Here is a 56244-nt window from a genome sequence, read left to right as displayed (position 1 = left end):
CGCCCGCCGGGCACGATATACGCCTGCGGCAGCGCCAGCAGTGACGACCACGGAATATGGTCCTGCGGCTCGCGCGTCAGCACCGGCCACAGATTATCGATGTGTTCTTTAAGCGACAGGCTTGGGTCGGAGACGTACTCGGTGGACAGCGATTCCGGCATCCAGAAGTGGTTGTCGACAAAGCGCTTGAGGTCGAAATCAGGGTGGCGTCGCACCTTGCGATAGCGAATAAGAATGTCGAGCGGGTCCATCTTCGGCGCACAGTCGGGAAAGGTTTTGCTGTCGGCAAACAGGCGCGTCGACTGGACGTGTTCAAAAAGTTCTAAATAACGATCGGCAGGGGTGAGGGCGTCAGACGCTGGCAGCCCTTCGATCATTTCCGGTTCCGGTTCCGCCTCAATCATCTCATCCAGTTTCAACTCGCGGGGATCGGTTTCGTAACGCAGTTCTTCCGCGATTTCGAACTCGATGATATCGGCAGCGTGGTGTTTCTGGTTGGACATGGTGGTTAGGACCTCCGGTTTTCAGGTATCTATTAAGCGTAGACACTCGCTTCGATGATTACAGGGCGAAGTGTGCGGTGGGTCACATTTTGTGGTTTGAGCTGGGGTTTGCGGAATGACGCTATCTGACTGATTTAAAAGTTCTTACAGGAGAGGGTAAGCGTTAGAAGGGCTGGCGAAATTCGGAGCATTCGTTTTGCAACGATTTATGAATGTAAAACAAAACGCCCCTCGGAAGAGGGGCGTTGAGGATTAACGCATCGTCACAAACTCTTCCGCCGCAGTCGGGTGGATCGCCACGGTATTGTCGAAGTCTTTCTTGGTTGCACCCATTTTCAGCGCCACCGCAAAGCCTTGCAGGATTTCATCCATGCCGAAGCCGATGCCGTGAATCCCGACGATTTTCTCTTCCGGGCCAACGCAAACCAGCTTCATGCGGCACGGCTGGCGGTGAGACGTCACCGCGGTATACATCGCCGTGAAGGACGATTTGTACACTTTCACCTGGTCATCGCCATGCAGCTCGCGCGCCTGCGGTTCGGTTAAACCGACGGTGCCGATTGGCGGGTGGCTGAAGACCACGGTCGGGATGTTGCTGTAATCCAGATGCTCGTCGGGCTTGTTGTTGAACAGGCGCTCAGACAGACGACGACCTGCTGCCACGGCGACTGGAGTCAGTTCAACCGCGCCGGTGTTATCACCGACCGCGTAAATTCCTGGAATGCTGGTGTTCTGGAACTTATCGACAGCAATGTAGCCTTTGTCGTTGGTTTTCACGCCGGTGACGGCCAGGTTGAAGTTATCGTTCGCCGGTTCGCGACCAATCGCCCAGATCAGGCAGTCTACGGTCTGGCTGCGACCATCTTCCAGCTCAAGCGTCAGGCTGCCGTCAGCGTTTTTCACCACCGCTTTCGGTACGGCGTTAGTGTGCAGTTTCGGGCCTTCGGCGTTCATCACTTCGACCAGCGTCTCAACGATCAGCGGATCAAAGCTGCGCAGTGGCGCGTGTTTACGTACGAACAGGTGCGCTTCTGCGCCCAGGCCGTTAATCACGCCAGCCAGTTCGACAGCGATGTAACCCGCACCGACGACTGCCACGCGTTTTGGCAGGGCAGGCAGTTCGAAGAAACCGTCGGAGTCGATACCGTATTCCACGCCCGGAATATCCGGGTGGCTCGGACGACCGCCGGTGGCGATCAGGATATGATCGGCAGTGATCGTCTCGCCGTTCACTTCGATCGTTTTCGCGTCGACGAAGCGGGCAAAGCCTTTGATCACATCGACATTATTTTTGCCCAGCACGTTGTCATACGAGGTATGAATGCGGTCAATGTAGGCGGTACGGCTGGCAATCAGCTTGTCCCAGTCGAAGTGATTAATGGTGGTGTCAAAGCCGTAATCCGGGCCGTACATATGGATAGCTTCGCGAATTTGCGCGGCGTGCCACATCACTTTTTTCGGTACACAACCGACGTTCACGCAGGTGCCGCCCAGCTCTTTGGCTTCAATCAGCGCACATTTCTGGCCGTACATGGCTGCACGGTTAATCGAGGCGATACCGCCGCTGCCGCCGCCAATGGCGATGTAGTCATAATGCTTGCTCATGGGTCATATCCTTAATTTCTGATTGCCGCGATTGTATACCTGAAATCAATAGGTTCCACCGATGACTGCGATTACTCAGGCACGATCCAGCTGACGGTCGCGTGGCCATGACCACTCGGCACCAGCGTTTTGTGCAGCCAAGGCAGGACGTTGTTCATCTGTGCTTCAAGCTTCCACGGCGGGTTGATAACGATCATCCCGGAGGCGGTCATGCCGCGCTGATCGCTGTCCGGTCGCACCGCCAGTTCGATCTGCATGATTTTACGGATGCCGGTTGCTTCCAGCTCTTTGATCATACGTTTGATTTGTGCACGCAGGACCACCGGATACCACAGAGCGTAAGTTCCGGTAGCGAAGCGTTTGTAGCCTTCGTTGATGCCGGTGACCACCGCCTGATAATCGGTTTTGATTTCGTACGGCGGGTCGATCAGCACCAGGCCGCGACGGGAAACTGGCGGCAGTTTGGATTTCAACTGCTGGTAGCCGTCGGCTTTTTCCACGCGCGCGCGGTTGTCTTTCTGGAATTCAGAACGCAGCAGCGGGAAATCGCTCGGGTGCAGTTCGGTCAGTTGGAGGCTGTCGTACTCACGCAGCAGCTGGCGCGCGATCAGCGGCGAGCCTGGGTAGTAACGCAGCTGGCCGCTACGGTTGAAATGATTCACTACGCTGATGTACGGCTCCAGCTCGGCAGGGAGATCGTCCTGCTGCCAGATACGGGCGATACCTTCCAGATATTCACCGGTACGTTCCGCGTGTTGGCTGCTGAGCTGATAGCGGCCCGCGCCCGCGTGGGTGTCCAGATAGAGAAACGGCTTATCTTTCTCTTTCAGAGATTCAATAATCAGACTCTGAACGGTGTGCTTGAGGACATCGGCGTGGTTGCCCGCGTGGAAGCTGTGGCGATAACTGAGCATGGGTGAAGGTGTTCCAGTAAATAATCGTAGGCCCGATAAGCGAAGCGCCATCGGGCGAAAAAAGAGCGTATCGACACAGTATACAGAAAAGTCCCCGCCGCCGCGAAAGCGCTGCGCCTGACATTGAAATTCACTACACTTACCCCCATTCTAGAAATAATATGCCCAGCGCCGGATGCGCGCTTCATTCACCTTATTCAACAGGACAGCGCTTATGACCAATCCATTACTGACGCCTTTTTCGTTGCCGCCGTTTTCTAAAATCCTCCCTGAGCACGTTGTCCCGGCTGTTACGCAGTCGCTGGATAATTGTCGCGAAGCGGTAGAGCGCGTGGTTGCTCAGGGCGCGCCGTACACCTGGGACAATCTGTGCCAGCAGCTGGCAGAAGTGGATGATGTGCTTGGCCGTATTTTCTCGCCGGTGAGCCACCTGAACTCGGTGAAAAACAGCCCGGAACTGCGCGAAGCCTACGAACAAACCCTGCCGCTGCTCTCTGAGTACAGCACCTGGGTCGGCCAGCACGAAGGGCTGTACAACGCGTATCGCGATCTGCGCGACGGTGAAAACTACGCGAAGCTGGATATCGCCCAGAAGAAAGCGGTCGATAACGCTCTGCGTGATTTCGAGCTGTCGGGGATTGGTTTGCCGAAAGAGAAACAGCAGCGTTACGGTGAAATTGCTGCGCGTCTGTCTGATCTGGGCAACCAGTACAGCAACAACGTGCTCGACGCGACTATGGGCTGGTCGAAGCTGGTCACCGATGAAGCTGAACTGGCAGGCATGCCTGAAAGCGCGCTGGCTGCGGCCAAAGCGCAGGCCGAAGCGAAAGAGCAGGAAGGTTATCTGCTGACGCTGGATATCCCGAGCTATCTGCCGGTGATGACCTACTGCGACAACCAGGCGCTGCGTGAAGAGCTTTACCGTGCCTACAGCACCCGCGCCTCTGACCAGGGGCCGAACGCCGGTAAATGGGACAACAGCCCGGTGATGGCGGAAATTCTCGCCCTGCGCCACGAGCTGGCGCAACTGCTGGGCTTTGACAGCTATGCTGAAAAATCCCTCGCCACCAAAATGGCCGAAAACCCGCAGCAGGTGCTCGATTTCTTGACCGATCTGGCTAAACGCGCACGTCCTCAGGGCGAAAAAGAGCTGGCTCAGCTGCGTGCCTTCGCCAAAGCGGAGTGTGGCGTTGATGACCTGCAGCCGTGGGACATCGCTTACTACAGCGAAAAACAGAAACAGCATCTCTACAGCATCAGCGACGAGCAGCTGCGTCCGTACTTCCCGGAAAGCAAAGCCGTCAACGGCCTGTTTGAAGTGGTGAAACGCATCTATGGCATCACCGCCAAAGAGCGTCACGATGTGGAAGTCTGGCACCCGGAAGTGCGTTTCTTCGAGCTGTACGACGAGAAGAACGAGCTGCGCGGCAGCTTCTATCTGGATTTGTACGCGCGTGAAAACAAACGCGGCGGAGCGTGGATGGACGACTGCGTCGGCCAGATGCGTAAAGCGGACGGCTCGCTGCAAAAACCGGTCGCTTACCTGACCTGTAACTTTAACCGTCCGGTGAACGGCAAACCGGCGCTGTTCACTCACGACGAAGTGATCACCCTGTTCCATGAGTTCGGCCACGGTCTGCATCATATGCTGACCCGTATCGAAGCGGCAGGTGTGTCTGGCATCAGCGGTGTACCGTGGGATGCCGTCGAGCTGCCGAGCCAGTTTATGGAAAACTGGTGTTGGGAGCCGGACGCGCTGGCGTTTATCTCCGGTCATTACGAAACCGGCGAACCGCTGCCGAAAGAGCTGCTGGATAAAATGCTGGCGGCGAAAAACTACCAGGCGGCGATGTTTATCCTGCGCCAGCTGGAGTTCGGTTTGTTCGATTTCCGCCTGCACGCGGAGTTCAGCCCGGAGCAAGGGGCTAAAATCCTCGAAACGCTTGGCGAGATTAAGAAGCAGGTGGCGCTCATTCCTGGGCCATCGTGGGGCCGTTTCCCGCATGCGTTCAGCCATATCTTCGCGGGCGGCTACGCGGCGGGGTACTACAGCTACCTGTGGGCCGATGTACTGGCAGCGGATGCCTTCTCTCGCTTCGAAGAGGAAGGGATTTTCAACCGCGATACCGGCCAGTCGTTCCTGGATAACATCCTGACGCGCGGCGGTTCCGAAGAGCCAATGGAGCTGTTCAAACGCTTCCGTGGCCGTGAGCCGCAGTTGGATGCGATGCTGGAACATTACGGAATCAAAGGCTAATCGCGTTCGTGAAAATTTGTTTGATGGATGAAACAGGCGCCGGAGACGGCGCCTTATCTGTTCTTGCCGCCCGCTGGGGGCTGGAGCACGATGCCGAAAATCTGATGGCACTGGTGATGACGCCGGACCATCTGGAGCTGCGCAAAAGCGATGAGCCAAAGCTTGGCGGGATCTTTGTCGATTTTGTCGGCGGGGCGATGGCGCATCGTCGTAAATTTGGCGGCGGTCGCGGCGAAGCGGTGGCGAAAGCGGTCGGTGTGAAAGGCAGCTATCTCCCGGATGTGGTGGACGCGACGGCAGGCCTGGGGCGCGATGCCTTTGTGCTGGCGTCGGTCGGCTGTCGTGTGAGGATGCTGGAGCGTAACCCGGTGGTAGCCGCACTTCTCGACGATGGCCTGACGCGCGGCTATGCCGATCCGGAGATTGGTCCGTGGTTGCAGGAGCGGTTACAGCTGATTCACGCCTCCAGCCTGACGGCGCTGACGGATATCACGCCGCGTCCGCAGGTGGTTTATCTCGACCCGATGTTCCCGCACAAGCAGAAGAGTGCGCTGGTGAAGAAAGAGATGCGGGTGTTCCAGTCGCTGGTAGGGCCGGATTTGGATGCGGATGGTTTGCTTGAACCGGCACGCCAGTTGGCGACCAAACGCGTAGTGGTGAAGCGCCCGGACTATGCGCCGCCACTGGCGGATATCGCGACCACTAATGCCGTGGTCACGAAGGGGCATCGGTTTGATATTTATTCGGGGACGGCGGAGGAGGGTGCGGCCTGATGCCCTCACCCCAACCCCTCTCCCACGGGGAGAGGGGCTCGATCGGTGGTTCCCTCTCCCTTTGGGAGAGGGTTAGGGTGAGGGGAAAACCTTACTCGTCTTCTTCATCACGCAGCGGAACAATCAGCATATCAACGTGAACGGTGTTGATCAGCTGGCGTGCGGAGGACATCAGTTTGCTCCAGAAATCCTGGTGATGACCGCAAACGACCAGATCCATATCGTATTTCTTAATCGCATCGACCAGCACCTGACCCAGATCGCCGCTACCACTTAAGGTTTCGGTAATTGGGTAGCCTGCATTGGTGGAGAGCTCAGACAGCGCGTGATGAGTCTCTTCGGAGATGCGTTTTTGCATATCGCCAAGATTGACGTCGATAAGACCGGTGTAGAGATCGGAGTAATTCACATCAACGTGAATCAAAGAAACTTTCGCGTTGTATGGGCGTGCCATGGATACCGCTTTATCAACCAGCACTTTGCTCTCTGGGGAGAGGTCTACCGCGATGAGAATGTGTTTGTAAGCCATAGTGTTACTCCTTCCTTAAGTTATCGATGACTATCAGTTAAGCCGTCGTCTATCTGTCTTCATTACGGCCCAGTTCAACAAATTTTTCAAGCTTTGGTGTTGATAACGATTAACCTTGTGGCAAAAAAATTAACGGATCTCCTACACTATTTAATGAGCCGTTCGGATATTAAAACGTGAACCCGATCGACTTTCGTCATTCTTTCACTGATCTGTCTGTCAGGGCATTGGGGTGCGGTTGTCCAGAAGTCTTGCTTCGTGGGCGGACGCCGGGGAGGAAGTATGATTAGCACCGTCGCATTGTTTTGGGCTTTATGTGTGGTTTGCATAGTGAATATGGCGCGCTATTTCTCATCATTACGCGCGCTATTAGTGGTACTTCGTGGTTGCGATCCGTTGCTTTATCAGTATGTGGATGGTGGAGGCTTCTTCACGTCGCATGGACAGCCCAGCAAACAGATGCGTCTGGTGTGGTACATCTACGCCCAGCGCTATCGCGATCATCATGATGACGAGTTTATCCGTCGTTGTGAGCGTCTGCGTCGTCAGTTCATTTTGACCAGCGCCCTGTGCGGGCTGGTTGTGGTGAGTATGGTGGCGCTCGTCCTCTGGCATTGAGCCAAAAAAAGCGGGTCAGTTTCCTGACCCGCTTTTTCATTTCCAGCCTTACATCAAATCAGTTTCAGCGACAGCCAGTACAGGCCACCCGAAAGCAGAATCGATGCCGGGAGGGTAAACACCCAGGCCATCAGAATGTTGGTCACGGTTTTACGCTGCAAACCGCCGCCATCAACAATCATCGTACCGGCAACCGAAGAAGACAGAACGTGAGTGGTTGAAACCGGCATACCGGTGTAGCTCGCCAGACCGATAGAAACGGCAGCGGTCATCTGCGCGGACATACCCTGCGCATACGTCATGCCTTTCTTACCAATCTTCTCGCCGATGGTGGTCGCCACACGACGCCAGCCAATCATTGTCCCGATACCCAGTGCCAGCGCGACCGCCATGATTATCCAGATTGGCGCGTACTCAATGGTATTGAGCATATCGCCTTTCAGTTTCTTCAGCAGACGCTGGTCATCGTTGTTCACATCAGGCTGTTTCGCGACTTTATCGGTCACATCAGAGATGCACAGCATGATACGACGCAGCTGGCCACGTTGATCAACGGTCAGTTTGTCGTAGCTTTCGATATCACTCAGCATTCCTTTAGCACGTTCCAGCGCGCTGATCGCGTTTGCCGGATGGCAGTGGAACTCGCCTGGTGCGGTAGTGGCGCCTGGCTGTGGAGAAGGAATCAGTTGATCAACACCGGTCACTCGTTTCAACAGCTCAGGGTGCTGCTGGAAGTAAACTTCGACGTTATTAACGGCATCACGGGTACGGGTGATTTCGTATCCGGTGGCGTTCATGTTGACCACGAACCCTGCCGGAGCGACACCAATCAGGACCAGCATGACCAGGCCAATGCCTTTCTGACCGTCGTTTGCGCCGTGAGAGAAGGCGACACCAATAGCGGAAAGAATCAGAGCGATACGCGTCCAGAATGGCGGCTTTTTCTTGCCATCTTTCTTTTCACGTTCTGCGGGAGTCAGGTGAATACGGGCGCGTTTTTTGGTACCGCTCCAGTAACGACGCAGGATGAAAATCAATCCACCTGCAACGACCAGGCCCACAATAGGGGAAATAATCAGTGAACCGAAGATCCCCATCACTTTAGGGATGTTCAGTGCGTCAACGACAGACGTGCCGGTCATCAGGGCGTTAGTTAACCCGATACCGATAATCGCGCCGATCAGCGTGTGAGAACTGGATGCAGGCAGGCCGAAATACCAGGTACCGAGGTTCCAGATAATGGCGGCAAGCAGCATAGAAAATACCATCGCAAGACCATGCGCTGAACTCATATTCAGAAGCAGATCCGTAGGCAGCATGTGAACGATGGCGTAGGCTACGCTTAGACCACCGAGAAGAACACCAAAGAAGTTAAAGACAGCCGCCATAACAACCGCAACTTGCGATCGCATTGCGCGAGTGTAGATAACCGTTGCGACTGCGTTCGCAGTGTCGTGGAAGCCATTGATAGCTTCGTAAAACAGTACAAATGCCAGAGCAAGCAATAGTAAAAGCCCGGTATGTAAATCCAGACCAGCAAACAAATGTAGCATAGGACGTTACGCCATTTAGGAGGACATGAACGCGGCGCATTATCCAGGACAAATGCGCAACGGGCAAAGTGAAATATAGCTTTTTTTTGATATACCTTCTGGTTTGTTTACGTCTGGTAAAGAAATATATTTTATATTTCAAATAAATGACTGACATATCGCTTTTTTGCGCTGGTGCGACCACATAGGAAACTTTACAATTCGCGCCGGTTAAACAAGAGGATTTTGATGTGGAAAGGTTTGATGCCGTCATTATTGGCGCCGGTGCGGCGGGAATGTTCTGTGCGGCGATGGCCGGGCAGGCGGGTCGTCGTGTTCTGTTGCTGGATAATGGTAAGAAACCCGGCCGCAAGATCCTGATGTCTGGCGGGGGTCGCTGCAACTTTACGAATTTATATGTCGAACCCGCCGCGTATTTGAGCCAAAACCGTCATTTTTGCAAATCTGCCCTGGCGCGATATACCCAGTGGGATTTTATCGATCTGGTCGGTAAACACGGAATTGCCTGGCACGAAAAAACGCTGGGCCAGCTGTTTTGTGATGACTCCGCGCAGCAGATTGTCGATATGCTGGTGGCTGAATGCGAGAAAGGTAGCGTCATCACACGCTTGCGCACCGAAGTGTTGAGCGTCTCGCGCGATGACAGCGGTTATACGCTGGAACTGAACGGCGACACGGTTAGCGCCGACAAACTGGTGATCGCCAGCGGCGGGCTGTCGATGCCTGGACTGGGCGCGACGCCGTTTGGCTATAAAATCGCCGAGCAGTTTGGCCTGAAAGTGCTGCCAACGCGCGCAGGCCTGGTGCCGTTTACCCTGCACAAACCGCTGCTGGAGCAGCTTCAGACATTGTCCGGCGTATCGGTGGCCTCGACGATCACCGCTGAAGACGGCACGGTTTTTCGCGAAAACCTGCTTTTCACCCATCGTGGACTGTCTGGCCCGGCAGTGCTGCAAATCTCCAGCTACTGGCAGCCTGGCGAGTTCGTTACCGTCAATCTAGTCCCGGACTGCGATTTGGCAGCGTTCCTTGATGAACAACGCGCTGCGCATCCAAATCAAAGCCTGAAAAACACACTGGCGATGCAGTTGCCGAAACGTCTGATTGAATGTCTGCAACTGCTGGGGCAAATTCCAGATGTTACGCTTAAGCAACTCAACGTACGCGATCAGCAGGCGCTGGTCGACACACTGACCCACTGGCGCGTCCAGCCAAACGGCACCGAAGGCTATCGTACGGCAGAAGTGACGCTGGGCGGCGTGGACACCGACGAACTCTCTTCCCGAACAATGGAAGCCCGCAAGGTTCCTGGCCTGTACTTTATCGGTGAAGTGATGGACGTGACGGGCTGGCTGGGCGGATACAACTTCCAGTGGGCCTGGGCCAGCGCCTGGGCCTGTGCGCAGGCACTGGCGCAAAGCGATTAATCATCCATTTTTTTGAATTCGCGGATATAACCTGACTATGCAAAAAATGTTAAAAATGCCAGCGCTGCTGGCATTGTTGTTATGTCTGATGATGACGCCTTTTCTTTCACAGGCGGAAGACGCTCCTGCGACCACCGAGACCGAACAGCCGGTAAAGGTGAACGTCAGCACCGCGCTTCCGGCTCTGCAAAAACGGCTGGATACGCTCAAGCAGCAGGTTTCTGCGGTGAAGACGGAAAAGAAATTCACCGCTCTGAATGACGATGCGCTCAAACTCGCCGAAGACGCAAATAAACTGGCCGTGCAGCTCGCACCCCAGCTGACGCAGATTCAGGCGCAGCTTGATGTCCTCGGCCCGGCTCCCGCTCCGGGTACGGTCACGGAAACGGCGCAGGTAGTCGGCCAGCGTAAGCAACTTAATAACAGCAAAACGCTTCTGACCACCCAGATTGAGCAAGTCAAAGCTATCGCCGTTAACGCCCAGAATCTCTCCAGCCAAATCTACGGCCTGCGACGCGATGCGCTGAAAACGCAGATCGCCCTGAATACGGGCAGCATTCTGGGGGAGAAATTCTGGTCGCCGCTGATCTCGCCCAACGAGAAAGACACGCAGCGGTTTAATGAATTTGGCTCGCAGGTCAGCGACGCCTGGCATCAGGCGTGGGACGAAGAGTGGTACTTAGGCTCCGGTTTTTATCTCTTACTGGCGCTCATTATTGGTCTGTTTGGACGCAAAGCGCTGGATAAACCGATGAACTGGATCCTGCCGCGCTGGTTGCCGCAGGGGCGTTTTCGCCGCAGCTTCCTCGCCTGTTTCACCACGCTCAGCACCACGGTAACGTTCGGCATCAGCATGCAACTGCTGTGCTATATCTTCACGCGTTTGCCGGACACCTCCCGCCTGGTGATGGATTTTGCCGATCAGTTGATTGAACTTACCTGGTTCTCGGCGGTGATTGCCGGTCTGGGGATCGCGTTGCTGTCGAACAGCCATCCGTCGTGGCGCTTGCCGGGCATTGCCGATCCGCTGGCGAAAACGCTCGCCTCGTTCCCGATTCTGCTTGCGGCGTTTATTTTCATTTTCGGCATTATTGAGCAGCTCAACGGCCTGGTCGGGTCGAGCATTGATGCGACGCTGTTTGGTAACGGTTTGTCGGCGCTGCTGGTGGCGCTGAACTGCCTGATCGCCCCAATACGCGTTAACCGAATGCGGCGTAAAATGCGCGCTGAAGGCGAGCAAACCGAGGCGCGTTCGACGATGGCGGGGCTGATCCATTTGGTGATCAGCCTGACGGCGTTCGTGATTCTGCTTGCGCTGTTGATTGGCTATATTCCGTTGGCGCGGTTTGTCACCTTTGAACTGCTGTGGATTGGCCTGGTGGTCAGCTGCCTGTACCTGCTGATCCACTTCGTGGTGGATCTGTGCGAAGCCGTGTTCTCGCCGACCACTCAAAGCGGGAAGATTTTACAAAGCACGCTGAGCGTCAACGAGCGCCATCTGTCTTTGGCATCGACGCTGTTCTCTGCGCTGGGTAAAACCACGCTGCTGTTGATGGCCCTCGTGGCGCTGCTCAACGGCACCTTCGGCACCACCACGCCGCTAGAACTGGTCAGTAAAATCGCCGACATCTGGGGCGGGAAAGGTCTTGAGAGCATGAATATCATCCCGGCGCACGCGGTCAATGCCGTGCTGTGCCTGGTGGTCGGATGGTATATTTTGCGCTCCTCACGCCGCTGGCTGGATCACGAATTCCTGCCGAAAACCACGATGGACAGAGGGCTGCGCGCTTCGCTGGTGACGCTGTTCACCAACGTCGGTTACGTCCTGCTGATTATGCTCACCCTGTCGATGCTCGGCATTGAGTGGAATCGGCTGGCGTGGATCGTCAGCGCCTTGTCGGTCGGTATCGGTTTTGGTTTGCAGGAGATCGTAAAGAACTTTATCTCCGGTCTGATTCTGCTGACGGAACGCCCGGTGAAAGTGGGGGATTTGGTGAGCATCAGTGGTGTGGAAGGTGATATCCGTCGCATCAACGTGCGTGCGACGGAAATTCAGCTCAGTGATAAATCCACGGTCATTGTCCCGAACTCGCAGCTCATTTCCCAGAACGTGCGTAACGCGACGATGGGTAATGCGCAGGGCGTCGCCACCATCGCGCTGACTTTCCCGCTGGATATCGACCCGGAACAGGTGCGCAATCTGCTTCTGGAAGCGTATTCCTTGCATGACTCCATTCTGGAAACGCCTGCGCCATCGGTCAGTTTTAAAGAGCTGGGGCCAAACGGCATTGTGCTGAGCGTGACCGGGTACGTGAACAGCCCGCGTATGGTCAGCGGAACGCGCAGCGACCTGCTATATGAAATCCTTAAAATGCTGCGTGCGGCGGGCATTAGCCTGAGCCAGACGCAAACAATGGTGCTGGAGCAGCCGCACAGAATCAAGGCTGAGGATGAAGCCAAAGGTCAGTGATAAACTTGATTGGGGCGGCATATAGCCCACTTTTTATTTTGTTCGTTTTTGCATTTTGCATGGTGTGTATTTGTACTCAAAAAGGGTTGTGTAATGGAATCTGCTCATCTCGGTTTCCCGACGGAAACCGTTGTTGTCTTTGTGGTGATGGCGGTCGGGGCGATGTTTATCGATCTCTTCATGCACCGTCACGACAAACCTATCTCGCTGAAAAGCGCCGTGATGTGGTCCCTGTTCTGGGTCATGTTAGCGATGGCGTTTGCCGGGTTCCTGTATGTCCATCACGGTGCCGAAATGGCGAGCCTGTTCCTCACCGGCTATGCGCTGGAAGAGGTGCTCTCAGTCGATAACCTGTTCGTGATGATGGCGATTTTCGCCTGGTTCGGCGTGCCGGATAAGTATCGTCATCGCGTACTCTACTGGGGCGTGCTGGGGGCGATTGTGTTCCGTGGGATTTTCGTGGCGATCGGGACCAGCTTGTTGAGCCTGGGGCCTTACGTGGAAGTGATTTTTGCGCTGGTGGTAGGCTGGACTGCGCTGATGATGCTCCGTCGCAACGAAGAGAGCGACGAGGTGGAAGATTATTCCCACCATCTGGCGTATCGCCTGGTAAAACGCTTTTACCCGGTGTGGCCGAAGATCAGCAGCAACGCCTTTTTGCTGACGCAGAAAGAGGTGGATGCGGAGCTGGAAAAACCGGAAAACCAGGATGTGATGGTAGGGCGCGTCAAAAAAGCGAAGCGCTACGCGACGCCGCTGCTGCTGTGCGTGGCGGTAGTTGAGCTGTCTGACGTGATGTTTGCTTTTGATTCCGTACCCGCGATTATCGCCGTTAGCCGCGAACCGCTGATCATTTACAGCGCGATGATGTTCGCGATCCTTGGCCTGCGTACGCTCTATTTTGTGCTCGAAGCGCTGAAACAGTACTTGGTCCATCTGGAGAAATCCGTGGTGCTGCTACTGTTCTTCGTCGCGTTCAAACTGGGGCTGAATGCGACTGACCACTTCTGGCACCACGGGTACAACATCTCCGCGAACATGAGCCTGTTTGTGGTACTGGGCGTGCTGGCGTTAGGAATTATTGCGAGCGTGGTGTTCCCTGGGAAACGTGCGGCCTGATATGCCCGGCGACGCTTCGCCTGCACGGGCCTACAAGTTTTGTAGGCCGGGTAAGGCGGAGCCGCCACCCGGCAAAAAAGCCGCACAGAATCTGTAGGCCGGGTAAAGCGAAGCCGCCACCCGGCGATACCGACTACTTAATCGGTGAATTACGTCGCGCTCTTGGCGGGTGGAAATGCCGCCAGTGTGGATCTTGCGCCGCCGCCAGCAGCTCATGGTCGCCGCGTGTATCGCCCCAGGCGCGCAGATGGTAATCGCTCAGATCGCCATACACCCGCTCCAGTCTCGCCACCTTCTGCGCACAGCGGCAGTTATGCCCGGTGATATTACCGGTCAATTTGCCATCCACCACTTCCAGCTGCGTGCCAATCAGCTTAATACCGAGCTTGTCGGCCCACGGCTGCAACACCAGCGCAGGCGACGCTGAACAGATCGTCACTTCCGCACCAGAATTCACTTCCGCCGCTACCGCCATCACGCCTGCCGGGCGCATCAACTTCCCCCAGTATTTTTCGCAAAACAGCTCGGCCTGCTGGCGCAGCCAGTGCTCGTCAACGCCGGTCAGGAATGTTCTCACCAGAACTTCTTTCAGTTCATCACGGGTGAGTTTACGGCGCACACAATGGATCGTCGGCAGCGCCATACGCACCAGGCGTCCGGCGAAATAGCGTTTGCCAAAGGCAAAGCGCAGAAAGGGGATAAAGCTGTCGTGATGCGTCAAGGTTCCGTCAAAATCAAAAACGGAAAGCACACGGGATTTTGCCACTGCCTCATCGGCGATCATATTGGTCATAAAGATGTCTTAGCTGAAATACACATTCTGCTCATTAGTTTACCTGCTTTACCTTCACAGTCCCTCAATCGCGTGCTTTTTTTTCGCAAACTGGCGATGGGCTCCAATGTCCTTTTTTGGACCGACAAGTGATTGGCTAAAAACCGAGCTGTCTATATTATCGCCACCTTGAAAGCCAATTCGAGGGAACATTGCCCCCTCACAGGTAAGGAAGAGCTCACTCACTGCTTAGAATTGTTATTTATGCTTAGACTGCTTATTTCAACCCTTTTGTTAAGTTTTGCTTCGTTTTCTGCGTTTAGTTTTCAACTGCCAGCATCGATGTTATCTCCTTCTCAGGAGTTTTCGTTAACCCCTGCGAGAGCATCACTGGAGCATCAGGAAAGCGGCCCGCTTCGCGCTCGCATTCTCGATGAATACCAAAAATGGAAAGGGACGCACTATGTGTGGGGGGGGTCTACACATCACGGCGTCGATTGTTCTGCCCTGATGCAACATCTGTTCAGTGACGCTGCTGATTTGTCGCTGCCACGCACCACGGGTGAACAGATCAACCGTGGCGTTCAGGTGGCAGAATATCGCCTGAAAGCTGGCGATTTGATTTTCTTTCAGACCGGTCCAAACCGCCGCCATGTGGGCGTCTATATTGGCGACCATCAGTTTATTCACGCCTCGACCAGCCAGGGTGTGACCGTCTCTACGCTGGCGAATAATTACTGGCATTCGCACTTCATTACCGCCCGCCGGGTGACAGGCACAGATGCCTAAATAATGTCGTCGACCACGCCGCCGTCCACGCGCAATGCCGCACCGGAGGTGGCGGAGGCCTGCACTGAACACACATACACCACCATATTGGCGACCTCTTCCACGGTCGAGGCGCGCTGGATAACCGACGTCGGACGATTGGCCATCACGAACTCTTTCGCCAGCTGTTCGAGCGATTTCCCGGTTTTTTCCATCTCGTCTTTCATCATCGCCGCAAATCCGTCCGACATTGTCGGTCCCGGCAGGACGCTGTTGACGGTCACGCCGCTGCCCGCCACGAATTTGGCCAGACCGCGCGCCAGCGACAGTTGGGCTGTTTTGGTCACGCCGTAGTGGATCATGTCGGCGGGAATATTGCACGCTGACTCAGAAGAGATAAACACCACGCGGCCCCAGCCTTTTTGCACCATGCCAGGCAGCAAGGCGCGCGACAGGCGCACGCCGGACATCACGTTGGTCTGCCAGTAGCGGTTCCAGGTGTCATCGTCGGTGGCGTAAAAATCCTCCGGCCCGTAAACCCCGGCGTTGTTCACCAGGATATCGACATTCGATGCCACTTTTAGCACAGACTCCACGCCCTCGGGCGAGCTGAGATCGGCAATCGTCGCCCGAACCTGCACGCCGGGAACCGCCTGTTGAAGCTGTTGAATGCCGTTATTAACCGACTCGGCGCTGCGCCCGTTGATGATCACTTCCGCACCGCTTTCCGCCAGCCCGCGCGCAATCGCCAACCCAATGCCGCCGGTAGAGGCTGTGACCAGCGCGACTTTCCCCGTCAGATCGATTTTCATGGTCTGTTCCTTATGATGATTAACGTTCAGACCCTAAAGCGTAGCAGGTGGCGGCGACCTCGACGGCACTCGCGCCAGCGAAACGTACATGAATAAAGGCGACAATTAATCCAAATCAAAAGTTCCGCACTCATTGCTTATTTATGACGAGAAAAAGATATTTTCTTGGTTCTGTTAATCATTCGTTTACTATTTTTTAAACTGAAGAGTTGAAATATATCCTTAACATGTCGTGAGCCTCATCACAAATAACCAGCTATGGATAAAAAATCATAATACATTGTAAATAAAATGATTTTTAAGGCTTTTAATCCGCGTCATCGGTTTTTGATTATTCATCTCTTAATTCTTTCCTAAGAAAAGAACGGTAGTTTGGCGTTAGTTGATGGTTTGTTGACATAAATGAAGTAGCGACTAAATTTTATTTCGTCTTTATTTAAATAACATCCCGCAAGATTTCACTGAGCCGCCCTTTACGGCAGTAAAGAATTAATATCGCAAGGAAATTAATAATGAGTGATTTTCTGCCTTTTTCACGTCCGTCGATGGGCGCAGAAGAAATCGCCGCCCTGCAGGACGTTCTGGCGTCAGGCTGGATAACCACCGGGCCGAAGAATCAGGCGCTGGAAGAAGCTTTTTGCACCCTGACGGGAAACCGCCATGCGATTGCCGTCAGTTCGGCAACAGGCGGGATGCATGTCACCCTGATGGCGCTGGGTATCGGGCCTGGCGATGAAGTAATCACCCCGTCGATGACCTGGGTGTCGACGCTGAATATGATCGTCTTGCTGGGTGCCACGCCGGTGATGATCGATGTCGATCGCGATACCCTGATGGTCACGCCGGAAGCTGTCGAAGCGGCGATCACGCCGCGCACCAAAGCCATTATTCCGGTGCATTACGCCGGTGCCCCGGCCGATATCGACGCCATTCGCACTATTGGCGAGCGCCACGGCATTCCGGTTATTGAAGACGCCGCCCACGCTGCCGGGACCTACTACAAAGGCCGCCACGTCGGCTGGCAGGGGACGGCGATTTTCTCCTTCCACGCCATCAAAAACATGACCTGCGCCGAAGGCGGGTTAGTGGTGACGGACGACGAACAGCTGGCGCAGCGTATTCGCAGCCTCAAATTCCACGGTCTCGGCGTCGATGCGTTTGACCGCCAGACGCTCGGTCGCGCACCGCAGGCCGAAGTGATCTCTCCTGGTTTTAAATACAACCTCGCGGATATCAACGCCGCGCTGGCCCTGGTGCAGCTCGGCAAACTCGGCAATGCCAACCGCCGTCGTGCGGAGATTGCCAGCCGCTATCTGCTGGAGCTTGCCGACACACCGTTCATGCCCCTGAATGTTCCCGCCTGGCCGCATCTGCACGCCTGGCATTTGTTCATTATTCGCGTGGATGAAGCGACGTGCGGCTATACCCGCGACGCGCTGATGGAAGCCCTGAAAGCCCAGGGTATCGGCACTGGCCTGCATTTCCGCGCGGCTCACACGCAAAAATATTACCGCGAGCGTTTCCCGGACGTGTCTTTACCGAACACCGAATGGAACAGCGCGCGCATCTGTTCACTCCCTCTTTTCCCGGATATGACTCATGACGACACAACCCGCGTCATTACCGCGCTCCATCAGCTTGCAGGACATGGACGTGTTTAGCGCGCCGCCAGTACAAAAAGTCTCTGTGGTGATCCCCGTGTATAACGAACAGGAGAGCCTGCCAGAGCTGATTCGTCGTACGACCGCCGCCTGTGACAGCATGGGCAAAGCCTATGAAATCTTGCTGGTCGATGACGGCAGCAGCGACGACTCCGCGATGATGCTCACCGAAGCCGCACAGGCCGACGGCAGTCATATCGTGGCGGTGCTGCTGAACCGCAACTACGGGCAGCACTCGGCGATCATGGCCGGTTTCAGCCACGTGACGGGCGATTTGATCATCACCCTCGACGCCGATCTGCAGAACCCGCCGGAGGAGATCCCGCGCCTGGTGGCGACCGCCGACGAAGGCTATGACGTGGTCGGCACCGTGCGCCAGAACCGTCAGGACAGCGTGTTCCGCAAGCTGGCCTCGCGCACCATCAACCGCCTGATCCAGCGTACCACTGGCAAGGCGATGGGCGATTACGGCTGCATGTTGCGCGCCTACCGTCGTCACATTGTCGATGCGATGCTGCACTGCCACGAGCGCAGCACCTTTATTCCAATTCTCGCGAATACCTTTGCGCGCAAAGCCACGGAGATCCCGGTGCAGCACGCCGAGCGCGAGCACGGGGAATCGAAGTACAGCTTTATGCGTCTGATCAATCTGATGTACGACCTGATCACCTGCCTGACCACCACGCCGCTGCGCTTGCTCAGCGTCTTCGGCAGCATCATTGCCCTGATGGGCTTTGCGCTCTCTGTGCTGCTGGTGGTCCTGCGTCTGGCCTATGGTCCGCAATGGGCGGCGGAAGGGGTCTTTATGCTCTTCGCCGTGCTGTTCATGTTTATCGGCGCACAGTTTGTCGGCATGGGGTTACTCGGTGAGTACATCGGCCGTATCTACAACGATGTCCGCGCACGTCCGCGCTACTTTATTCAACGTGTTGTCCGTCAGGAACACAAATCCTCTCAGGAAGGAAATCACCCATGAAAGCCGTTGTTTTTGCCTATCACGATATGGGCTGTACGGGCACGTTAGCCCTTCTGGAAGCGGGCTATGACATCGCTGCCATTTTCACTCACCCGGATACTGCGGGCGAGAACCACTTCTTTAGTTCCGTGGCGCGTATCGCCGCCGAGCGTGAAATCCCGGTGTATGCGCCCGATGACGTGAACCATCCGCTGTGGGTGGACCGCATCCAGAAACTGGCTCCCGATGTGATTTTCTCTTTCTATTACCGCAACTTGCTGTGCGATGAGATCCTCAACGCCGCACCGGGCGGAGCGTTTAATCTTCACGGTTCGCTGCTGCCAAAATATCGCGGTCGTGCGCCGCTGAACTGGGCGCTGGTGAACGGTGAAACGGAAACCGGCGTGACGCTGCACCGCATGGTGAAGAGTGCCGATGCCGGGGCGATTGCCGCCCAGCAGCGCGTCAGTATTGATGCCGATGACACCGCGCTGACCCTGCATCACAAGCTGTGTGCGGCAGCCCAGACGCTGTTGCGCGACGCGCTGCCTGCGCTGCGTCAGGGTACGATTAAAGAGACCGAACAGAACCACAGCGAAGCCACCTGTTTTGGCCGTCGCACCCCGGAAGACGGGCGTCTGGACTGGACCAAACCGGCGGCGCAGCTGCACAACCTGGTACGTGCAGTGACCGACCCGTGGCCGGGTGCCGTTGCCTATGTCGGGGCGAGCAAATTTATCGTCTGGAAATCCCGCGTGCGCGCGGACATCCCTGCGGCGAAACCGGGCACCGTCATTTCCGCTTCCCCGCTGATTATCGCCTGCGGTGAACAGGCGCTGGAGATTGTCACCGGACAGACGGAAAACGGTGTGTACATGCCGGGCACACAGCTGGCGCAGTCGTTAGGGCTGGTGAATGGCGCACTGGTCACCAGCGCTCCGTTTGTTGCCCTGAAACGCCGCACCCGCGTGCTGATCCTCGGTGTGAACGGTTTTATCGGTAACCACCTGACTGAGCGTTTGCTCAAAGACGACAACTACGAAATCTATGGCCTTGATATTGGCTCGGATGCGATCAGCCGTTTCCTCGACTGCCCGCGTTTCCATTTCGTGGAAGGGGATATCAGCATTCATTCCGAGTGGATTGAATACCATATTAAGAAATGCGACGTGGTGTTGCCGCTGGTGGCCATCGCTACGCCTATCGAATACACCCGTAATCCGCTGCGCGTTTTCGAGCTCGATTTTGAAGAGAACCTGAAAATCATCCGCGACTGCGTGAAGTACAACAAGCGCATCATCTTCCCATCCACCTCGGAAGTGTACGGTATGTGCACCGACAAAGTGTTCGACGAAGACACCTCGAACCTGGTCGTCGGGCCTATCAACAAACAGCGCTGGATTTACTCGGTATCGAAACAGCTGCTGGACCGCGTTATCTGGGCATACGGTGAAAAAGAAAATCTGCGCTTCACCCTGTTCCGTCCGTTTAACTGGATGGGACCGCGCCTTGATAACCTCAACGCGGCGCGAATCGGCAGTTCGCGGGCGATCACCCAACTGATCCTCAATCTGGTGGAAGGCTCACCGATTAAGCTGATTGAAGGCGGCAAACAGAAACGCTGCTTTACTGATATCAGCGACGGCATCGAAGCCCTGTTCCGCATCATCGAGAACAAAGACGGGCGCTGCGACGGGGAAATCATCAACATCGGTAACCCGGAAAACGAAGCGAGCATCCGCGAGCTGGCCGAAATGCTGCTTGAAAGCTTCGAGCGCCATCCGCTGCGCGACCGCTTCCCGCCGTTTGCCGGTTTCCGCGAAGTGGAAAGCAGCAGCTATTATGGCAAAGGATATCAGGACGTTGAGCACCGCAAACCGAGCATCCGCAATGCGAAACGCTGCCTGAACTGGGAGCCGACGGTGGATATGGTTCAGACCATCGACGAAACCCTCGATTTCTTCCTGCGCACCGTGGAGCTGACGGAACAGGCATCATGAAAAAAGTCGGTTTACGCATTGATGTCGATACCTTTCGTGGCACCCGCGACGGCGTGCCACGCCTGCTGGAACTGCTGAGCGAGCATCATGTTCGCGCCAGCTTTTTCTTCAGCGTCGGGCCTGACAACATGGGGCGCCATCTGTGGCGCCTGTTTAAACCGACCTTTCTGATGAAAATGCTGCGCTCCCGTGCGGCATCCCTTTACGGCTGGGATATTCTGCTGGCGGGCACCGCCTGGCCCGGCAAGCGCATCGGGGCGGGCAACGAAGAGGTGATCCGCGCCGCGGCTCTGAGCCATGAAGTCGGGCTGCACGCCTGGGATCATCACGCCTGGCAGGCCTGGAGCGGGGTGTGGAAAATCCCTCGTCTGACCCGCGAAGTGGAGCGTGGGATGATGGAGCTGGAGGCGATCCTCGGCAAGCCGGTTCACTGCTCGGCGGTAGCTGGCTGGCGTGCCGATCAGCGTGTGGTGCGTGCCAAAGAGCCGTTTACGTTTCGCTATAACAGCGACTGCCGCGGTTCTGGGCCGTTTTTGCCCCAGCTCGGCGAGACGCGGCTCGGTACCGTACAAATTCCGGTGACGCTCCCGACCTGGGATGAAGTGGTCGGGCGGGAAGTGACGGCGGAGAATTTTAACCGCTATATCCTCGACTGTATCCACCGCGATACCGGCACGCCGGTCTACACTATCCACGCCGAAGTGGAGGGGATTGCGTATCAGCAGGACTTCGCGGCGCTGCTGCAACTGGCCGCGCAGGAAGGCATTCAGTTTTGTCCGTTAAGCGAGATGTTGCCCGACGACCTCAGCACGTTACCCGTCGGCAAAATTGTCCGTAATGAAATGGCCGGTCGCGAAGGCTGGCTTGGCTATCAACAAACCGTGAGCCCAGCTCCATGAAATCTGCGCGTTTTAGTGTCGCTCTTTTCGTTCTGTTTGCGCTTTACTATCTGTTGCCCGTTGATATCCGCCTGCTCTGGCAGCCGGATGAAACGCGCTATGCGGAGATCAGCCGTGAAATGCTGGCCACTGGAAACTGGGTGGTGCCGCATTTCCTTGGGCTGCGCTATTTTGAAAAACCAATTGCTGGATACTGGATCAACAGCCTCGGCCAGATGCTGTTTGGCGACTCGAACTTTGCCGTGCGTGCCGGGGCGATTTTTTCCACCGGGCTGACCGCGCTGCTGGTTATCTGGCTGGCCTGGCAAATCTGGCGCGATAAACGCGTGGCGCTGACCTCTGGCGTGATTTTCCTCACCTTGCTGCTGGTCTATGGTGTTGGCACTTACGCGGTGCTGGACCCGATGATCACCCTCTGGCTGGTCGCCGCGATGTGCAGCTTCTGGATTGCCGCGCAGGCGAACACCCGTGCGGGCAAAATCGGCGGCTACCTGCTGCTGGGGCTGGCCTGTGGCATGGGCGTCATGACCAAAGGATTTTTGGCACTGGCGGTACCGGTCGTCGCCGTACTGCCGTGGGTCATCGTGCAAAAACGCTGGAAAGAGGTGCTGCTGTTCGGCTGGCTGGCGGTGCTGAGCTGCGTGCTGATCGTCCTGCCGTGGGCGCTGGCGATTGCCCATCGCGAGCCGGATTTCTGGCGCTACTTCTTCTGGGTCGAGCATGTCCAGCGTTTTGCCAGCAGCGATGCCCAGCACAAAGCGCCGTTCTGGTACTACATTCCGTTCCTGATGGCGGGAAGTTTACCGTGGCTGGCGCTGCTGCCTGGCGCACTGCGGCTCGGCTGGCGCGATAGTAAGGACGCGCGCGGTGGGTTCTATTTATTAGGCTGGGTGGTGATGCCGCTGCTGTTTTTCAGCATCGCGAAGGGCAAACTACCCACCTACATTTTGCCGTGCTTTGCACCGCTGGCGATGCTGATGGCGCGCTACGCCTGTTCGCTTGTCGGCAACGGCGTGAAAGTTCTGCGGGCCAACGCGGTAATCAACCTGGCATTTGGCGTGCTGGGCGTCGTCGTGGCGCTGGTTGTCTCGCCGTGGGGGCCGACGAAACATCCGGTCTGGACCTCCATCGAGCTGTACAAAGTCTTCTGCGCGGTAGTGGCGTTTCTGGTCTGGGCGCTCGTCGGCTGGTGGACATTACGCCGGGCTGAGCAGCGCTGGTGGCTGGCGGCGATCTGCCCGCTGGGGCTGGGGCTGTTGCTGGGATTCGCCGTGCCCAATCGGGTGGTGGATTCCAAACAGCCCCAGTCGCTGGTGGATACGGTGCGACAGCCGCTCACGGAAAGCACCTTTGTGCTGGCCAATAACGTCGGGATTGCCTCCGGGCTGGCGTGGGACCTGAAACGCAGCGATATCATCATGTTTGGTCAGAGCGGTGAGCTGAAATACGGCTTGGACTATCCTGATGTAAAAGGGCGTTATATCGGCAAAGATGATTTCGCCAGCTGGCTGGCGGACCATCGTGCGCAGGGGAAAATCTCGCTGGTGATTTTACTGTCGAAAAACGATGACCTCGCGCGCGCTGAGTTACCCAAGCCTGACACTCTCATCATCCAGGGACGTCTGGCCTATCTGCAGTATTTGCCACAATGACGGTCTGGATCTGGCTGGGACTGGCAAGCCTACTGAGCTGCGCGGGCCAACTCTGCCAGAAACAGGCCACGCGCCCGGCAAAAAGCGGCGGGCGTGGGAGGCATATCGTATTCTGGCTCGGCCTGGCCCTGCTGGCGCTGGGCGTCGGCATGGTGCTGTGGCTGATGGTGCTTCAGCGCGTGCCGGTGGGGATCGCGTACCCGATGCTGAGCCTGAATTTTGTCTGGGTCACGCTGGCTGCAAAAGCGTTCTGGCATGAGAAGATCGCGCCTCATCACTGGCTGGGCGTCGGATTGATCATGGCCGGTATTGTGCTGCTGGGAGGTAGCCTGTGAAAGGGATATTCTGGGCGCTGTGCAGCGTGGTACTGGTCAGTGGGGCGCAGCTCCTGCTGCGCTCGGCGATGGTCTCTCTCCCGCCGGTCGCTGAACCGCTCTCTTTACTGAGGGCGTTATTCCATTTCGCCACAGGCAGCGGCATGTTGCTTTTGGGGTTGAGCGGTTACATCGCCTCGATGGGCTGCTGGTATCTGGCGCTGCACCGCATGGCGCTGAGTCAGGCCTATGCGCTACTCAGCCTGAGCTACATTCTGGTGTGGATTGCCGCTATCGTGCTACCCGGCTGGAGTGAACGTTTCTCCTGGGCCGGGCTGGCGGGCGTCGGTTTGATTATCGCGGGCGTACTGGTTATTTTTCTGCCAGCAGCGAAAAAGGTGAAATAGACTCAGCGGTGAGTTCAAAAGGGGTTGGCGTACACACCGCCAGGCTCAGGGAGCCGAACTGGATTTGGCTCACCGGATGAGGCTGTTTTGCCGCGCTGTCGACACTGACAATCTGCCAGGCGCTGCCGCCGCGCTGTTTAACAATCGCCTCTTTGCGCGTCCAGATGCGCCAGAACGCCGACAGTTTTTGTTCCGGCGTTTCCTGTTCCAGCTCGTGATGCTCGGCGACGCTGAACACGGCGTTAGCCAACGCCTGCCAGTTATCGCGCGGGCGGATCACTTCGATATCGCAACCGACTTCGCCTTCATCACTCAGCAGCAGGGCAATATCATCCCCGCTGTGGCTCAGGTTGAACCACAGCGGACGAGCGTCGACAAACGCCGGTTTACCCTGTTCACCAAAGACGATTTCCGGCAGCGGCGCGGGGGACAATGCGCGAGTGAGCAGCGTCCGGCCCGCGAGCCAACGAGCACGTCGCGCGCCCTGCGGTGCGATGTCTGAAAGCGCTGAAGCATAAGGATCAGCGTTAAGAGTCGAGATTTTTCCCAGTACAAACTGGTACATAGTTACGCCCAGCGTTTGATGATTATTGAGGTATTAATGCCGCCAAAGGCGAAGTTATTGCTTTGCAGATATTCGCAATCAATCCGACGGGCTTCCCCCATAATATAATCTAAAGCGCCACATTGCTCATCCGGTTGTCTTAAATTGAGCGTCGGGGCGAACCAGCCTTCACGCATCATTTGCAGACTCATCCACGCTTCCAGCGCTCCGCAGGCCCCAAGCGTATGGCCGAAATAGCTCTTTAAAGACGAAATCGGCACGTTGTCGCCATAAATTGCCGCTGTTGCCAGGCTTTCAGCGATATCACCGCGATCCGTTGCCGTGCCGTGCGCCGAAATATAACCCATGTCCGTGGCGCTCAATCCTGCCATGCGCAGTGACTGCTCCATGCAAATCTGCATGGTTTCGCGCTGCGGCTGGGTGATGTGTGCGGCGTCGCAGTTGGTGGCGAAGCCGACAATTTCGCCGTAGATGGTCGCCCCGCGCGCTTTGGCGTGCTCCAGCTCTTCCAGAATCAGCGTGCCCGCGCCTTCGCCAATCACCAGGCCATCGCGCTGGGTATCAAACGGTGACGGAGTGGTTTTCGGCGCATCATTGCGCTGGCTGGTGGCAAACAGGGTATCAAACACTGCCGCTTCGGACGGACACAGCTCTTCCGCACCGCCTGCGACCATCACCGTTTGATAGCCGTGGCGAATGGCTTCCCACGCGTAGCCAATCGCCTGGCTGCCGGAGGTACAGGCGCTGGAGGTCGGGATGACGCGTCCGCGCAGGCCAAAGAACAGGCCGGTATTCACCGCCGTGGTGTGCGGCATCATCTGCACGTAGGTCGTACCGGTGATGTTGTTGGTGTGCTTTTCGGTCAGCATGGTGGCAAATTCGCTCACCGGGCCGGTACTGCCGGTGGACGAACCGTAGGCAATCCCGGTTTCACCGTTGGTCAGTACCGCTTCGCCAATCAGCCCGGCCTGCTCCAGCGCTTTTTCAGTGGCGCGCGTCGACATCAGCGACACGCGGCCCATCGCTCGGATACGCTTGCGGGTGTAATGCTCCGGTAGGGTGAAATCATCAATTGGCGCGCCGAGCAAGGTGTGCAGGCCATCGTAAACCTGCCACTCCGGCATTTTACGCACCGCGTTAACGCCCGCGAGAAGCCCCGCAGAAACCGACTGCCAGTCCTCGCCAAAGGCGGTGACGCCGCCCATGCCGGTAATAACCACGCGACGTGTCATAGCATTCCTCCATTAATGGAAATGACCTGGCGGGTGACGTAGCCCGCAATATCTGACATCAGGTAACGGGCAAGGCCGGCCACTTCATCGGCCTGGCCCATACGTTTCATTGGGATAATATTCATTGCCTCTTTCAGCGCGGCTTCTTCCATTTCGATCATCCCGGTATCAATCAATCCTGGTGCGATACAGTTGACGGTGATTTTGCGTTTAGCCAGCTCGATCGCCAGCGCTTTGGTTGCGCCAATGATCCCGGCCTTCGCCGCGCTGTAGTTCACCTGTCCACGGTTGCCCATCACGCCTGAAACAGAAGACAACGTGATAATTCGCCCGCCTTTGCGCAGGCCAATCATCGGCATGATGCACGGGTGAATGACGTTGTAAAAACTGTCGAGATTGGTGTGAATAACGCTGTCCCAGTCATCTTCGCTGAGCGCCGGGAATGCGCCATCGCGCGTAATCCCTGCATTGCTGACCACGCCGTACCATGCGCCGTGCGTCTCGATCTCCTGCTCCAGCACCTCGCGACATTGTTCACGGTTGCCGACGTCAAACGAGAGCAAACGACCCTGACCGCCCGCCTGCTGGATGGCGTCCAGCGTAGCCTGCGCGCCTTCTGCATCGCGGTGGTAATGCACGCCCACGACAAACCCGTCAGCGGCGAGTTGTCGGGCGATGGCACGTCCGATGCCTTTGCTGGCTCCGGTAACCAAAACGGAACGATTCATGTGGAAGATCCCTGATTAAAAAGCGAAGTTAACTCTTCCGCGCTTGGCTGGAAGGTGTTCACGCGGCCTGTCGCCAGCGTTGCGCCATCGGCGGTAATAGCACACTCGAAGCTGCCAAAGCGTTCGTCCTGCATCAGCAGTTTGACGGTTATCGTGAGCGAGGAACCCGCCGGGAATCGCCCTTCAGCGCACACCAGTTCGCGCGCGCCCAGCACCATGCCGAGCGCAATACTGCTTTGCCCCTGCTGGTGGCGATGCCAGCCGGACCACGCGCCGACGGTTTGCGCCATCAGCTCAAGGGCGTACCAGCCGGGTAAATCGCCGTCGGCAGTCATAAACGGCGCCAGAACGCCCTGCGGACCCACGGTTACGCGGCAAACGGCGCTCTCATCCGTGACGCTCTCGACCGTTTCCAGCAGCAGCATCGGCGCATCGTGGGGTAAATAATCCACGGGCGATAAATAACTCATGACACTCTCCCCAGCAAAATGCTGGCATTGTTGCCGCCAAACGCGAACGAGTTGGACAATATGACCGGTTTATTGAGTGCGACCGGTTCGTGCAGCACGCCGCACGGCGGCAGCGTGGGATCGGGCGCGTAGCGGGTGAAATCCTGCGCGGGCAGTGGCAGGCAACGGGTCAAGATCAGCCAGCTCAGCGCGGCTTCAGTAATACCCGCCGCGCCCAGCGTGTGGCCGGTCAGATGTTTGGTTGAACTGCACGGAACGGCGTCCCCGAAGAGGTCATGCACCACCTGCGATTCAATCTGATCGTTGAGCGGCGTCGCCGTGCCGTGCAGGTTGATATAGCCAATCTCGTCCGGTTTCAGGCCCGCTTCGTTGAGCGCCTGTTGAATCGCCCGAATCGCCCCTTCACCCTGCGGATGAGGTGCAGAAATATGGTGCGCATCGCTCGATTCGCCGATACCCAGCAGCGCGACGGGCTGCGGTTCGCGGGTCAACACCATCAGCGCTGCGCCTTCACCGATGGTTATTCCGCGACGGTCACGACCAAACGGCTCGCACAGGGTCGTGGAAAGCGATTCAAGACTGTGGAAACCGTTGACCGGCATCCGGCTGAGCGTGTCGGCTCCGCCAACGATAGCGATATCTGCCAGCCCGGCGTCAATCAGACGGCGGCCGCTGATGATCGCCCGCGCGCTCGATGAGCAGGCGGTTGAAAGCGTAAACGCGGGTCCTTCGAGTTTCAGCCAGTTGGCGAGAAAGCGCGACGGATCGCCCAGCTCCTGCTGCGGATACTGCCAGCGCGGACTTGCTTCGCCGTTCAGCGACAGACGCACATGCTCATCGCCCTCGTCCAGCCCGGACGTGCTGGTGCCGAGAACCACCGCCACGCGATCATGGCCGACGCGGGCAATGGCCTCGTCAACGGCAGGCTGGATTTGCGCCAGCGCCGCCAGCAAAAGCTGGTTATTGCGGGTTCGGTGGGCGGCGAGGTGATCCGGGATGGGCGGTAGTTCGCCCTCGACGCCGCCGAGTACGATATCCTGATCGCCTTGCAGCCAGCCCGCGCGGCTGTGCATACCCGGCGCGACACCGCGCGTCAGATTTGCGGCAATTTCATCAGCCGAGTTGCCCAGCGCGTTCACCATGCCCACGGCAGAAATGTAGATCATCTTAGTCACCCAGATATTGAATGGTGATGTGGTAGTTAAAAACGTGCTGTTCGATGCTGATCGGCTCGCGTTTGCCTTTGCGCTGCAGATAGACAATCTCGGTTACCAGCTTGCCGCTGGCGTTGCGCAGCTCGCGGCGGTCGCCTTTATCCGTCAGCGTCCAGCCTTTCGGCAATTGCGGCAGCCAGGCGCTGATCGGCCAGTGGCTGAGCATCACGTCGGCCAGCACCTGGCTGGCGGGCGGCAGCTGCGGCACGATAATCGACTGCTCCGTATGAATACCGTTTTTGTCATAGGTGGCGAGGAACAGGCGAATCCCGACGGACGACAAACCGGCGAGCGTAATTTTGTCCGCGTCGGCGTTGAGCATCACCAGCAGGGACTGGGTCTGACCATTGAAGCTGCCCGTCAGCAGTTGCTGGGAATTGACCGCCGGAGAGATCCCCGGCGCAGGCAGCGTCACTTTGGTGCCCGGCTGGAGCCAGGCCTGCGGGCGTGTGCCGTCGCTGTTTTGCGTTGAGTGGCTACAGCCCGTCAGCCACAGGGCCGCCATCAGCGCAATCGCGCGGCAAAAAAGGGTCATCATCGTTTTCTCTCTCTTTTAGCCGGCATCGCCAGCGGAGCCAGCAGGAAGGCGGTGAAAATACCGCTGACCAGCACAATGCCGAAGCTGCTGATCGCCTGCGTGGCGCTAAACACCAGCATGCCGAGGGTCAGCAGCGTGGTGACCATTGCCAGCGTAATTGCCAGCATGGAGGTGAGCGGTGTGCCGCGTGGATTGCTGAAAAACAGGGTGTAGTTAATGCCAATCCCCAACACCAGCACCAGCGCCAACAGCGAGAACAGATTCACCGGATGGCCGGTCGCTGCCAGCGCCGCCAGACCGCAGCCGAGCGACAGCACCGACGGCACCAGGCTTATCAGCCCTTTGCGCCAGCCGAGACGCAGCATCGCGCCGCAGGCGATCACCGCCAGCGCGACAAACAGCAAGCCGGTGAGCACGCTACGATAGAGCGAAAACAGGCTGTCGAAGCTCGCTTTACGATCCACCCACACCACGCCCGGATGTTTAGCCGCCAGCGCACTTAATGCCGCGCTGTTTTTCACGCCGTCGACGGGAACCAGTACGCCGCTTTCGCCGTTGGGCAGCGTTAGCCACAGCAGCCGCCAGCCTTCACTCGCCGGACTTTTCAGCCAGTCGTTGGTGCTAACTGGCATCGCGTTCAGATCGGGTGACACGGTGGTCAGCCCCGCGCTTTGCAGGACGTTCGTCACCGCCGGAGCGGCGTTGTGCAGCAGCGCCAGATCGCTTTTCTGTCGCGCCAGCGAGTTCAGCGGAATAGTGCGAAACGCTTTAATGTCACCGACTTTTTGCGACTCAGCCAGCGCAGGCGTAAAGGCCTCCAGCCGCTCCAGTGTTTGCTGGGCGGTTGCGCCGTGTACCACGAACCATTTCTGATCGACGCTTTGCCCGGTCAGCGCGGTAATGGTTTTTTCCTGCGCCAGAATATCGTTCGGCAGCGCCTGGAGCTGGGCGATATCGTCATCCACGCGCAGATTCGCCATGCCGACCACCGAGACGACCGCTAATACGACGGGCAGCCCGACGGAGACCGCTTTGTTCCGTCGCCACGCGGCAAGCCAGCGCAGCATCAGCACCATTGCCGGGACCGGGCGCACCGGCAAACCGCGGCACAGCCACGGATACCAGAAAATCACCGTCAGGCACGAAGCGCTCAGCCCCACGGCGGCAAACACCGCCATCTGACGAATGCCGGGGAACGGCGCGAGCATCATGATCAAGTAAGCCGCTACGGTGGTCAGGAGCGCCAGCAGCAGGGCATTTCGCACTTTTGCCAGGCTTTGCCACGGTGATTGATCCGCGCCGTGAACCATGCGCTCGGTCAGGTAATAGAGCGTGTAGTCGGCGGAAATGCCGATGATGCTCATGCTCATCACCAGCGTCATCAGATGCAGCTCGCCAAAAAGGGTCAGCGTCGCAACCGTGCCCGCCAGCGCGCCGATGCCGATGGAGATCAGGCACAGTAGCAGCGGACGCAGGGAGCGGAAGACTGCCACGATCAGCAAAATCACCCCGAGGATCGTGGCGATACCGAGGGTGGAGATATCCTGTTTCGCCTGCTGGCTGGCGTAGTCGCTGTAAAATACCGTCCCGCGCGACAGCAACTGCGCCTGCGGGAAATGGGCTTTCAGCTGGCTTTCAAGGCCGTGCAGCGTTGTCACCAGACGGTGCGTTTGCTGCATATCGAAGGATTCCCCCGCCAGCTCGCCGTGCAGCAGATACCAGTAATTTCCGGCATCGTCTTTGGTCACCAGCCAGCCGTCCATCAGCCGCAGCTTCTGACTGTTTTGCGCCAGCGCCAGTTGGGAACCGCGCATCAGCATTAGCGGGTCGTTTTGCAGCTCTTTACCGCTGACGCCAGAAAACGCCGAGTACAGCTGAGATAAAATCCACTGGGCCTGCGCTTCGCCGCCGTTTTGCAGGCGCGCGCGGGTTGCGGTGTCGATCAAACCGTTGCGGTGTTGCCAGAAAAACGCGCCCCAGGCTTTTTGGCTGTTGGCGTCCATCGGGCCTTTTACCTCGTTGAGGGAACCCGATTTTTGCAGCAACGAGAGCCACTCCTGCGCCACGCGCGGATTCGGTTCTTTTCCTGGGCTGACCAGCCACACCAGCTGGCGATCCAGACGCTGCATAAACCCGTCGTTGAGCGCGGGCGGAATTGCGCCGAGTGTCTGTTTCGGCAGCATCGCCAGCACGCTGCTGTTAAGCCGCGCGCCGGGCAATAGCGACAGCAGCACGCCCAGCAGCGCCAGGCATAACACTCCCCACAGCAGCGCCGGGCGCAGTGATTTACGGTGCGGCAAAGCGTTGGCGTTCGTCATGAGTCAGGCTGGCGGGCGTCAGTTGATGGCGGGAAAGGACGATATCCGTGCGGTCGCCCTGTTTGTCGTTGAGCTGGATCGACTCCAGATAGGTCGCACCGCCCAGATTCATGGTGGCGAAAATTTTGTCCAGCGGCGTGGTGATGGGCGTCAGCACCAGCGACCAGCGGCCCGCGCCGAGGTCTTTAAAATCAATGCGGAAGTTCTCTTCCAGCACGCTGCGATCGGCCTGGAACAGGGCACGCAGCAGATGGTTAAACTGGAACATCTGCGGGTTATTGTCGGCGGTGATGGTTTGCGGCGGTTGGCCGTTGATCGCCTGCACCATACGTTTGTCGTCCAGCAGCAGAGTCATCGGGAACGGCGCTTTCTGATCCCAGAGCAAACCGTCGTCGCGGGCGATCAGCATTTCGCCCTGCGAACGCAGCGGCTGCGGGAGATCTTTGATGGTACGGGTCTGCTCGAAGTGCGCGCGCACCACAGGCTGCTCGGTAAAGCGCTGCTGCAGTTCATCCAGCGTGACCGCGCCGACCCACGGGCTGACCAGCAGGGCCAGCAGTAACCACCCTTTCATGGTGTAACTCCCATACGTTCAAATAAAATCGCCGGACTGACGAAACACATTTCGTGGCTGCTCTCTTCGACGGCCACCTGGATGGTGTACCCGGTGGTGGTGCGCTTCCCGGTTTCGGCGTCGAAAATCTGATAGGCGATGCGCAGACGGTTTTCAAACTCTTCGATCTGCGCCCGCACGCGGATGCGCTGTTCGAATTTCACCGCGTCGCGGTATTTCACCCGCGTATCGACCACTGGCCAGACGTAACCGGACGCCTTCATCTGGCGATAGCCATAATCAAACTGGTTGAGCAGCGCCTCGCGAGCGATCTCAAAGTAGCGGAAATAGTTGCCGTGCCAGACTACGCCCATCATATCCACGTCGTGGAAAGGGACGGTCAGCTCGACGTCGGTCGTAAAACGGGGATCGGTCAGCACCCTTTACTCCTTCTCTTTGGCATCCGGCAGATGCCAGAAATCGAAAAAATTAAACCAGTCGAGCGGCGACATCAGCGCGTAGTGCTCGAGGCGTTGGGCATAGCGATCAACGGTTAGCTGGAGCGCCTGCTGGCGCTCACCGCGCGGCAGAAGCAGCGGGTCGGCAAAGGATTCGCAGTGAATATGCAGTTTGTCCTGCTGGCGCAGTGCGAAAATCAGTACTACCGGGCAGCGCAAAATGGAGGCGAGAATAAACGGACCCTGCGGGAACGGCGCGGGCTGACCCAGAAACTGACTCCAGATCACCCGCCATTCGCCGCCGCGCTGTGGAGTGACGGCGATACGATCGCCCACGATCGCCACCCATTCGCCGCGATCGAGCTTCTCTTTCAGGGCGATAGCGGTATCCGGCCCGATATCGGTAACGGGCATCAGGTTCAACCCGGCCTGTGGGGCCATCTCCTGCATAATCTGCTTAAAGCGTTGGGCGTTATCGCTAAACACCAGCGCGTTGATGGTCTTGCTGCCTTCGATTTGCGCCAGCGCGCGGCAGGCTTCTACGTCACCGAGGTGCGAAGCCATCAGCAGTTTGCCCTGTGGCGCATCGACGTTCATCGCCTCTTGCGCGCCAGGCGCAAATAACACATCCCGGTTCATCTTTAGTTCACCGCGCCAGCCCGCGACTTTATCCAGCATCGAATAGCCGAAACGCATGAAGTGGAAAAAGCTGTTAAAGCGCGGCGGCAGCGGGCGCTGCTGCACCTTAAACTCGTCAGCTACCCGCGCCAGCCATTGCTGAGACGCCTGTCGCGCCGGGCGGGCGGTGAGCCAGTACGCACCGATCACCGGCCACAGCAGCAGGCTAAACGCGCGACGTCCGAACAGCTGCCAGACGCGCAGCATCAGGCGCATACCCCACAGCCCTTTCACTTCCTGCTGCTCTGCCCAGTGCTGACGGCGACGGCGCATCAGAAGCGCTGGAATGCGCGGTAACATGCCGAAGAACAGCCGGGTGTGCATCAGGGAGATGCGCACGTTGTCTTTCAGGGCATCGAAATGCGACAGGCCGTCGTGGGGATAGGTCACCCGCGTCGGCACAAAATAGCTGGTGTGGCCCTGCCAGTAGAGGCGGACCATCACTTCCGTATCAAAATCCATCCGCTTGCCGAGCGTGGCGTGTTCCGCCAGTTTCAGCGTGGGGACAATGGGATAAACGCGAAAGCCGCACATGCTGTCTTTAAGCTGCAGCGACAGGGTTTCGATCCACACCCAGACGTGGGTGATCCAGCGGCCATACAGACGCGAGCGCGGGATCGAATCGTCATAAATCGGCTGGCCGGAAATGAGCGCGTCCGGGTGGCGTTCCGCCAGGGCTAACAGCTGCGGGATATCTTCAATAGCGTGCTGGCCGTCGGCGTCCACCTGCACTGCATGAGTAAACCCCGCGCGGGCGGATTCTTCCAGCCCACGAATGACCGCCGTGCCTTTCCCGGCATTGTCGGCCAGTCGGATCAGCGTCACCTGCGGATGTTCTGCTGCCAGGCGTTCCAGCTCCAGCCGGGTTCTCTCTTCGCTGCCGTCATCGACGATCAGGCACGGCAAACCGCACGATTGCAGGCGAGACAGCACGCTCGCCATCATCGCCCCGTGGTTGTAGCAGGGGATCAGCACGCAGGGGCGGAACGTCAGCGACATAACCGAATCTTCCCGCTGCTGGCGGTATGGCGCGCGTCGCAGTCGTGGCGCTGATAACTAAAGGTGAGGATCTGACGTTCGGCGTTCCAGCTGAGCGTCAGGGTCACGGTGGTGTTCGGCAGCAGCGGTGCCTGGAACTTCACGTTCTGAATACTGTGAAAACGATATTCCGGTGCCAGCAGCGTAGTGGCGTAGTGCATCACCCAGTCGAGCTGTGCCACGCCCGGCAGCAGCGGCTGCACGGCAAAATGTCCGTGGAACCAGAACAACGCAGGGTCGAGATGCAGGACAATCTCCAGATCCTGTGGCTGCGGCTGGTGGCGCTCGATTTCATGGATTTTCATGAAATAACTCCTGTAACTGCGCATAGACACGCTTGTTCATACTGTTGACGGGCATCTCATCAATGATCCGCCAGTAGCGCGGTACGGCGACCGGTTCAAGCCACGGCAGCAGGGCACGCCGCCAGGCAAATTCCTGCGCTTTATTGCCGTGCTGGTGCAGACGATGACGTGCGTCGTCATTCAGCACCAACAGCACGCCGATTCCCTGTCGCCCGCCGCGCGTGACGGGCAGGGCCGCGACTTCGCGAATGCCGTCCAGTTCCAGCAGGCGTTGCTCAATTTCGTTCAGCGACACGCGCTTCTCTTCGATTTTAACCACCCGTCCACGGCGTCCGGCGATGCTAAACATCCCGCTGTCGTCGAAGTGCAGAATATCGTCGAGCGGTAATCCGTTCGCCTCATGGATCAACGGAGAAGTCACATGGCAGATTTCGCCTTCGTGGCGGAAATGCACGCCGGGGAACGGGAGCCACGGAATCGACTCCTCCTGACGATGGCGCCAGGCGAGAATACCCGTTTCGGTACTGCCGTAAATTTCATCTGGCCAGACGTTCATCCAGCGATGCGTGGCCGTGACTTCATCCCACGGCAGCATACCGCCAGCCGAGAGCAACATGTCCACGGGCGGCGGCGCAAGCTGAGTATCGAGCCGCTTCAGAAACGCCGGGCTGCTGATAAAGGCGTAACGCCGATTGTGCGGCAATGCCGCCAGCTGTTCGGCGTAATAGAGCATCGCGGCGTGCAGCGGTAAACCCAGCGACAGGGGTAAGAAAATGCGGAACGTCAGGCCGTACAAATGTTGCGGCACCACGGAGGCGACAATACTGCATCCCGCCAGACGTTCACCAAAGCGGTTAGCCAGCAGCGTGGCTTCGCAATCGAGGCGGGCGATGGGCTTTATAATCCGTCGCGGTGCACCGGTCGAACCGGAGGTGAACAGCTCGACAAAGGCTGATTCAGCCACCAGCGGCAGCGGCGTGAAGGACTCACACGTACGACGGGCGGAGTTCACCACCATCAGGCGGCCCGGATAGTTCAGTGTTTGGTCGCTGAGCACGCCGCTGAACAGCGCCTGCTGTTCTTCGAGCAGCGAGACGCGGCTGTGTCCGGGGATGACAGGCGTTTTTCCTGCATGGAGAGCGGAGAGCAGGGCGACGATAAACAGGTAGCTGTTTTCAAAACACAGCGCCCAGCGCTCGCCTTCGTGTTGGCTGAGCATGTGCGTCAGGGATGAAACATCGTGACGAAGCTGCCCGAGCGTCCAGGTGTGATCGTCAAGCCAGGCAATCGGCGTATCATCCGGGCGCGGCGCATTCAGCCACTCGCCCAGAGGCAGGGGTTTATTCATGGGCTTCACTTTTTTTAATCACCCGCTGGCGCACCAGCCACTCCGTCGCCATCAGCGTTCCCATCAGGATGTAAGCGATCATGCCGTTCCACAGCGTCCAGAGCTGCATGTCACCGTTGATGACGGTAAACAGCGCAATCGAACCATTGACGATGAAAAAGCCGCACCACACGCGCGTCACAGTGCGGGTGTAGCGAACACCTTCCGGGGGCAAATGGGGATCGCGTATTCTTGCCAGCCGTTCGACCAGCGGCATTTTGGTCCACAGAGAGCCGCCAAAAACAGCCAGCATTACCAGATTGACCACCACCGGATAGAGCAGCAGCCACTGGTGCGCTTTCAGCACGTAGCTCGCTGTGCACAGCGCGATACCCGCCAGCGCGACGGTTTGCACGACAAAGCGCATGGGCCCGGCAGCGTGCCGCGCCTGGCGCAGACGACACACCAGCAGCAGCGCCATCAGCGGCAGCAGCCAGTGCAGGCTGTTATGCGTCAGCCCAAAGCCAATCAGAAATGGCCAGGCGAGCAGCATCAACCCCGTCAGCAGTGGGATCGCCGGAAAAGATCGTCCGCCACGCACGGCGTCTTACTCTTCGCGCAGAAGCTGTTCCACAGCGTCTACCACGTCCTGAACGGTGCGCACCGCTTTGAAGGTTTCAGGTTTGATTTTTTTGCCTGTTTTCTTCTGCAGGTGAACAATCATGTCGACGGCGTCGATACTGTCCAGCTCAAGGTCTTCGTACAGTCGAGCCTCGGGGGAAATATCTTCCGGGTCGATTTCAAACAGTTTGGTCAGGAGTCCGCAGACTTCCTGGTAAATGGCGTTTTGTTCTGTCATAGCAAATTCGTTCTCAGGCGCGTTGGGCATGGATAAATGATGCCAGCGTGGCGACGGAATAGAAGTGCTGACGCATCTCTTCGCTTTCCGCAGATAGCACAACGCCGTACTGGTTTTTCACGGCCAGCCCCAGTTCCAGCGCGTCGATGGAATCGAGGCCCAGACCATCACCGAACAGCGCGGCGTCGGTGTCGATATCGTCGGCGGTAAGTTCGTCCAGATTCAGCGTAGAGATAATAAGATTTTTAATTTCAAGATAAAGCGCTTGCATCATTAATTCCTGACAAAGATTGAAGACCTGAAGTTAAGCGATGCTGCAGATGCCGGTTCAGCTGGCGTGCTGCCAGGGCCGGTTCTTGTTCTGTCGCATCGTAAAAATCGTGAATATTGACCCGCTCGCGGACGTCGACCGTAAAGAACGGTTTGCGTGGGGGGACGTCGTACCAGCGGCTTTTTTTATCGAGCAGATGTTCGCTGCAGTGGATCACCACGACCCGCAGATCGCTGTTGCAGCGCACGGCGATATTGGCTGCACCGCGTTGCAACGTCATGGCTTCCCCGACGCGCGTGCGCGTACCCTCGGGGAAAATCAGTAAGGTGTCGCCCTGGGCAAGCCGTTGCCGGCTGGCCGCTAAGAGGGTGTCGGCTTCGCTGTTGATCAGATAATCCGCCGCGCGAATCACGCCGCTGACGAAGGGATTGCGCAGCAGGGCGCTTTTTACCAGGCAATCCGTTTCGGGCATGACCGAGGCGAGAATAACGTAGTCGATCAGCGTCGGATGATTGGCGATCACCAGGCAGCCGCGTTCACTGCGTAAAGCGTTGAGATTATCAATACGGTAATCCAGCACACCCGTCAGGCGCATCACATTCATGAAGAAACGAAAGCTGGCGGAAATACTGCGCCGCGCCAGGCGGCGGCGTTTGGCGCGATCGCGTTGAACAATCAGCAGCAGATTGAACCAGACCAGCGACAGCAGCAGCCCGCCCACGCCAAACAGCGCGAAGCAAAATCCGGTCATGACCAGACGCCATATCCGATTAATACTGCTGGCTAAGGCGTTCATGCGCGGGACCACTGCCACAGCAGGCGTTCACCGGACACCACAAACTGCGGCTCGTCGCGCAGATAATGTTGCAGGAACATCAGGCTTTGCGGCAGTGGCGGTTCTTCGCCGTCGCTGCCAGAACGGGTTTCACAACGCAGTGCGTCACCGGCTTCGATAACGACAGCCAGCGCGTATGGCCAGGTCGGCATCTGCGAGGGTAAATGGGGGTGGTAAAACGCCGGGAGAGACCCATCGAAATCGACCAGCAGCACGCGGGAATAGCCTGCCTGAAGCAAACACAGGACTTCGCACAGGCCCTGCTGGAAGGTATCCAGCCCAGCGGAAAGGGACGAGGAGACAATCGGCTGACGCGCGGCGATGGTGAGATTTCCGACCGCTGAATTGTGCACTGACATGGCAAAATCGGTCGGCGAAACCGCCTGATCGGTCGCCAGCGCGTGCAGAATGCGGTAGTTGCGTTCTAATTCACCGTGACGGCTGGTGTAAACCACCGCGTCGATAGCGTGTTTTCGCAGCATGGCCAGGCCGCAGTCGACGGCCAGTTTGCTGCCAGAGTTGAGGCGACGCGCAGTCATCATCGGTAAATCGGTGAGTTTTGCCAGCGGCGCAGTGGGGTCTATCGCGAGCGAATCGCGTGACCACGCCTGCCATTGTTCGGCATCACTGAGACCCGGCGCTCTGGCCTGCCAGTCGATAATGTTAAGTGCAAATTTCATCTACGCGCGTCCGCGATCTATCGTCATCAAATAACGGCGTTAACCGTCAGATATTTCAAAGCGTTTATTGTTCGTTTTTCTGACAAATCAGTAAGGTATGACCCAAACCAAGATTATCCAGTCGTTGCTCTATGTGGAAACCGGCCTGCTCCAGGTAGTGATAAAACTTCTCGACGCTATAAAAGCGGCTGTTGCCATTCGCCATACAGGTGAAATAGAGCGAGGTCGCATTCAGGCTAAATGAAGCGGCTTCGAATTTCTGGGCATCCCAGAACAGTTCCATAATGCACAACCGCGCGCCTGGCTTCATGACCTGAGCGACTTTACTCAGCATCGTGACAATCTGATCGGGAGAGAAACAGTCGAGGAACTGACTCATCCACCACACATCGGCTTCGCCCGGCAGCGCCGCGTTGCTAAGCATATCGACAGCATGGAACTCAATGCGATGAGATAATCCTGCATTTGCGATATTTTCCTGCGCCAACGCTATTTGCTGCGGGAGGTCGAGGAGTGTAACGGCAACATTTTCATCATACCGGCAACAGCGTAAAGCCCATTTACCTGTATTTCCGCCGACATCGTACAATTTTGTCGGCTTGCTTGCGAATATATATGGCAATGCGGCATCAAAAGCGGCGTCAGAATAGTAATGATCAAATGCGAACCAACTCTCTTTCGCCTGTGCGGGTAATTGCGACAATGCCGGATAAATGGTCGGCCATTCGCCAAATACGGATAATCCCGCAGGCTTTTGTTCTTTAAGGGAATCAGAGAGGTGAAATAATCCTTGATAACAAACGTCCTGAGTAAAATCCATATTTACCCGGGTCATGGTGTCATGCAGAAGAAAATGTCCCACTTTCGCGAGGTAGTACACCCCCTCTTTATGGGTAACGATCCGCCCGCTTAATCCCATATCTAACAGAACGCTCACCGCGTATTCATTCAGGGTGCTGTGCTCGACAATTTCATCAAGATCTGCGCCCCGTTTTCCCTGTTTATCCAGCCAGGCTAAAACGCCTGAGTTACGCAGACAAAGCGCCGTTTGAAACAGCATGGGAGCAAAAGCGATACGCTGCGCTTCAGTGATAGCATCCAGAGCGCTGAGGGAGTCCGTTTCGTACATTAATGCGTAACCTTTCACTGGTCAGAAGATTCATTATCGGGCCGAGGGTGGCCCGACTTTAATAAAATTTACTGCGCGGCGATCTGGGCGAGATTCAGCTGAATATCGTGGTCTAAATTGTGAACCCAACGGTTGTAATTCTTATGAATTTTGCCGTTGCTGGCTTTCAGGTTCAGGCTGCTTTCGTAATTAATAGAATAGCTTGTCGCTGTGTACGGGATGCGAACTTCTGCGCTGTGATCGCGTGCCTGCAGGCGGCCTTTGATCACACCAGGGCTGACTTCCGACATAATCCAGTCACGCTGAAGACCGGCTTTCAGAATCGCTGATTTCACCTGTTCTGCAGAATGACCGGCACTGACAGTAGAATGAACCTGATCAACCGGGGCAGTACGCGCACAGCCTGCCAGCGCGCCCATAATGGCAAAAGCCGCACACCATTTTACAATCTTCTTCATCAACAACTCCGTATCAATAATAGTGATTATGTCCGCGATATTCCCGTAATATAATTCTTAAAGCAAATTCAGGCTATTACGATAAATATCATTTTTGCATTATTTATTTTTGACATTGCCAATTTAACTTTAATTAACTCAACAGCAATGTAGACAACATTTCTGTTATCGGCTTGTTCTAAGAAGTTTTTACTTAAAAATAACAACAGCGCCGATTTTATAAAATCGGCACATAGTCTATAGACCTGAGAAATGACGTAAACCTACCCCGGTTGGTAGGTTTACGCTGAAGGGATTATCCAGGAAGTCGGCTTTTTGGTCGCCCTGGTCCAAGAAGAATCGCCAGTTTTCCACCGCCTTTGGTGGTTTCCATCCATATTTTACACACGCTGGTGAGCGGGACTGAAAGCAGCATTCCGACCGGTCCTAGCAGCCATCCCCATATTAATAATGACAAGAAGACGACCAGCGTCGACATTCCCAGACGATGGCCCATCATGCGCGGTTCGACGATATTTCCCAGCACCATATGCACGACCAAAAATAGTGCGCCCACCAGCATACATTCGTAAAAGCCGTTGAACAGGAACGCCTGGATCATCGGTGGTACGGCAGAGAGAACGGCCCCAATATTAGGGACATAGTTCAGCAGAAACGCCAGCACGCCCCACATTAATGCGAATTGAATGCCTAACAGTTCAAGCCCCAGCCAGACAATCGCCCCGGTCCAAAGGCTGAGTAGCGTTTTTAGCGCCAGATAGTGAGAAACCCCCTTCAGCGCGCGGTGCAGACCGGCAATGTGGATCTGCGGATTGTTCAGCGCGAAGCGCAGTTTGTACGGCACGTGGCGCACTTCGAACAGCATGAATACCACCGTCATCACCAGCAATAAAATACTGGCCATCGCGCCGGAAAGCCCGGTCATCAAAGTGGTGGCGAAGGTCATCACCTTTTCGGAATCCATGCGCTGTAGCATTCGCTCCGGAGAGATATGCAGATTGAGGAACGGCAGCATATGCTGGAGCTCGACAATTTTACGCGTCAGCTCTTTGTTGTACTTCGGCAGCATGGTCGAGAATTCACTCAGTGAAGCGGCCAGCACGCCGAAAAGCGCGGTCAGTACGATCAGCATCACGAAAACGACGATGGTGATGGCCACCGGACGGCTCACGCCGCGGCGGATAAACCAAGTCACCAGCGGGTTGAGAACAATGGCAAAAAACACCGCCAGCAGAAGCTGAACGATAATATCTGCCGCAGCATGAATGCCGGCGAGGATTACGACCAGGCAGGCGAGTTTTAATAAAATATGCAGGCCCGTCTTATCGGGCTGGAGGGTCGTCATGCTGATTCCTTTTGTTGTATTCCCGTTAAGTGTAGTGCCTGGGGACCGCTTCGTTTGACGCCGTTAATCTGAAAGTCGCTGCTGCTTTTCGTGGCATGACGTGGTAATAGTGAAACACTGTTGCAAAAAACCAGGTAAATCTTCATGCCCGTACCCGCCGCCGAACCGGCGCTGAGCGGATTGCGCCTCAATCTGCGTATTGTTTCTGTCGTCATGTTTAACTTCGCCAGCTATCTCACCATTGGTCTGCCGCTGGCGGTTCTGCCGGGCTACGTCCATGACGTGATGGGGTTTAGCGCCTTTTGGGCGGGGCTGGTGATTAGCCTGCAATATTTCGCTACGTTGATGAGTCGCCCGCAGTCGGGGCGCTATGCGGATCTGTTTGGGCCCAAAAGCATTGTCGTGGTGGGATTATGCGGCTGTTTCCTGAGCGGTCTCAGCTATTTTCTGGCAGCGACCACCAGCGGCTGGCCGCTGTTGAGCCTGGCATTGCTGTGCCTTGGGCGCGTGATTCTGGGTATCGGGCAAAGCCTCGCCGGAACCGGCTCGACGCTATGGGGCGTGGGCGTGGTCGGAAATGCACATATTGGGCGCGTGATTTCGTGGAACGGGATTGTCACCTACGGCGCGATGGCGCTCGGTGCGCCGCTGGGCGTAGTGTGTTACGCGTGGGGCGGTCTGCAAGGTCTGGCGATAACCATTATGGTAGTGGCGCTGATGGCGATTTTACTCGCGTTGCCGCGACCGAAGGTCAAAGCCAGCAAAGGCAAGCCGCTGCCGTTTCGCGCGGTACTGGGGCGCGTCTGGCCCTACGGCATGGCGCTGGCGCTGGCGTCCGCTGGTTTTGGCGTAATCGCCACCTTTATCACCCTGTTTTATGACGCTAAAGGCTGGGACGGCGCGGCGTTCGCTTTGACGCTGTTTAGCTGTGCGTTCGTGGGCGCGCGCCTGCTGTTTCCGAACGGCATCAACCGCCTCGGCGGGTTGAACGTGGCGATGATTTGCTTTGGTGTGGAGATTGTCGGCCTGCTGTTGACCGGAATCGCCAGCGAGCCGTGGGTGGCGAAAATCGGCGTATTCCTCGCGGGCGCAGGCTTCTCGTTGGTCTTCCCGGCGCTGGGCGTGGTGGCGGTGAAAGCGGTGCCGCAGCAGAATCAAGGCTCGGCGCTGGCGACGTATACGGTGTTTATGGATATGTCACTGGGGATTACCGGGCCGCTGGCCGGGCTGCTGATGGCGTATGCAGGCGTGCCGGTGATTTATCTGGCGGCGGCGGGGCTGGTGTCGGTGGCATTGTTGCTCACCTGGCGCTTAAAAAAACGGCCCCCGGCGCAAGCGACGGAGGCCGTTGAATCGTGATGATAATTACTGAATCACGATGGTATTGATAATGTTTTCCGCTGCGGTCTGCGCTTTCTGCTGATCGTCCGCTGGCAGGGTAATTTGCAGGGTCAGCAGTTTGCCGTCGACTTTACCAAGCACCACGGAGGAGTAGGCGGTCTGGCCTTTGGCAGAGATAATGCTGTCCAGCTGTTGCAGGGTGTGGCCTTTCAGTTCGATGGACTTGTTGGTCACTACCTGCAGCTGCGGATCGCGGCTACGCTGTTGATCTTCCAGGCGCTTAGTCAGCACCGCCAGATCTTCGTTAGCGTCGTCACCGACAATCACGATCACTGCTTTCTGCCCGGTGGCATCGGAATAGACGTGCATGTTGTTCGCCTGGGTGCCCAGCTTGCCGCTCTGGTCGGTCATATCCGCCGGCAGAGAGAAACTGAGTTTGCCATCCATCAGACTCACCGGCTGACCGGTAGCATTGCTTTCAGCGGAAGCGCCCTGAGCAGGGGTTTTCGTATCGCTGTTATCACAGGCTGCAAGACCCACGACCAGCAGGCCAATCCCGACATATTTAACCAGATTGCGCATTAACATCTTCCTTTCGATAAACGGCCATAACGGCTCATTCATCCATCTTATCACAACTGATAAAGCGAACCTTTAACCGGCCTGCAATGCCGAGATTTCAGATTTATCCGCCAGCCTTTTCATCAGCATATTCAGCAGCACGCCGTACATCGGCAGGAAGAACACAATGCTAATCAACACCTTGAAGCAGTAATCCACCAGCGCGATTTCCATCCAGTGGGCGGCCATAAAGGCATCCGGACTGCGCCAGAAAGCGATGAAGAAGAAGGCCAGCGTGTCGCTGACGTTACCGAACAGCGTGGACGCCGTCGGTGCCATCCACCAGCGGTGATTCTGTCTAAGGCGGTTAAATACGTGAACGTCGAGGATCTGTCCCAGCGCGTACGCCATAAAGCTGGCGGCAGCGATTCGAGCGACAAACAGATTGAAGTGCGTCAGCGCCTCAAAGCCCTGCCAGCTTCCCATGTAGAACAGGGAAGAGATGACGTACGAGATGAACAGCGCAGGCAGCATCACCGCAAAGATAATGCGTCGGGCCAGCGGCGCGCCAAAGATACGAACGGTCAAATCGGTCGCGAGGAAGATAAACGGGAAGCTGAATGCGCCCCAGGTGGTGTGGAAACCAAAAATAGAGATCGGCAGCTGCACCAGATAGTTACTGGAAGTGATCACCAGCAGATGGAATAGCGATAGCCAGAACAACGCTTTTACGCGCTGCGATTGAGAGAACTGCGTCATATTGTGACCTTTTTGATGGATATTTGGGGTGAGGGAACCCAATAAAAACGGTCGCATCATACTGCGTTCAACGTTCTTTGCAATGGCTAATTTTCGCGCAATCGTTAACCTGGTTTGCTTTGGGCAAAACGCGGCGTAAACTACAGCCGTTTTTTGATGTGAATGAGACGATGATGACCGACCTGTTTGCCAGCCCAGACCATACCCTTGATGCGCAGGGCCTCCGCTGCCCGGAGCCGGTGATGATGGTGCGCAAAACCGTGCGCACGATGCAAAGTGGTGAGACGCTGCTGATCATTGCTGACGATCCTGCCACCACCCGCGATATCCCGGGTTTTTGTACCTTTATGGAACATGAGCTGGTGGCGCAAGCCACGGAATCCCTTCCGTATCGGTATCTGGTGCGCAAAGGGTAGTTGCTTTTCGCCGGGTAGACCCGGCTTACAACATCATCGCTTTTTGCCCGGCGGCGCTTCGCTTGCACGGGCCTACGAAACATCGCTTCGTTATTTGCACAAATTCGTAGGCCGGGTAAGGCGAAGCCGCCACCCGGCGTTTATGACCTCCGACGCAACAACCGCAGCGCGTTCGCCGTCACCAGCACCGTCGCACCCGTATCCGCCAGCACCGCCAACCACAGGCCCGTTATGCCTAATAGCGTGGTGACCAGGAAAATCCCCTTCAGCCCCAGCGCAATCGTGATGTTCTGACGAATATTGGCCCGCGTCGCACGTGCCAGCGAAATCATCTGCGCCAGACCAGTCAGGCGGTTATGCGTCAGCGCCGCATCGGCGGTTTCGAGCGCCACGTCGGTGCCGCTACCCATCGCAATCCCAATCGTGGCGGCTTTCATCGCCGGGGCGTCGTTAATCCCGTCGCCGACCATCGCCAGCGGCGTCTGAGCATTGAGCGCAGTGACTGCCTGCACTTTGTCCGCCGGTAATAATCCCGCTCTGAATTCCAGATCTAACTCTTTGGCAATGGCCGCTGCCGCGCGTGGGTTATCTCCGGTCAGAATCACACCCTGAATACCCAACCGATGCAGCGCCGCAACCGCCTCTTTGGCGTCGTCGCGCAAAGTATCGCGCAGAGCCAATACGCCTTTTGCCACACCGTTGATGACGATGATGACCACCGTTTGCCCGGCCTGTTCCCGCTCGCGGATTTGCGGGCTGAACTCGTCAGCCGGGAATTTATCAGCGGCGCAAATCAGCACCTTGCTGCCCTCAACGATGGCTTCGATACCCGATCCCATCAGCGCCCGCTGCGCGCTGGCGGCGGGAATGGTCAGCCCACGCGACTGCGCTTCACGCACAATTGCCTGCGCCAACGGGTGAGTGGAACCCTGCTCGACGGCGGCGGCCAGCGCCAGCAATGCGTCATCGGCGGGATACATTCCCGTCACCTGCGGTTTGCCGACCGTCAGCGTGCCGGTCTTATCGAACGCAATCTGCTGAATCTGGCTTAATTGCTCCAGCGCCGCACCGCCTTTAATCAACGCCCCCTGTCGTGCGGCTGCCGCAAGGCCAGACGTAATGGCCGCAGGCGTAGAAATCACCAGTGCGCATGGACAACCGATTAACAGCAGCGTCAGCCCCTTGTAGATCCACGCCTCCCACGGCGCGCTGAACAACAGCGGCGGAACAATGGCCACCAGCAGGGCAATCAGCATAATGACCGGCGTGTAGATGCGGCTGAAGCGGTCGATAAAACGCTCGACGGGCGCGCGGCGCTCTTCGGCTTCTTCAATCAGCTTCAGGATGCGGTCGATGGCGCTGTCGCCGGGTTCAGAAAGCACCGTGAGCTGCACCAGACGATCTACGCTGGTTGCGCCTGCCGGGACTTTCTCGCCGGTTTCGCGCTCAACGGGGATCGACTCACCGGTGAGGGCGCTTTCATCGAAGCTGGCCATCGCGGTGAGAAGCGTCCCGTCTGCAGGCAAACGCCCGCCGGCGGCCACTTCCATCACATCGCCCGGACGCAGCGCCGTGATAGCGACTGTCTGGCGCTCGCCATTCACCACCACCGTCGCCGTCTCCGGTTTCAGCGCCATCAACGCGCTAACGCCTTTACGTGCACGACTTGCCGCCCAACCTTCAAGCCGTTCACCGATGAGGAAAAGCAGCAGAACCATCGCTGCTTCTGCCGTCGCGCCAATAAACAGCGCGCCGATAGCCGCGACGCTCATGAGGGTTTCAATCGCGAACCAGCTGCCGCTTTTCATCAGGCGCAGCGACTGACGCGCAATCGGGAACAGGCCAACCAGGGTGGTGGCGATGAACGCCAGATTACCGAACGGATGGTTAAACTGCTCCAGCATCCAACTGAGCGCCATCATGATAATCAGGGTGATGAGCGGCAGGTTTTCCCGCAGGGGAGAGGTTTTTTCGGCAGGTTGTTGCTCGTTGCGCAGGGAGTAACCGGCTTTGGTGACCGCCGCCTCAACCTGTTTGCTGACATCCGTATCGGCGCTGACCAGCAGCTTTTCGGTGGCGAACAGGACCTGAACGTGGCTGACGCCCGGCACCTGTTTTACCGCATTCTCGACTTTGCGGGCGCAGGCGGCGCAGTCCATCCCGTTGACTACCCAGGTGTAGCGCTCGCCGGTTTCAGGCAGCGCAGATGCCGTTTGGGTTTCACATCCGCTGTCGCAGCAGCAGTCGTCTTTAGCGGGAACAGGGCTGAGTTTCAGTGCCGAGAATTGCGGCACTTTTTTCGGTGTTTCTGGAGTCGACATGGCACTCTCCGGTAATGATAATTTTCTCATTAACCGCAGCATACACTCTGGAGTCGACTCCAGAGTCAAGCACTATTAAATATACAGCGAACGCACAATCAGGAAATGCCCGGCGAAGTAGCAGGCGGCGGCAATCGCATTATCCGCACGGAAGCGACGGCGGTAGTGACTCCCGAGCCAGACGATGTTGCCAATTAACAACAGCGCAGCACCGAAGAACGCCGACATGGCAGGTGATGTTGGGCGGAAGAACCACAGTTCACCCGCCAGCCAGACCATCACCAGCGTCATGGCGATAAAGGTACAGACCGGCCAGCGCATCTCTTCCAGGCGTGTCCAGATGACGGCCACCAACAGCGCTCCAATGACCAGCAGCACCAGCGGCAGCGGCCAGAACAGGGAGAGTGTCATCTGACTGGCGAAGTAAATGGTATAGAGCAGATGCGAGAGGAAAAATGCCCCAATGGCGTAGAGCAGACGCTGGCGCGGCAGCAGCGTGAGCGCATCACCAATCAACGAGGCGCAAAGGCCCGCGAGCACCAGATAGCTGACGGCGTTAAACATCGGTGCCTGCCAGGCGAGCAACAGCAGGAGCAGCAGTGTGACCGGTTTAAACAACCAGCGCTGCCACGTAGGCCCGCGATACGACGCATCGACATAAAGCCATGCGGAAAAACAGACAGCGATAAATGACCAAAGCATATTAACTCCCTGTATCTGTTATTTTTGAAGAAAGATTCTCTGATTCAGTGTAGTGACGCGGGCAGGCGTTTGGCAATGCCGGATCGGACGCGGTATCCTGATTTCCGCATAATCTGATGGGATTCAACAATGAGCAAAATGCCGCTTTTCTTCGTGGTTGTCGTGGCGATTATCGTCATCGCCGCCTCATTTCGTCTTGTGCAGCAGCGTCGTGAAAAGGCTGATAATGACGCCGCGCCGATGCTGCAAAAGCAGGTGGTGGTGAGCAATAAGCGCGAAAAACCCCTCAACGAGCGCCGTTCACGCCAGCAGCAGGTGACGCCCGCGGGCGCGTTGATGCGCTATGAAGCGAGCTTTAAGCCACAAAGCGGCGGGCTGGAGATGACGTTTCGCCTCGATGAGAAGCAGTATCATCAGTTGACGGTGGGGGAACGCGGGACGTTAAGTTACAAGGGATCGCGGTTTGAGGGGTTTGTTGCGGAGCCGTGATTTGCCGGGCGGCGCTTCGCTTGCACCGGCCTACAGGTCTCGTAGGCCCGGTAAGCGCAGCGCCACCGGGCAAAAAAACGCACCTTATTTCTTTGCCTGCGCCTTAAACTTGTTCATCCACACCAGCAGCTCAAACACGCCAAAAATAAACACCCGCAGCTGCTGCCAGCCGGTCATCGGCGGCCCGTTTTTCGGCATACCGTTTTTCAGCATCACCATCTGCAACGCGTGCATAAAGGCGGTGAAAATCAGCGCCACGTTGACGAAAATGTTCATCGGACGCGGGAACGGGTGGACCAGGTTCAGGATCAGAAATGCCCAGACGCCCAGCATCAGTAAACGGCCAAAATTAATCAGTACTGGCATCAGGCTCTCCTTGTACTTCACGGTGATACAAACGGTAAGCGACCTGGCCTGCGACCTGTTCGCGGTGCAGATCCCAGTGAACGGGAACCGGCGGTAAGCCATTTTCCACTTCACTCTCGACATAAATAAGCGCGTCATCCGCCAGCCAGCCGTTGTTCTCCAGCAGCGTGAGCGTCTCTTCCAGCAGCCCTTTACGGAACGGTGGGTCGATAAACACCACGTCGTGCGGTGTGCCTTGTTGCGCGAGAAACGCCAGCGCGTTGGTGTTCACCACTTTGGCGTTGGTCGCTTTCAGTGTGGCCAGATTTTGCTGTAACTGCTGGGAAACGCTGCGATCCATCTCCAGCAACGTGGCGCTGGCGGCGTAACGTGACAGGGCTTCCAGGCCCAGTGCGCCGCTGCCAGCGAAGCAATCCAGACAGCGAGCGTCAACCATCGACGGTGCCAGCCAGTTAAACAGTGTCTCTCGGACGCGATCGGTGGTCGGGCGCAGGCCAGGGCTGTCGGGGACGGGCAGTTTGCGGCCTCGCCACTGGCCGCCGATAATACGAATTTGTCCGGCCGGGCGGTTCGTTTTCTTCATTTCAGGAAAGCTCTGCTAACAATTGGCCTGCGATTCCAGGCGGTGATGTTAATTAGGTAAAGTGTTAGACTATTTCATCATTTTTATAGCTTCCATGTATATAGCACCGCGAGGAGTGTCGTCGCAGATGGCAAAACAAAAAAAACGTGGCTTCTTTTCCTGGCTGGGCTTCGGCGAAAAAGAGCAAGACACAGAACAAAAAATCGAAGAGCAGCAGGCAGTTGAAGAACAGTCGCAGCCTGAAACCCCTGTCGAAACCGCCGCGGTAATCGAAGCGGAAGAGCACGCGCACAGCAAAGAAGAGACCGAAGCCTTTGCTGAAGAAGTGGTCGACGTCACCGAACAGATTCAGGAAAGCGAAAAACCAGAGCCGGTTGTGGTTCATCAGGCGGTCGAAGAGATTGTTGAGCCTGTGGTCGAAGAAGCGCCGCAGGCGGTGATTGAGCACGAAGAACTTCCGCTGCCGGAAGAGGTAAAAGCGGAAGAGATCGCGCCAGAAGAGTGGCAGGCGGAAGCGGAAACCGTCGAAATCGTGGAAGCCGTTGAAGAAGAAGCGCAAAACGAGCCAGAAATCACTGACGAAGAACTTGAAGCCCAGGCGCTGGCTGCCGTTGCCGCAGAAGAAGCGATGATTGTCGTTCCAGTCGAAGAGCTGGAAGAAGAAGCACCGGCAGAAGAGATCGTTCAGGAGCAGGAAAAACCGACCAAAGAAGGTTTCTTCGCGCGTCTGAAACGCAGCCTGGTCAGAACCAAAGAAAACCTCGGTTCCGGATTTATCAGTCTGTTCCGCGGCAAAAAAATCGACGATGATCTGTTTGAAGAGCTGGAAGAACAGCTTCTGATTGCGGACGTTGGCGTGGAAACCACGCGTAAAATCATCGCTAAACTGACCGAAACCGCCAGCCGTAAACAGCTGCGCGATGCCGAGGCGTTGTACGGTCTGCTGAAAGATGAGATGGGCGAAATTCTCGCAAAAGTTGATGAACCGCTTAATATTGAAGGCAAAACGCCCTTTGTTATTCTGATGGTCGGCGTCAACGGCGTAGGTAAAACCACTACCATCGGCAAGCTGGCGCGTCAGTTCGAGCAGCAGGGCAAAACCGTGATGCTGGCGGCGGGCGATACCTTCCGTGCCGCAGCCGTTGAGCAGCTGCAGGTCTGGGGTCAGCGCAACAATATTCCGGTGATTGCGCAGCACACCGGCGCGGATTCCGCGTCTGTGATCTTCGATGCCATTCAGGCGGCGAAGGCGCGAAATGTCGATGTGCTGATTGCTGATACCGCAGGGCGTCTGCAGAATAAATCGCACCTGATGGAAGAGCTGAAGAAAATCGTTCGCGTCATGAAGAAGCTGGACGAAGACGCGCCGCATGAGATCATGCTGACCATTGATGCCAGCACCGGACAGAACGCCATCAGCCAGGCGAAGCTGTTTGATGAGGCGGTCGGGCTGACCGGGATTACGCTGACCAAACTGGACGGCACCGCCAAGGGTGGGGTGATCTTCTCCGTGGCGGATCAGTTCGGCATCCCAATCCGCTATATCGGTGTCGGCGAACGTATCGAGGATTTGCGTCCGTTTAAATCGGACGACTTTATTGAGGCACTATTTGCCCGAGAGGACTAACAATGATTCGCTTTGAACACGTCAGCAAGGCCTATCTCGGTGGGAGACAAGCGCTGCAGGGAGTCACATTCCACCTGCAGCCGGGCGAGATGGCATTTCTGACCGGCCACTCCGGCGCGGGGAAAAGTACCCTGCTCAAGCTTATCTGTGGGATCGAGCGGCCAAGCGCCGGGAACATCTTTTTTGGCGGCCACGATATCAGCCGTCTGAAAAACCGTGAGGTGCCGTTTCTGCGTCGCCAGATCGGTATGATTTTCCAGGATCACCACCTGCTGATGGATCGCACCGTCTTTGATAACGTAGCAATCCCGCTGATCATTGCAGGTGCCAGCTATGATGATATCCGCCGTCGCGTGTCGGCGGCGCTCGACAAAGTCGGCCTGCTGGACAAAGCGAAGAACTTCCCGATTCAGCTTTCTGGCGGTGAACAGCAGCGCGTGGGCATCGCTCGCGCGGTGGTGAATAAACCCGCCGTTCTGCTGGCGGATGAACCGACCGGTAACCTGGACGATGCGCTGTCTGAAGGCATTCTGCGTCTGTTTGAGGAATTTAACCGCGTGGGAGTCACAGTCCTGATGGCGACGCACGATATCGGGCTGATTTCCCGTCGTTCGTACCGCATGCTGACCCTGAGCGACGGTCATTTGCACGGAGGCCACGTTGAATAAGCGCGACGCAATTAACCAGATTCGGCAGTTCGGCAATCGATTCGACCGTTTCCGCAAGCCTCAGGGCGGCGGAGACGGCAACCGTAACGCGCCAAAACGCGCCAAAGCGGCACCGAAACCGAACTCCCGTAAGACCAATGTCTTTAACGAACAGGTGCGCTACGCCTTCCACGGCGCGGTGCAGGATCTGAAAAGCAAACCACTGGCGACGTTCCTGACGGTGATGGTGATCGCCATCTCCCTGACGCTGCCAAGTGTCTGCTATATGGTCTACAAAAACGTCAACCAGGCGGCTTCGCAATACTATCCGTCACCGCAGATTACGGTGTATCTGGATAAAGCGCTGGACGATAACGCCGCCGCGCAGGTGGTGGGACAGCTTCAGTCGGAGCAGGGTGTCGAGAAGGTGAACTACCTGTCGCGCGACGAAGCGCTGGGCGAGTTCCGCAACTGGTCAGGTTTCGGTGGCGCGCTGGATATGCTCGAAGAGAACCCGCTGCCCGCCGTGGCGGTGGTGATCCCGAAGCTGGATTTCCAGGGGACTGATTCACTCAACACCCTGCGCGATCGCATCACCCGCATCAATGGGATTGATGAAGTGCGGATGGACGACAGCTGGTTTGCGCGTCTGTCTTCCCTGACCGGGCTGGTGGGGCGCGTGGCGGCGATGATCGGCGTGCTGATGGTGGCGGCGGTGTTCCTCGTCATCGGTAACAGCGTGCGTCTGAGTATCTTCTCCCGTCGCGATAGCATTAACGTGCAGAAATTGATTGGTGCGACGGATGGATTCATCCTGCGCCCGTTCCTGTACGGCGGTGCACTGCTCGGTTTTTCCGGCGCATTTCTTTCACTGATTTTGTCAGAAATTTTGGTGATGCGGCTCTCGTCTGCCGTCACTGAAGTGGCGCAGGTTTTCGGAACCAAGTTTGATATCAGTGGGTTAGGATTCGATGAGTGCCTGCTGCTACTGCTGGTGTGTTCGATGATCGGGTGGGTAGCCGCCTGGCTGGCGACCGTACAACATTTACGTCACTTTACCCCGCAATAAAAAATCTCTGGTATAATCTTTCCCTGCACTGAGTACTTCACTCTGCAGGGAAAGAGTCCCTGTTGACTCTCCCCCGCAATCGCTTATCGATGTCACAATTTGTGCGTAATTTATTCACAGCGTTACATGGAACTTGTGGATAAAATCACGGTCTGATAAAAATGTGAATGTTAGTCTCACTGCTCAAATGCTTTGGCATGCTTGTTGCCTGATGGGGACAAACCACCGCCAGAAGACACTATATTGAGAGGAATGAATGACCAAAGAAATGCAAACTTTAGCTTTAGCCCCTGTTGGTAACCTGGAATCTTATATCCGGGCTGCGAACACCTGGCCGATGTTGACGGCTGAGGAAGAAAAGGAGCTTGCTGAAAAGCTGCATTACCAGGGCGATCTGGAAGCAGCTAAGACGCTGATCCTGTCTCACCTGCGCTTTGTTGTTCACGTTGCTCGTAATTACTCGGGCTACGGCCTGCCGCAAGCGGATTTGATTCAGGAAGGCAACATCGGTCTGATGAAGGCTGTACGTCGCTTCAACCCGGAAGTGGGTGTGCGCCTGGTCTCCTTCGCCGTGCACTGGATTAAAGCTGAAATTCACGAATACGTCCTGCGTAACTGGCGTATTGTGAAAGTCGCGACGACCAAAGCGCAGCGCAAACTGTTCTTCAACCTGCGTAAAGCCAAGCAGCGTCTGGGCTGGTTCAATCAGGAAGAAGTGGAAATGGTCGCGCGTGAGCTGGGCGTTTCCAGTAAAGACGTGCGTGAGATGGAATCCCGTATGGCCGCCCAGGACATGACATTCGATATGTCTTCTGACGACGATGCGCAGGATAGCCAGCCGATGGCACCGGTTCTGTATCTGCAGGATAAAACCTCTAACTTTGCCGATGGCATCGAAGAGGATAACTGGGAAGATCAGGCTGCGAACAAACTCACCCACGCGATGGAAGGTCTCGACGAGCGTAGCCAGGCGATTATCCGCGCCCGCTGGCTGGACGAAGACAACAAGTCCACGCTGCAGGAACTGGCCGACCGCTACGGCGTCTCCGCTGAGCGTGTGCGTCAGCTTGAAAAGAACGCCATGAAAAAACTTCGCGCCGCTATCGAAGCGTAATTCCCGCGAAGTACCCCGATAACCCCTGGATGAAAATCTGGGGGTTTTGTTTTTTATAGACCCTATGAAGTTGTAGGCCGGATAAGGCTCCGCCGCCATCCGGCAAAGACCGGATACAGATGCCCGATGGCGCTTCGCTTATCGGGCCTAGGGTGAGGACTTTTTTCATCACCCGCTCTGGCGAATTCTTCCCCCCTGGCAAACACTTACAGATGCGCTACGCATGCGAATCTTTCAGGGGGACAGGGTGAAAAATAACGAGTTAAATGAACGGCGTGTGCAGGCCACGCCGCGCGGCATCGGGGTGATGTGCGGTTTTTACGCCGATAAAGCGGAAAACGCCACGCTGTGGGATGTCGAGGGCAACGAGGTGATCGACTTCGCGGCCGGGATTGCGGTGCTCAACACCGGTCATCGCCATCCCAAAGTGATCGCCGCCATCGAAAAACAGCTCCAGTCGTTTACCCACACGGCGTACCAGATTGTGCCGTACGAAGGCTACATCGCCCTCGCGGAGCGCATCAATGCGCGCGTACCGATTGAGGGGCCCGCCAAAACGGCTTTCTTCTCGACGGGCGCAGAAGCCGTCGAAAACGCGGTCAAAATCGCCCGCGCTTACACCAAACGCCCAGGTCTCATCACCTTCGGTGGCGCTTTCCACGGGCGCACCTTTATGACGATGGCGCTGACCGGCAAAGTGGCACCGTACAAACTCGGCTTCGGCCCATTCCCCGGCTCGGTCTATCACGCCCAGTATCCCAATACGCTACACGGCGTGAGTTCTCAGGACGCGCTGAAAAGCCTCGAACGTATCTTTAAAGCCGATATCGCCCCGGACCAGGTGGCGGCGATCATCCTTGAGCCGGTTCAGGGCGAAGGCGGATTTAACGTCGCACCGCCTGATTTTATGCAAGGCCTGCGTGCGCTGTGCGATACCCACGGTATCTTGCTTATCGCTGATGAAGTACAGACCGGTTTTGCCCGTACGGGCAAGCTATTCTCGATGGAACACCACTGTGTTAAACCCGATCTGATCACTATGGCGAAAAGCCTGGCGGGCGGGATGCCGCTGTCGGCGGTGTCTGGACGTGCTGAAGTCATGGATGCCCCTGCACCTGGCGGGCTCGGTGGCACCTACGCCGGTAACCCATTGGCGATTGCGGCGGCGCTGGCGGTGCTGGAAGTGATCGACGAAGAAGATCTCTGCACCCGCGCATCGCATCTGGGCCATCATTTGGTGGAAGTATTGAGCAAAGCCCAGGCCGCCTGTCCGTTTATCGCTGATATCCGAGCGCAAGGCTCAATGGTCGCAGTGGAATTCAACGATCCCGAAACCGGACTACCCTCAGCAGAATTTACCCGACTGGTGCAGGAACGCGCGTTGGAAGATGGGCTGTTGCTGCTCAGCTGTGGCGTCTACGGCAACGTGATCCGTTTCCTCTATCCGCTCACCATCCCCGAAGCGCAGTTCCGTAAAGCGCTGGATATCATCTCTGCGGCGCTGACTCGATAAAGCCAAAGCCCGGTCGCAAATGCGTGCCGGGCTAGCATATATACATTTCAAATTAGCTATTCCAAAATCATAAAAATGGGGTATGTTTTAGCAGAGTGTGCTGAAAATGCGCGGGCAGCAGACCTATAATTGAAATAAAGCGCTACACAACAACATCACAACAATCGTTATAACCATAATAATGGGGAATCTCAGGATGAATATGAAGGGTAAAGCGTTACTGGCAGGATGTATCGCGTTGGCATTCAGCACTATGGCTCAGGCAGATATTAAAGTGGCTGTTGTCGGTGCGATGTCCGGCCCGGTAGCGCAATACGGCGACCAGGAATTTACCGGCGCAGAACAAGCGGTTGCAGACATTAATGCCAAGGGCGGGATCAAAGGCGAAAAACTGCAGATCGTAAAATATGATGATGCCTGTGACCCGAAACAAGCGGTCGCGGTGGCGAACAAAGTGGTGAACGACGGGATCAAATACGTTATCGGTCACCTGTGCTCCTCTTCCACCCAGCCAGCGTCTGATATCTATGAAGACGAAGGCATTCTGATGATCACCCCGGCGGCGACGGCGCCAGAGCTGACCGCACGCGGTTATAAACTGATTCTGCGCACCACCGGTCTGGACTCTGATCAGGGCCCAACTGCCGCGAAATACATTCTTGAGAAGGTGAAACCGCAGCGCATCGCGATTGTTCACGACAAACAGCAGTACGGCGAAGGCCTGGCGCGCTCCGTGCAGGACAGCCTGAAAAAAGCCAATGCCAAAGTGGTGTTCTTCGACGGGATCACCGCCGGTGAGAAAGACTTCTCTACCCTGGTGGCGCGTCTGAAGAAAGAGAACATCGACTTCGTGTACTACGGCGGTTATCACCCGGAAATGGGCCAGATCCTGCGCCAGGCGCGCGCAGCCGGTCTGAAAACCCAGTTCATGGGTCCAGAGGGCGTGGCGAACGTTTCTCTGTCTAACATCGCGGGCGAATCCGCTGAAGGGATGCTGGTCACTAAGCCGAAGAACTACGATCAGGTTCCGGCGAACAAACCGATCGTGGACGCGATCAAAGCCAAGAAACAAGATCCTAGCGGCGCGTTCGTGTGGACCACCTACGCCGCGCTGCAATCTCTGCAGGCGGGCCTGAATCAGTCAGCCGATCCGGCTGAAATCGCGACCTGGCTGAAAGCCAACTCCGTGGAAACCGTAATGGGGCCCCTGTCCTGGGATGAGAAGGGCGATCTGAAGGGCTTTGAGTTCGGTGTCTTCACCTGGCATGCGGATGGTTCTGCGACCGACGCGAAATAATATCAATAACCCTCTCCCTCTATGGGAGAGGGTTCTCTGATAATGATTCACAGATTCATGGCCTTTTTGAGAACGAACTGTGCGATATCCAGACGCTGGCTAGGGGAATCAGAAATTGATCAACTGACGAACCCCATGAATAATTTCATGGATATAGGTCTGATCCATTCCGATAATGCCCTCAACAAAAATATCAGAGCGCACTTCTGTCGATAGCTTGAATTTTAAATAATAACTTTCATGGGACTGTATGTTTTTACCCACAGTTAGTGAAATCATTCCTTCCATTGGGCTGAAGGTGATTGCTTTCTCAGTGTCATTGTCGCGTAATTCAATTAATTGTGTATGAAATTCCTCAAGTTCGCCGACATAGCAATCCCATTTGGTGTCCAGGCTTATTCCTTTAGATTTGAACTCGACATACAAATTC

General features: G+C 56.7%; 56 protein-coding genes and 1 pseudogene (2 of these 57 cut by a window edge). 23 read left to right on the top strand and 34 right to left on the bottom strand.

Translation table 11 applies throughout. The annotated features are described in order from the left end of the window. The 3 genes from C3708_RS12035 to C3708_RS12025 all read right to left on the bottom strand — a co-directional run. On the bottom strand, positions 1–503 hold the start of the coding sequence (locus C3708_RS12035; protein WP_103947414.1) for an alpha,alpha-trehalase. The gene continues 1147 nt to the left of window position 1, outside the view; the window shows 503 of its 1650 coding nt (coding positions 1–503); it begins with the start codon at positions 501–503; its stop codon lies beyond the left edge, outside the window. A gap of 252 nt (positions 504–755) precedes the next feature. Continuing rightward, a complete protein-coding gene (gene gorA / locus C3708_RS12030; RefSeq protein WP_103949428.1) occupies positions 756–2108 on the bottom strand; it encodes a glutathione-disulfide reductase in 1353 nt (450 codons plus the stop codon). 71 nt (positions 2109–2179) lie between these two features. After that, entirely contained in the window at positions 2180–3022 is an 843-nt protein-coding gene (locus C3708_RS12025; RefSeq protein WP_095283814.1) for a 23S rRNA (adenine(2030)-N(6))-methyltransferase RlmJ, read from the bottom strand. Between the two features lie 214 nt (positions 3023–3236). On the opposite strand from C3708_RS12025, the gene prlC reads away from it, so the two are divergent. Both prlC and rsmJ read left to right on the top strand, forming a co-directional pair. Next, positions 3237–5279: an oligopeptidase A gene (prlC, locus tag C3708_RS12020; protein ID WP_103947412.1), complete on the top strand. Its 2043-nt coding sequence runs from the start codon at positions 3237–3239 to the stop codon at positions 5277–5279. 8 nt (positions 5280–5287) lie between these two features. Beyond that, entirely contained in the window at positions 5288–6052 is a 765-nt protein-coding gene (gene rsmJ / locus C3708_RS12015; RefSeq protein ID WP_103949427.1) for a 16S rRNA (guanine(1516)-N(2))-methyltransferase RsmJ, read from the top strand. A gap of 91 nt (positions 6053–6143) precedes the next feature. Here rsmJ and uspA read toward each other — a convergent pair whose 3' ends face one another. Then, positions 6144–6581, bottom strand: coding sequence for a universal stress protein UspA (gene uspA / locus C3708_RS12010; RefSeq protein WP_003861223.1), 438 nt, complete (start codon positions 6579–6581; stop codon positions 6144–6146). Between the two features lie 282 nt (positions 6582–6863). On the opposite strand from uspA, the gene uspB reads away from it, so the two are divergent. After that, entirely contained in the window at positions 6864–7199 is a 336-nt protein-coding gene (gene uspB / locus C3708_RS12005; RefSeq protein WP_103947410.1) for a universal stress protein UspB, read from the top strand. A 53-nt stretch (positions 7200–7252) separates the two neighbouring features. Here uspB and pitA read toward each other — a convergent pair whose 3' ends face one another. Continuing rightward, positions 7253–8752, bottom strand: coding sequence for an inorganic phosphate transporter PitA (gene pitA / locus C3708_RS12000; RefSeq protein ID WP_095283809.1), 1500 nt, complete (start codon positions 8750–8752; stop codon positions 7253–7255). A gap of 230 nt (positions 8753–8982) precedes the next feature. Between pitA and C3708_RS11995 the strand changes: the two genes are divergently transcribed. From C3708_RS11995 to C3708_RS11985, 3 genes are all read left to right on the top strand, one after another. Next, positions 8983–10179: an NAD(P)/FAD-dependent oxidoreductase gene (locus tag C3708_RS11995; RefSeq protein WP_095283808.1), complete on the top strand. Its 1197-nt coding sequence runs from the start codon at positions 8983–8985 to the stop codon at positions 10177–10179. 37 nt (positions 10180–10216) lie between these two features. Beyond that, positions 10217–12649 (top strand): DUF3772 domain-containing protein, encoded by a 2433-nt coding sequence (locus C3708_RS11990; protein ID WP_095283807.1) that lies wholly within the window; start codon positions 10217–10219, stop codon positions 12647–12649. Positions 12650–12742: 93 nt separating this feature from the next. Continuing rightward, entirely contained in the window at positions 12743–13768 is a 1026-nt protein-coding gene (locus C3708_RS11985) for a TerC/Alx family metal homeostasis membrane protein (RefSeq protein ID WP_095283806.1), read from the top strand. 133 nt (positions 13769–13901) lie between these two features. On the opposite strand, the gene C3708_RS11980 is transcribed toward C3708_RS11985, so the two are convergent. Beyond that, positions 13902–14561: an HAD family hydrolase gene (locus C3708_RS11980; RefSeq protein WP_103949426.1), complete on the bottom strand. Its 660-nt coding sequence runs from the start codon at positions 14559–14561 to the stop codon at positions 13902–13904. A gap of 321 nt (positions 14562–14882) precedes the next feature. Between C3708_RS11980 and C3708_RS11975 the strand changes: the two genes are divergently transcribed. After that, complete coding sequence (locus C3708_RS11975) at positions 14883–15329, top strand: NlpC/P60 family protein (protein WP_103949425.1); 447 nt, start codon at positions 14883–14885, stop codon at positions 15327–15329. Here the strand turns inward: C3708_RS11975 and C3708_RS11970 are convergent. Next, entirely contained in the window at positions 15326–16120 is a 795-nt protein-coding gene (locus C3708_RS11970; protein ID WP_095283804.1) for an SDR family NAD(P)-dependent oxidoreductase, read from the bottom strand. The genes C3708_RS11975 and C3708_RS11970 overlap by 4 nt on opposite strands. A gap of 512 nt (positions 16121–16632) precedes the next feature. Between C3708_RS11970 and arnB the strand changes: the two genes are divergently transcribed. From arnB to arnF, 7 genes are read left to right on the top strand one after another with little or no spacing between them, the layout of a single operon-like run. Beyond that, positions 16633–17781 carry a UDP-4-amino-4-deoxy-L-arabinose aminotransferase gene (gene arnB / locus C3708_RS11965; RefSeq protein WP_095283803.1) on the top strand — a complete coding sequence of 383 codons (1149 nt, stop codon included), beginning with the start codon at positions 16633–16635 and terminating at the stop codon, positions 17779–17781. Further along, entirely contained in the window at positions 17774–18757 is a 984-nt protein-coding gene (gene arnC / locus C3708_RS11960) for an undecaprenyl-phosphate 4-deoxy-4-formamido-L-arabinose transferase (protein WP_095284418.1), read from the top strand. The genes arnB and arnC overlap by 8 nt, the downstream gene beginning before the upstream one ends. Beyond that, the gene (gene arnA, locus C3708_RS11955; protein ID WP_103947407.1) at positions 18754–20736 is read left to right on the top strand and encodes a bifunctional UDP-4-amino-4-deoxy-L-arabinose formyltransferase/UDP-glucuronic acid oxidase ArnA; all 1983 of its coding nucleotides are present in this window, start codon (positions 18754–18756) and stop codon (positions 20734–20736) included. Before arnC ends, arnA begins: the two co-directional genes overlap by 4 nt. Then, positions 20733–21635 carry a 4-deoxy-4-formamido-L-arabinose-phosphoundecaprenol deformylase gene (gene arnD / locus C3708_RS11950; RefSeq protein ID WP_103949424.1) on the top strand — a complete coding sequence of 301 codons (903 nt, stop codon included), beginning with the start codon at positions 20733–20735 and terminating at the stop codon, positions 21633–21635. Before arnA ends, arnD begins: the two co-directional genes overlap by 4 nt. Then, positions 21632–23287, top strand: a complete 1656-nt coding sequence (gene arnT / locus C3708_RS11945) for a lipid IV(A) 4-amino-4-deoxy-L-arabinosyltransferase (RefSeq protein WP_103949423.1) — start codon at positions 21632–21634, stop codon at positions 23285–23287. Before arnD ends, arnT begins: the two co-directional genes overlap by 4 nt. Beyond that, positions 23284–23622 carry a 4-amino-4-deoxy-L-arabinose-phosphoundecaprenol flippase subunit ArnE gene (gene arnE / locus C3708_RS11940; RefSeq protein ID WP_103947405.1) on the top strand — a complete coding sequence of 113 codons (339 nt, stop codon included), beginning with the start codon at positions 23284–23286 and terminating at the stop codon, positions 23620–23622. Before arnT ends, arnE begins: the two co-directional genes overlap by 4 nt. Then, a complete protein-coding gene (arnF, locus tag C3708_RS11935) occupies positions 23619–24008 on the top strand; it encodes a 4-amino-4-deoxy-L-arabinose-phosphoundecaprenol flippase subunit ArnF (protein ID WP_103949422.1) in 390 nt (129 codons plus the stop codon). The genes arnE and arnF overlap by 4 nt, the downstream gene beginning before the upstream one ends. Here arnF and acpT read toward each other — a convergent pair. From acpT to C3708_RS11835, 20 genes are all read right to left on the bottom strand, one after another. Beyond that, a complete protein-coding gene (gene acpT, locus C3708_RS11930) occupies positions 23974–24573 on the bottom strand; it encodes a 4'-phosphopantetheinyl transferase AcpT (protein ID WP_103949421.1) in 600 nt (199 codons plus the stop codon). The two genes, arnF and acpT, sit on opposite strands and share 35 nt — an antisense overlap. 2 nt (positions 24574–24575) lie before the next feature. Then, a complete protein-coding gene (locus tag C3708_RS11925) occupies positions 24576–25805 on the bottom strand; it encodes a beta-ketoacyl-ACP synthase (RefSeq protein WP_103947403.1) in 1230 nt (409 codons plus the stop codon). Continuing rightward, entirely contained in the window at positions 25802–26533 is a 732-nt protein-coding gene (locus tag C3708_RS11920) for a 3-ketoacyl-ACP reductase FabG2 (RefSeq protein WP_103947402.1), read from the bottom strand. The genes C3708_RS11925 and C3708_RS11920 overlap by 4 nt, the downstream gene beginning before the upstream one ends. Further along, complete coding sequence (locus C3708_RS11915; protein ID WP_103949420.1) at positions 26530–27003, bottom strand: 3-hydroxy-fatty acyl-ACP dehydratase; 474 nt, start codon at positions 27001–27003, stop codon at positions 26530–26532. The genes C3708_RS11920 and C3708_RS11915 overlap by 4 nt, the downstream gene beginning before the upstream one ends. Beyond that, the gene (locus tag C3708_RS11910) at positions 27000–28169 is read right to left on the bottom strand and encodes a beta-ketoacyl-[acyl-carrier-protein] synthase family protein (protein ID WP_103949419.1); all 1170 of its coding nucleotides are present in this window, start codon (positions 28167–28169) and stop codon (positions 27000–27002) included. Before C3708_RS11910 ends, C3708_RS11915 begins: the two co-directional genes overlap by 4 nt. Before the next feature lies 1 nt (position 28170). Beyond that, positions 28171–28752 (bottom strand): DUF3261 domain-containing protein, encoded by a 582-nt coding sequence (locus C3708_RS11905; protein ID WP_370446901.1) that lies wholly within the window; start codon positions 28750–28752, stop codon positions 28171–28173. After that, complete coding sequence (locus tag C3708_RS11900; protein WP_103949418.1) at positions 28752–31073, bottom strand: MMPL family transporter; 2322 nt, start codon at positions 31071–31073, stop codon at positions 28752–28754. Before C3708_RS11900 ends, C3708_RS11905 begins: the two co-directional genes overlap by 1 nt. Further along, positions 31042–31647, bottom strand: coding sequence for an outer membrane lipoprotein carrier protein LolA (locus tag C3708_RS11895; RefSeq protein WP_103949417.1), 606 nt, complete (start codon positions 31645–31647; stop codon positions 31042–31044). Before C3708_RS11895 ends, C3708_RS11900 begins: the two co-directional genes overlap by 32 nt. Then, entirely contained in the window at positions 31644–32066 is a 423-nt protein-coding gene (locus C3708_RS11890) for a thioesterase family protein (protein ID WP_103947398.1), read from the bottom strand. Before C3708_RS11890 ends, C3708_RS11895 begins: the two co-directional genes overlap by 4 nt. A 3-nt stretch (positions 32067–32069) precedes the next feature. Next, positions 32070–33761, bottom strand: coding sequence for a glycosyltransferase (locus C3708_RS11885; protein WP_103949416.1), 1692 nt, complete (start codon positions 33759–33761; stop codon positions 32070–32072). Continuing rightward, a complete protein-coding gene (locus C3708_RS11880) occupies positions 33752–34105 on the bottom strand; it encodes a hydroxymyristoyl-ACP dehydratase (RefSeq protein ID WP_103949415.1) in 354 nt (117 codons plus the stop codon). Before C3708_RS11880 ends, C3708_RS11885 begins: the two co-directional genes overlap by 10 nt. After that, positions 34092–35453: an AMP-binding protein gene (locus C3708_RS11875; RefSeq protein WP_103949414.1), complete on the bottom strand. Its 1362-nt coding sequence runs from the start codon at positions 35451–35453 to the stop codon at positions 34092–34094. Before C3708_RS11875 ends, C3708_RS11880 begins: the two co-directional genes overlap by 14 nt. Further along, positions 35446–36033 (bottom strand): hypothetical protein, encoded by a 588-nt coding sequence (locus C3708_RS11870; protein ID WP_095283785.1) that lies wholly within the window; start codon positions 36031–36033, stop codon positions 35446–35448. Before C3708_RS11870 ends, C3708_RS11875 begins: the two co-directional genes overlap by 8 nt. Positions 36034–36039: 6 nt before the next feature. Next, on the bottom strand, positions 36040–36291 hold the full coding sequence (locus C3708_RS11865) for an acyl carrier protein (protein ID WP_095284416.1): 252 nt from the start codon (positions 36289–36291) through the stop codon (positions 36040–36042). Positions 36292–36304: 13 nt separating this feature from the next. Then, complete coding sequence (locus C3708_RS11860) at positions 36305–36562, bottom strand: phosphopantetheine-binding protein (RefSeq protein ID WP_095283784.1); 258 nt, start codon at positions 36560–36562, stop codon at positions 36305–36307. Beyond that, complete coding sequence (locus C3708_RS11855) at positions 36543–37358, bottom strand: 1-acyl-sn-glycerol-3-phosphate acyltransferase (protein ID WP_103949413.1); 816 nt, start codon at positions 37356–37358, stop codon at positions 36543–36545. The genes C3708_RS11860 and C3708_RS11855 overlap by 20 nt, the downstream gene beginning before the upstream one ends. Further along, positions 37355–38077 carry a beta-ketoacyl synthase chain length factor gene (locus tag C3708_RS11850; RefSeq protein WP_103949412.1) on the bottom strand — a complete coding sequence of 241 codons (723 nt, stop codon included), beginning with the start codon at positions 38075–38077 and terminating at the stop codon, positions 37355–37357. The genes C3708_RS11855 and C3708_RS11850 overlap by 4 nt, the downstream gene beginning before the upstream one ends. A gap of 64 nt (positions 38078–38141) precedes the next feature. Beyond that, a complete protein-coding gene (locus tag C3708_RS11845; protein WP_103949411.1) occupies positions 38142–39206 on the bottom strand; it encodes a class I SAM-dependent methyltransferase in 1065 nt (354 codons plus the stop codon). Positions 39207–39274: 68 nt separating this feature from the next. Continuing rightward, positions 39275–39664 (bottom strand): hypothetical protein, encoded by a 390-nt coding sequence (locus tag C3708_RS11840; protein ID WP_103949410.1) that lies wholly within the window; start codon positions 39662–39664, stop codon positions 39275–39277. A gap of 295 nt (positions 39665–39959) precedes the next feature. Then, a complete protein-coding gene (locus C3708_RS11835; RefSeq protein ID WP_095283779.1) occupies positions 39960–41009 on the bottom strand; it encodes an AI-2E family transporter in 1050 nt (349 codons plus the stop codon). Between the two features lie 109 nt (positions 41010–41118). Here C3708_RS11835 and C3708_RS11830 point away from each other — a divergent pair. Next, positions 41119–42368 (top strand): annotated as a pseudogene (locus C3708_RS11830) (MFS transporter). Positions 42369–42374: 6 nt separating this feature from the next. Here C3708_RS11830 and C3708_RS11825 read toward each other — a convergent pair. Together C3708_RS11825 and C3708_RS11820 are read right to left on the bottom strand one after the other, a co-directional pair. Then, positions 42375–42932, bottom strand: coding sequence for a DcrB family lipoprotein (locus tag C3708_RS11825; protein ID WP_095283777.1), 558 nt, complete (start codon positions 42930–42932; stop codon positions 42375–42377). Between the two features lie 72 nt (positions 42933–43004). After that, positions 43005–43670: a 7-cyano-7-deazaguanine/7-aminomethyl-7-deazaguanine transporter gene (locus tag C3708_RS11820; RefSeq protein ID WP_095283776.1), complete on the bottom strand. Its 666-nt coding sequence runs from the start codon at positions 43668–43670 to the stop codon at positions 43005–43007. A gap of 173 nt (positions 43671–43843) precedes the next feature. Between C3708_RS11820 and tusA the strand changes: the two genes are divergently transcribed. Next, on the top strand, positions 43844–44086 hold the full coding sequence (gene tusA / locus C3708_RS11815) for a sulfurtransferase TusA (RefSeq protein ID WP_095284415.1): 243 nt from the start codon (positions 43844–43846) through the stop codon (positions 44084–44086). Positions 44087–44226: 140 nt separating this feature from the next. On the opposite strand, the gene zntA is transcribed toward tusA, so the two are convergent. Next, positions 44227–46407 carry a Zn(II)/Cd(II)/Pb(II) translocating P-type ATPase ZntA gene (gene zntA / locus C3708_RS11810; RefSeq protein WP_103949409.1) on the bottom strand — a complete coding sequence of 727 codons (2181 nt, stop codon included), beginning with the start codon at positions 46405–46407 and terminating at the stop codon, positions 44227–44229. 75 nt (positions 46408–46482) lie between these two features. Next, on the bottom strand, positions 46483–47109 hold the full coding sequence (locus C3708_RS11805) for a lysoplasmalogenase (protein WP_095283774.1): 627 nt from the start codon (positions 47107–47109) through the stop codon (positions 46483–46485). Positions 47110–47238: 129 nt separating this feature from the next. Here C3708_RS11805 and C3708_RS11800 point away from each other — a divergent pair, with 129 nt between their 5' ends. Next, complete coding sequence (locus C3708_RS11800; RefSeq protein WP_103947390.1) at positions 47239–47598, top strand: DUF2500 domain-containing protein; 360 nt, start codon at positions 47239–47241, stop codon at positions 47596–47598. Between the two features lie 84 nt (positions 47599–47682). On the opposite strand, the gene C3708_RS11795 is transcribed toward C3708_RS11800, so the two are convergent. Beyond that, positions 47683–47964 (bottom strand): DUF1145 family protein, encoded by a 282-nt coding sequence (locus C3708_RS11795; protein ID WP_095283772.1) that lies wholly within the window; start codon positions 47962–47964, stop codon positions 47683–47685. Then, on the bottom strand, positions 47948–48547 hold the full coding sequence (rsmD, locus tag C3708_RS11790) for a 16S rRNA (guanine(966)-N(2))-methyltransferase (RefSeq protein ID WP_095283771.1): 600 nt from the start codon (positions 48545–48547) through the stop codon (positions 47948–47950). Before rsmD ends, C3708_RS11795 begins: the two co-directional genes overlap by 17 nt. 127 nt (positions 48548–48674) lie before the next feature. Here rsmD and ftsY point away from each other — a divergent pair, with 127 nt between their 5' ends. The 6 genes from ftsY to livJ all read left to right on the top strand — a co-directional run bounded on the left by ftsY (position 48675) and on the right by livJ (position 55814). Further along, positions 48675–50174 carry a signal recognition particle-docking protein FtsY gene (gene ftsY, locus C3708_RS11785; protein ID WP_095283770.1) on the top strand — a complete coding sequence of 500 codons (1500 nt, stop codon included), beginning with the start codon at positions 48675–48677 and terminating at the stop codon, positions 50172–50174. Positions 50175–50176: 2 nt separating this feature from the next. Further along, on the top strand, positions 50177–50842 hold the full coding sequence (gene ftsE, locus C3708_RS11780) for a cell division ATP-binding protein FtsE (protein ID WP_095283769.1): 666 nt from the start codon (positions 50177–50179) through the stop codon (positions 50840–50842). After that, the gene (gene ftsX, locus C3708_RS11775) at positions 50835–51890 is read left to right on the top strand and encodes a permease-like cell division protein FtsX (protein WP_095283768.1); all 1056 of its coding nucleotides are present in this window, start codon (positions 50835–50837) and stop codon (positions 51888–51890) included. Before ftsE ends, ftsX begins: the two co-directional genes overlap by 8 nt. A gap of 256 nt (positions 51891–52146) precedes the next feature. Beyond that, on the top strand, positions 52147–53004 hold the full coding sequence (gene rpoH, locus C3708_RS11770) for an RNA polymerase sigma factor RpoH (RefSeq protein ID WP_015960825.1): 858 nt from the start codon (positions 52147–52149) through the stop codon (positions 53002–53004). Positions 53005–53251: 247 nt separating this feature from the next. After that, on the top strand, positions 53252–54517 hold the full coding sequence (locus tag C3708_RS11765) for a 4-aminobutyrate--2-oxoglutarate transaminase (RefSeq protein ID WP_103949408.1): 1266 nt from the start codon (positions 53252–53254) through the stop codon (positions 54515–54517). A gap of 196 nt (positions 54518–54713) precedes the next feature. Next, a complete protein-coding gene (livJ, locus tag C3708_RS11760; RefSeq protein ID WP_146052596.1) occupies positions 54714–55814 on the top strand; it encodes a branched chain amino acid ABC transporter substrate-binding protein LivJ in 1101 nt (366 codons plus the stop codon). A gap of 108 nt (positions 55815–55922) precedes the next feature. On the opposite strand, the gene C3708_RS11755 is transcribed toward livJ, so the two are convergent. Continuing rightward, positions 55923–56244, bottom strand: partial view of a hypothetical protein gene (locus tag C3708_RS11755; protein ID WP_103949407.1) — the 3' portion only. 95 nt of this gene lie beyond the right edge of the window; 322 of the gene's 417 nt are visible here — the last part of the coding sequence; its start codon lies off the right edge, out of view; its stop codon occupies positions 55923–55925.

Source organism: Lelliottia sp. 7254-16 (genome assembly GCF_002922995.1).
Classification (GTDB): domain Bacteria; phylum Pseudomonadota; class Gammaproteobacteria; order Enterobacterales; family Enterobacteriaceae; genus Enterobacter; species Enterobacter jeotgali.
Note: the sequence above shows the minus strand (reverse complement) of the source record. Positions and strands in the feature narration are given on the sequence as shown.

What these genes read in the sequence shown, in the direction of transcription:
- C3708_RS11990 (WP_095283807.1), top strand. Translation starts at nt 10,217, where the DNA reads ATGCAAAAAATGTTAAAAATGCCAGCGCTGCTGGCATTGTTGTTATGT.
- arnD (WP_103949424.1), top strand. Translation starts at nt 20,733, where the DNA reads ATGAAAAAAGTCGGTTTACGCATTGATGTCGATACCTTTCGTGGCACC.
- zntA (WP_103949409.1), bottom strand. Translation starts at nt 46,407, where the DNA reads ATGTCGACTCCAGAAACACCGAAAAAAGTGCCGCAATTCTCGGCACTG.
- arnE (WP_103947405.1), top strand. Translation starts at nt 23,284, where the DNA reads ATGACGGTCTGGATCTGGCTGGGACTGGCAAGCCTACTGAGCTGCGCG.
- C3708_RS11975 (WP_103949425.1), top strand. Translation starts at nt 14,883, where the DNA reads ATGTTATCTCCTTCTCAGGAGTTTTCGTTAACCCCTGCGAGAGCATCA.
- tusA (WP_095284415.1), top strand. Translation starts at nt 43,844, where the DNA reads ATGACCGACCTGTTTGCCAGCCCAGACCATACCCTTGATGCGCAGGGC.
- arnA (WP_103947407.1), top strand. Translation starts at nt 18,754, where the DNA reads ATGAAAGCCGTTGTTTTTGCCTATCACGATATGGGCTGTACGGGCACG.
- C3708_RS11895 (WP_103949417.1), bottom strand. Translation starts at nt 31,647, where the DNA reads ATGAAAGGGTGGTTACTGCTGGCCCTGCTGGTCAGCCCGTGGGTCGGC.
- pitA (WP_095283809.1), bottom strand. Translation starts at nt 8,752, where the DNA reads ATGCTACATTTGTTTGCTGGTCTGGATTTACATACCGGGCTTTTACTA.
- arnT (WP_103949423.1), top strand. Translation starts at nt 21,632, where the DNA reads ATGAAATCTGCGCGTTTTAGTGTCGCTCTTTTCGTTCTGTTTGCGCTT.
- ftsE (WP_095283769.1), top strand. Translation starts at nt 50,177, where the DNA reads ATGATTCGCTTTGAACACGTCAGCAAGGCCTATCTCGGTGGGAGACAA.
- C3708_RS12025 (WP_095283814.1), bottom strand. Translation starts at nt 3,022, where the DNA reads ATGCTCAGTTATCGCCACAGCTTCCACGCGGGCAACCACGCCGATGTC.
- C3708_RS11845 (WP_103949411.1), bottom strand. Translation starts at nt 39,206, where the DNA reads ATGTACGAAACGGACTCCCTCAGCGCTCTGGATGCTATCACTGAAGCG.
- livJ (WP_146052596.1), top strand. Translation starts at nt 54,714, where the DNA reads ATGAATATGAAGGGTAAAGCGTTACTGGCAGGATGTATCGCGTTGGCA.
- C3708_RS11980 (WP_103949426.1), bottom strand. Translation starts at nt 14,561, where the DNA reads ATGACCAATATGATCGCCGATGAGGCAGTGGCAAAATCCCGTGTGCTT.
- C3708_RS11905 (WP_370446901.1), bottom strand. Translation starts at nt 28,752, where the DNA reads ATGACCCTTTTTTGCCGCGCGATTGCGCTGATGGCGGCCCTGTGGCTG.
- C3708_RS11875 (WP_103949414.1), bottom strand. Translation starts at nt 35,453, where the DNA reads ATGAATAAACCCCTGCCTCTGGGCGAGTGGCTGAATGCGCCGCGCCCG.
- C3708_RS11925 (WP_103947403.1), bottom strand. Translation starts at nt 25,805, where the DNA reads ATGACACGTCGCGTGGTTATTACCGGCATGGGCGGCGTCACCGCCTTT.
- arnB (WP_095283803.1), top strand. Translation starts at nt 16,633, where the DNA reads ATGAGTGATTTTCTGCCTTTTTCACGTCCGTCGATGGGCGCAGAAGAA.
- C3708_RS11865 (WP_095284416.1), bottom strand. Translation starts at nt 36,291, where the DNA reads ATGACAGAACAAAACGCCATTTACCAGGAAGTCTGCGGACTCCTGACC.
- C3708_RS11910 (WP_103949419.1), bottom strand. Translation starts at nt 28,169, where the DNA reads ATGATCTACATTTCTGCCGTGGGCATGGTGAACGCGCTGGGCAACTCG.
- C3708_RS11805 (WP_095283774.1), bottom strand. Translation starts at nt 47,109, where the DNA reads ATGCTTTGGTCATTTATCGCTGTCTGTTTTTCCGCATGGCTTTATGTC.
- C3708_RS11820 (WP_095283776.1), bottom strand. Translation starts at nt 43,670, where the DNA reads ATGACGCAGTTCTCTCAATCGCAGCGCGTAAAAGCGTTGTTCTGGCTA.
- C3708_RS11800 (WP_103947390.1), top strand. Translation starts at nt 47,239, where the DNA reads ATGAGCAAAATGCCGCTTTTCTTCGTGGTTGTCGTGGCGATTATCGTC.
- C3708_RS11900 (WP_103949418.1), bottom strand. Translation starts at nt 31,073, where the DNA reads ATGACGAACGCCAACGCTTTGCCGCACCGTAAATCACTGCGCCCGGCG.
- C3708_RS11885 (WP_103949416.1), bottom strand. Translation starts at nt 33,761, where the DNA reads ATGTCGCTGACGTTCCGCCCCTGCGTGCTGATCCCCTGCTACAACCAC.
- rsmD (WP_095283771.1), bottom strand. Translation starts at nt 48,547, where the DNA reads ATGAAGAAAACGAACCGCCCGGCCGGACAAATTCGTATTATCGGCGGC.
- C3708_RS11880 (WP_103949415.1), bottom strand. Translation starts at nt 34,105, where the DNA reads ATGAAAATCCATGAAATCGAGCGCCACCAGCCGCAGCCACAGGATCTG.
- C3708_RS11915 (WP_103949420.1), bottom strand. Translation starts at nt 27,003, where the DNA reads ATGAGTTATTTATCGCCCGTGGATTATTTACCCCACGATGCGCCGATG.
- C3708_RS11920 (WP_103947402.1), bottom strand. Translation starts at nt 26,533, where the DNA reads ATGAATCGTTCCGTTTTGGTTACCGGAGCCAGCAAAGGCATCGGACGT.
- C3708_RS11970 (WP_095283804.1), bottom strand. Translation starts at nt 16,120, where the DNA reads ATGAAAATCGATCTGACGGGGAAAGTCGCGCTGGTCACAGCCTCTACC.
- ftsY (WP_095283770.1), top strand. Translation starts at nt 48,675, where the DNA reads ATGGCAAAACAAAAAAAACGTGGCTTCTTTTCCTGGCTGGGCTTCGGC.
- C3708_RS11855 (WP_103949413.1), bottom strand. Translation starts at nt 37,358, where the DNA reads ATGAACGCCTTAGCCAGCAGTATTAATCGGATATGGCGTCTGGTCATG.
- C3708_RS11825 (WP_095283777.1), bottom strand. Translation starts at nt 42,932, where the DNA reads ATGCGCAATCTGGTTAAATATGTCGGGATTGGCCTGCTGGTCGTGGGT.
- uspA (WP_003861223.1), bottom strand. Translation starts at nt 6,581, where the DNA reads ATGGCTTACAAACACATTCTCATCGCGGTAGACCTCTCCCCAGAGAGC.
- C3708_RS11985 (WP_095283806.1), top strand. Translation starts at nt 12,743, where the DNA reads ATGGAATCTGCTCATCTCGGTTTCCCGACGGAAACCGTTGTTGTCTTT.
- C3708_RS11795 (WP_095283772.1), bottom strand. Translation starts at nt 47,964, where the DNA reads ATGCCAGTACTGATTAATTTTGGCCGTTTACTGATGCTGGGCGTCTGG.
- C3708_RS11835 (WP_095283779.1), bottom strand. Translation starts at nt 41,009, where the DNA reads ATGACGACCCTCCAGCCCGATAAGACGGGCCTGCATATTTTATTAAAA.
- rpoH (WP_015960825.1), top strand. Translation starts at nt 52,147, where the DNA reads ATGACCAAAGAAATGCAAACTTTAGCTTTAGCCCCTGTTGGTAACCTG.
- C3708_RS11850 (WP_103949412.1), bottom strand. Translation starts at nt 38,077, where the DNA reads ATGAAATTTGCACTTAACATTATCGACTGGCAGGCCAGAGCGCCGGGT.
- acpT (WP_103949421.1), bottom strand. Translation starts at nt 24,573, where the DNA reads ATGTACCAGTTTGTACTGGGAAAAATCTCGACTCTTAACGCTGATCCT.
- C3708_RS11860 (WP_095283784.1), bottom strand. Translation starts at nt 36,562, where the DNA reads ATGCAAGCGCTTTATCTTGAAATTAAAAATCTTATTATCTCTACGCTG.
- uspB (WP_103947410.1), top strand. Translation starts at nt 6,864, where the DNA reads ATGATTAGCACCGTCGCATTGTTTTGGGCTTTATGTGTGGTTTGCATA.
- C3708_RS11840 (WP_103949410.1), bottom strand. Translation starts at nt 39,664, where the DNA reads ATGAAGAAGATTGTAAAATGGTGTGCGGCTTTTGCCATTATGGGCGCG.
- gorA (WP_103949428.1), bottom strand. Translation starts at nt 2,108, where the DNA reads ATGAGCAAGCATTATGACTACATCGCCATTGGCGGCGGCAGCGGCGGT.
- prlC (WP_103947412.1), top strand. Translation starts at nt 3,237, where the DNA reads ATGACCAATCCATTACTGACGCCTTTTTCGTTGCCGCCGTTTTCTAAA.